Genomic DNA, 57,671 nt, shown 5'->3' with positions numbered 1-57,671 from the left:
TCTTTCACGCCTGACTCGGCTATTTCATTAGCAGAGCGCACCACGTTAGCGATGCTGTCGGAGCGGCTATTGCCACGCGCCAGGGGAATGGTACAGAAAGTACATGAGTAATCGCAGCCGTCCTGCACTTTCAGGAAGGTGCGGGTACGGTCGCCGAAGGAGTAGGAGTTATGAAAGGTGTTGGCCTCGCTGATAGCGCTGGCGTATACCTGCGGCTGTTCTTTCTTTTCGAAGATCTCCAGGATGTCTACCAATTGAAACTTCTCTGCGGCACCGAGCACGGCATCAACACCCGGAATCTCGCTGATCTCTTTCGGTTTGAGCTGGGCATAGCAGCCCACAATGGTTATGAATGCGTTTGGGGAGTACTTCTGTGCTTCCTTTACGATCTTGCGACATTTCTTATCTGCATTGTCGGTGACAGAGCAGGTATTAATCACGTAAATATCGGGCGTATCGGTAAACTCCACTTTTTCAAAACCACGCTCCTGGAATATTCTACCGATGGTGCTGGTTTCAGAGTAGTTGAGCTTACAACCCAGTGTATAAAATGCTACCTTTTTCATAATAAGGGTGCAAAGATAAGAATTAAAACTTTCAAAGCGTGAACGCGCCGCGATGTAATTAACCTATTGTCAGCCAATACTATACCTTATACCTGGCCGCACGCTTTTAACGCCCTATACCTGATATCGCTACCTGCCATCTACTTTCTTACAAAGTCCTCGAAGGAGTATTGCATATAGGCTTTTCCCAACTCAACCTGCTCGGGTGTTACCCCCTTGCCTTTGATGATTGGTTTTTCGGACACGTTGTCGAAGGAGAGCACCTTGCCCGGCGTGATGAACGTAAAGCCATCCCGGAAAACATAAAACGCAAAAGGATAGGTAGTTGGTGCCAACAGGTTGCGACTCCACTTGAAGTCCTGATAAGGCAAGCCCAACTGGTAGAGCAGGGTAGTGGCAACGTCAGTCTGACTGCCAATGGTAGAAATCGTTTGACCTTTTGTAGCCACTGCGCCACCGGTTAATATAAAAGGGATGCGGAATTTGGTGCTTCGGTAATTCGGATCGTCGTATGGCAACGGGTGGCCGTGGTCTGCGACAAGCACAATTAAAGTAGAGTCCCACCACGCTTGCTGGCGCGCCTGCTCGATGAACTGGCCCAGCGCCCAATCGGTGTAGTAGACCGAGTTCTTGAACTTGTCGCTTGTTTTATCGCCTTTGAATTTGGCTGGTATAGGAATCTCGAAAGGTTCGTGGCTGCTCAAGGTATAGACGGTGCTAAAGAAGGGTTCTTTTTCCTGGGCTAAGTCCTTCAGCACACGCTCAAACAGCACATGGTCATGAGCACCCCACTTAGAGTTGTAGCTGCTGGCCGGAAAATCATGCTTGTCGATCAGGCGGTCGTACTTACCGTTTTGCAGGTATGAGCGGATGTTGGCAAACTCCAGTTCACCTCCATAATAAAAGGACGTGCCATACCCGGCCTGCTTAAATACCTGGCTGAGGTATGGTAGTTTCTCCGTTTTCTTCGGGTTTTTGATGATGGAGGTTGTGGTCTGCACCGGATAGCCGCTCAAAAGCGCCACCATACCTTTTTCGCTGCGGTCGCCGCTCGAGTAGAGTTTGGTGAAGCTGATCCCTTCTTCGGCTAGCTTGTCCAGATTGGGCGTCACGCCCGGCAATCCGCCCAGATGCTCCACATACTTGGCCGTATAGCTTTCCAGAATGATAAAGAGCACATTCGGTCTTTCTACGCGAAGGATTTTCTCAGAAGAGTCCGCAGTGGTGGCATATAGTGCCGCCACTTTTGCAGCGGCGGCCTCATGGTCCATGTACTGATAGGGGTTGCGCGTCTCCTCGTTATACTTCAGCATGGTATCCATCAGGTTCCAGGGCATGTTGAGACCCGCATGGTTCGCATAGGGGTTGTCAGAGAAATACACCACACTCTGGTTGATCGGAATTTGTTGCCAGCCTCCCCGCATGGGCAGTATCAGCAAGGCAATGAATAACAGGGCTATACCTGCATACCGCAGCTTCGAAAACTTAAGGTGGTAATTCCTATAATCGAAGGTGAAACGAAAAAGTAGAGCAAACACCAGACTGGTGGCAAGCGCAATGATGCTCAGCAGCAGGATGGGGGCAGCCCCTGCTGATGCCGCCATTTCACCCGGCGTATTCAGGTATAGCATGGGAGTGGAGTCGAGCCGGAAACCCCAGTAAGTATAGAGCTCCAGGTCTACGGCCATCAACACCGACAGCAACACTAATATAGTATAGGTATAGTAGCGGATAAACTTACGCACCAGCAGTCCGGGGAACAGGGCAGCGGCCAGGATAGCCAGAAAAGGGATGGCACTCACATAAGAACTGAAGGAAAGATCGAGGCGCAATCCCTTTGCGAAAATGGTCCAAAGGTCAGATTGCGACAATTCCTGTGTGCGGTTATCATGGTAAAGCAGGAATATAGCCCTTGCTGCAACAAAGTAGAGCACCCAGAATAGAAAATAGAGCGGCTGATATAAAAGGCTTCGTTTCACGGCTGCAAATATACGATTTATGCGTCCTCTCTTAAACGCAGCTTGTTCAATTATAATTCAGGACGATAATATTGTAGCTGCCTATACCTCTATTTATGTTTTTAAGATGATGTTTTCAAAAACACCCCTGAATTAAATAGGGGGCCCTGGAAACATTCAGCTAAAAAACTTGGTTGACCCCCTAAAAAAACATACCCTCTCAGATACAACTTATTAATCTGGTTTTTACCTTTGTTCAGATTTTATACCCTAACCTCCTTCTCCCCATGGCAATTCTTCGATTCAAAGCGCTCGAACTGGTAAGTCAGCGCAAACCGGCAGAACTAGTGCTGCCTTCCAGTAAAATTTCAGAGTATTACGGAGAAAACGTGCTCGGCTATTCGGCTCTCCGTGCCACTATGTCTACTGAGAATTTCAAACGACTTTGCGCTGCCATTGATGCGGGTGAAAAAGTGGATCGTGTTTTGGCCGATGCTGTGGCTGCTGCCATGAAAACCTGGGCCATGAGCAAGGGTGCCACACACTATACGCACTGGTTCCAGCCACTGACAGGCTCTACAGCCGAAAAGCACGACTCTTTCTTCGACCTGACCAGTGAGGGCGATCCGATCGAGAGCTTCAAGGGCAGTGCCCTGGTGCAGCAGGAGCCAGACGCTTCCTCGTTCCCGAGTGGTGGTATACGCAATACCTTTGAGGCACGTGGTTACACTGCCTGGGACCCGTCCTCGCCAGCCTTCCTGATCGAGAACCATGGCACCCGCACACTGTGTATCCCTACAATTTTCGTTTCCTACACCGGTGAGGCGCTGGACTACAAAACCCCACTGCTAAAATCTTTGAACCTCCTAAACCAGGCTGCTGTGCCGGTTTGTCAGTATTTCGATAAGGAGGTAATGAAAGTGAACACCACACTGGGTATAGAGCAGGAATATTTCCTGGTGGACCGCGCCTTGTACGAAGCGCGCCCTGACCTGGCTATGACGGGCCGTACCTTGTTTGGTCATGCGCCGGCCAAAGGCCAGCAGCTCGAAGACCATTATTTTGGTTCTATACCTAGCCGCGTACACTCGTTCATGGTAGACTTCGAGAAGTCGGCCCTGAAGTTGGGTATACCATTGCGCACCCGCCACAATGAGGTGGCACCAAACCAGTTTGAGTGTGCCCCAACCTTTGAAGACGCCAACCTGGCCGTTGACCACAACCAGCTGTTGATGGACATTATGGATCGTGTAGCCGAGCGCCATGGGTTTAAAGTATTACTTCACGAAAAGCCTTATAAAGGCGTAAACGGCAGCGGAAAACACAATAACTGGGCGATGAGCACCGACACAGGTGTGAACCTGCTTTCGCCTGGCAAAAAGCCAAAAGAAAACCTGCAGTTCCTTACGTTCTTTGTGAATACGGTGATGGCCGTACACAAGCACGCCGACCTGCTGCGTGCCAGCATCGCCTCTGCCAGCAACGACCACCGTCTGGGTGCCAACGAAGCGCCCCCGGCTATCATGTCGGTATTTGTGGGCCAGCAATTGACAGCAGTGTTAGAGGAACTTGAGCGCACTGCTAAAGTTCCGATGGAGAAGGGCGATAATATGTACCTGAAACTAGGTATAGACAAGATACCGGAGATCCTCCGCGATAACACCGACCGTAACCGCACGTCGCCTTTTGCCTTCACAGGAAATAAGTTTGAGTTCCGTGCCGTAGGCTCTTCTGCCAACAGTTCTTCCTCTATTACTGTGCTGAACACCATCGTGGCCGATCAACTGATCGACTTCCGGGTAGCGGTGGACGATCTGATCGACAACAAGGGTATGAAGAAGGAGCTGGCCATCATTCAGGTGCTGCGCGAGTATGTGGCAGCTTCGAAAGCGATTCGTTTTGAGGGCAATGGTTACTCTAAAGAATGGGAGGACGAAGCTGCCAAACGTGGTTTGTCCAATATCAAATCAACCCCTCGTGCATTGGATGTTTACAGCAGTGAAGAAGTGCAGGACCTGTTTGCGCGCCACAATATCCTTTCCAGAATAGAGCTACACGCCCGCCACGAGATCCTGCTGGAAGATTATATCAAGAAAATCCAGATCGAGTCACGCGTTATGGGCGACCTTGCCTTCAACCACGTGATACCGACGGCTGTTGCCTATCAGAACAAGCTGATCCAGAACATTCGCGGCCTGAAGGACTTGGGGCTGGAAGATGAATTCACCGAATCCACCTTAGACTCGATCAAGCGTATATCCCGCCATATCAAAACGATCCAGACCAACGCCGTGGATATGATCCAGCATCGTAAGGTGGCTAATAAGATTGAAAATGTACGCGAGAAGGCGATTTTCTACAACGAGGAAGTAATGCCTTATTTTGAGGCCATCCGTACGAGTGTAGATAAATTAGAGCTGATGGTGGACGACGAGGATTGGCCACTGGTAAAATACCGCGAGCTGATGTTCAGACGCTAATCCGTATACCTTGTCAAGAGAAAGAGCACCTGTAATGGGTGCTCTTTTTATTTAGTTTCTGTTCCTGATCCAGCCGACGACTTCACCTGTTACTTTGGCCAGAATGATAGGCAAAAGTACGATTACAAGGGCAGTAGCAATGACCGGCCTGAGCCCCATCCGCATGATCAGTTTCCTGACGGCCTTGCTGCGTAGTTCGTCTAATACATACCTGCCCGCCCGGGTCATCGGCTTCCCTTTCAGTACTTCCAGGACACCGCGCCAATTGCCATGTTCTATTTGTCGTTTCAGAAAGCCCAGTACTGTATCTTTGGTGATCAGGAAGGCTTCACCTAGTTGTTCCTGCCGCAGTTTGCCCCAATGCAGGAGGGAACGGAACTTGACATCCGCGTTTTTAGGTATATAGGCACTCATATGTATCATTTTGTTTTACCTCTTAAGTTGATTCTCCTGTTCGGGTGCACTTTGTTATAAATAGCTTAAACGTTAGATTAGGCGTTTTATACAACAATATACTGATAATTTCTATACCCGGCTATACCTGAACAGAGGTTAGAGACTGACAGGTTATGCGAAACTGCCACAAAACTTGCGATGCTTACCTCTCTTTAAAATAATGATGCTAAATTTACGCTGCATGCCTGTTGAACAAAGCAGGTCTGAAATAAGTTAAGAGAACGAAGCTTTAGCGAAGGCCTGGAAGGCCTCATGTATATATGAACAAGATCTATTGTCCCAGCCTGACGGAGTATAAACGCAGAGAAACTATCGAAGTACAGATTGGCGAGGTGCCGATGGGCGCCCATCACCCAATCCGGGTGCAATCCATGACGACCGTGGACACCATGGACACACGGGGTTCCGTGGAGCAGTGTATCCGCATGATCGAGGCGGGCTGTGAATACATCCGCATTACTGCGCCAAGCATCAAGGAGGCCGAAAATCTGCGTCACATCAAAGCCGAGTTGCGCCGCCGTGGGTATAACACCCCCCTGGTAGCCGACATACACTTTACACCAAATGCCGCTGAGGTAGCTGCCCGTATCGTGGAGAAGGTGCGCATCAACCCGGGCAACTATGCCGATAAGAAGAAGTTTGAGGTAATTGAGTACAACGACCAAACCTATCAGGCTGAGTTGGACCGCATACGCGAGCGCTTTGTGCCGCTGGTGCGCATTTGCAAAGAACACGGCACGGCTATGCGCATCGGTACAAACCATGGCTCTCTTTCCGACCGCATCCTGAGTCGCTACGGCGACACCCCGCTGGGAATGGTGGAGAGCGCACTGGAGTTTTTGCGCATCTGCGAAGACGAGCAGTATTATAACATCGTCATCTCGATGAAAGCCTCTAACACGCAGGTGATGGTGCAGGCCTACCGTCTGCTGGTGCAGAAGCTGGAAGAGGAGGGACTGAAGCCTTACCCACTGCACCTGGGCGTAACAGAAGCTGGTGAGGCCGAAGATGGCCGCATTAAGTCGGCCGTAGGTATAGGCACCTTGCTGGAAGACGGCCTGGGCGATACCGTTCGTGTGTCCCTGACAGAAGCGCCGGAAGCGGAGGCACCGGTGGCCAAAGCACTCATCGACCGCTATACCTACCGGGCTAAAAAAGCTAACCCAATCAAGCCACTCTGCAACATTCCCATCGATCCGTTTCAATATCACCGTCGCGCTACTGGGGAGGTTGACAATGTAGGCGGACAAAACGTGCCGCGTGTACTGGCAGACCTGAGCCAGTTGCGCGATATACAATATGCCGACTTAAAAAGTGTCGGGCATTTGTATTCTATGCTGCTCGACAAATTCAACATGAACGATCTGGGAGCCGACTTCATCTATACCGGCGATCATCCGATCAACTTCATGCTGCCGAACGGTCTGAAAGAGATCATCAATTATGTACCTTGGCAATTGGTGGATGATCAGGAGCATCTGCATCCTTTGCTCACGGTGAAGCAATACCTGGAGGCTGCTCAACTTCATCCGAAGCTCAATTTCATAGAAACTGACGTCAATGGTATTTCTGATGATTTGATGGAGCGGTTGAAAACTGACCAAACGGCTGTGCTGGTACTTTATACCTCTAATGAGCACGCCATGCCGGAAATGCGCAAATGTTTCTTCCGCCTGATGAATAACGGTGTTAACACGCCAGCCATCATCAAGCGTTCCTACGGTGCCTTAACGACGGATGAAGTACAGCTCTACGCTTCCACAGATGTTGGTGGTTTGCTGATCGATGGACTCGGGGATGGCATCATGCTGGGCACAGAACTATTGCCAGCACAAGAGAAAGGCGCTTGGTTGAGCACAATTGAGAAACTTAATAACCTGAGCTTCGGCATCTTGCAGGCTGCGCGCACCCGAATGAGCAAAACCGAGTACATCAGTTGCCCAAGCTGCGGCCGTACCTTATTCGATTTGCAGGAAACCACTGCCATGATCCGCAAAAGAACCGATCACCTGAAAGGCGTGAAGATTGGCATTATGGGCTGCATTGTGAACGGTCCGGGTGAGATGGCCGACGCGGACTATGGCTACGTTGGTGTCGGGAAAGACAAGATTGCGCTGTATCGCGGACAAACTGTTGTCAAGAAATCTGTACCTGCCGACAGGGCGGTAGATGAATTGATCGAGTTGATCCGGGAGGATGAGAAGTGGATTGAACCTGTGCAGTTGGAAGCGTAGTGGTATAGCTAATGCTACCATACAGGTCAACAGATTGATTTAAAGTAATGTAAGTGGTTATAGGTATAGTAGCCCGCCATGTTTTTAAAATATTAATTACCGCACAATGAAAGGATTATTTGATTTTACAGAGGTGGCTACCTACTTCTTTCGCAAAAAAGACCCGAACCGGAAGACTAATTTCAACCTCCGGGCCATGCATACCATCAACAAGATCTCTATTCTGATGTTTTTGGCGGCCATGGTTTACTTCGTGATCAAGCACTGGTAATCAGCTTTCCGTCGTGAACATCGAAGACTTAAGGGATTACTGTCTGGCAAAACCGGGAACCACCGAAGAGATGCCTTTTGACCAGGACACGCTTGTATTTAAAGTAAGCGGTAAAATGTTTGCTCTTTGTAGCCTGTCTGAGTATGAGAAAGGTATAGCCTTGAAATGTGATCCGGAGCAGGCCGTTCTTTTGCGGGAGCAGTATAGCCAGATCCTGCCCGGCTACCATATGAATAAGAAACACTGGAACACGGTACTCCCTGAATCAGGCTTGGCGCTGGAGATTATCAAGTCCTTGATCGACCAGTCTTATACCTTGGTCGTGGCCAAATTACCTAGAGCGCAGAAGCCTGCCTAGATAATAAAGTCTGGAAATATCGTTACAACAATAATTTTTATTGCTCCAGTATCTGCCTCAAAAAATGTGAATCCCGCATAAACCGGCATTGGATTATAACATAAGATGCACTTTGCTGCCTGTTTTTGAGTGTTTTGTCTGAAAAAGTCTCTGAAAGAATTTAAATGAAGATTTTAGTGTAAAATAGTTGATGTGAAGATTGTAACATATACAAAAGTTTATATGTATATTAAGATCATTTTCGCAACTATTCACCCTAAATCTCACTATGCACTCTCAACAAGGAGTAGGCGTTTTTGCCTACAGAAACGAATGGCAACATGCCAGTCTACACATTATCCTAACAAACAGTTTGCTGCTTAACAGTTACGAAGAGTTTTTTAGAAAGCATGAAGTAACAGGCCAGCAATACAACATTCTTCGAATCTTACGCGAGCACTATCCTAAGCCAGTTTCCACTTCGGTATTGCGCAATAATATGCTCGACAAGATGTCAGACACTTCCAGACTGGTTGGCCGCCTCAAAACCAAAGGACTGGTGGAAGTAGAGCGTAACAGCACTGATAAGCGTCTGGTGAACATCGTAATCTCCGATAAAGGATTCAGGCTGTTGGATCATATCGGAAATAACCTGTATAAGCTAGACAACCTGCTGCAGGGACTAACCGAGGAAGAGGCAACCACACTGTCCAGCCTGCTGGCTAAAGCACGGGAGTCGATCTCTAGCGCAGAGGTACGTCTTTCCGCCGCTCTTCAGCTGAATGAAGTTGTGTGAAAGAACATCTCACCACATGACAAGGATAGCTCAACAGGCTATCCTTTTTTTTGCTACTAAAAACCAAAAGCCGCCAGATTTGGGGTCTTAGCGGCTTTTGGAAAAGTTAGTGGTAAGATGGAACTCCTTATACCACCACGTTGATGATTTTGTTAGGGACGATAATCACTTTCTTTGGTGTTTTTCCTTCCAAAAACTTTACAATCTGCTCATCCGCCAGCACCGCCTGCTCCATCTCTTCACGTGGTGCATCAATGGCAAAGGCCAACTTTCCGCGAGTCTTGCCGTTCACGGATACCGGGTACTCGAACGTATTCTCTACCAAATGCTTTTCATCCCAGGCCGGGAACGGAGCGAACGTGATACTTTCGCTATGACCCAACTTTTCCCAAAGCTCCTCCGCGATGTGCGGGGCGTAAGGGGCCAGGGCAATAGTCAATGGCTCCAGAATGGCCCGTTTATTTGTCTTGAGGGGCGTTAACTCATTTACGCAAATCATGAACGTGGCAACGGAGGTATTGAACGAGAAGCGCTCAATGTCTTCCTCTACCTTCTTCACGGTTTTGTGTAGCGATTTTAACTCTGCCGCGGTTGGTTCGTCGTCTGACACTGAAAAGTTGCCAGCATTGTCATGGAAAAGTTTCCAGAAGCGCTTCAGGAACTTGGTCACACCGTCCATGCCATGTGTATTCCAGGGCTTGAACTGCTCCAGCGGACCCAGGAACATCTCGTACATACGCAGGGTGTCAGCCCCGTTGCGCTCCACCAGTATATCCGGGTTCACCACGTTATACTTCGACTTCGACATCTTCTCGATCTCTACTCCACAGATGTATTTACCCTCTTCGAGCACAAACTCCGCATTGGCATTCTCCGGTCTCCAGGCTTTGAAGGCCTCCAGGTCCATCTCATCATTCTCCACGATGTTCACATCCACATGCAGTGGCGTTGTGTCGTATTGTTTGCGCAGGCCGTAGGATACGTACGTGTTGCTGTCCTTTACACGGTACACAAAATTTGACCGACCCTGTATCATACCCTGGTTGATCAGCTTTTTGAACGGCTCCTGTTCTACTACCAACCCCAGATCGAACATGAATTTGTTCCAGAAACGGGAGTAGAGGAGGTGACCAGTAGCATGCTCGGCACCACCCATGTAGAGGTCCACATTTCGCCAGTATTCGACTTTGGCCTTGTCGGCGAAGACCTGGTCGTTTTGCGGGTCCATGTAGCGGTACCAGTACCAGCTCGAGCCGGCCCAACCAGGCATAGTGCTCAGTTCATACTCATACTGGTCCTTATATTTCCAATCAACAGCGCGGCCAAGTGGTGGCTCGCCTGTCTCGGTTGGCAGGTAGGCGTCGATCTTTGGTAACTCCAGTGGCAGCTCGCTTTCGTCCAGCAAGTGCGGTATACCGTCCTTAAAGTAAACGGGCACCGGCTCACCCCAGTAGCGCTGTCTGCTGAACACCGCATCGCGCATGCGGTACTGTGTGCGGCCTTTGCCTACGCCCAGTTCTTCAGCTTTGGCTATACCTGCGGAAATGGCTTCTTTCACATCCAGCCCGTCCAGGAAACCGGAGTTGATGATCTTTCCTTCTTTAGCAGCATAGGCTTCTTCTTCCAGATTGCCACCGGCTACAACTTCCCTGATCGGCAATTTAAAATGTTTAGCGAAGGCATAGTCGCGCGAGTCGTGCCCTGGAACGGCCATTACGGCACCTGTTCCATAACCAGCCAGCACGTAGTCTGCGATCCAGATCGGCACACGCTCTTCAGAGATCGGGTTGATGGCATAGGCTCCGGTAAACACACCGCTAACGGTTTTCACGTCCGTCATACGCTCGCGCTCTGAACGGTTTTTGGCTACGTTAACGTAGGCCTCCACCTCAGCACGCTGTGCATCCGTGGTGATTTCGTTTACCAGTTCATGCTCCGGCGCCAGTACTACAAAGGTGGCACCGTAGATCGTATCGATACGGGTCGTGAATACCTTGATCTTCTCGGAAACACCTCCCTCTATGGCGAAGTCCAGCTCGGCACCTACGGACTTACCGATCCAGTTGCGTTGCATTTCTTTCACCGGTTCCGGCCAGTCTATACCTTCCAGCCCTTGCAACAGGCGCTCGGCGTAAGCGGTGATGCGCATCATCCACTGGCGCATCAGTTTGCGCTCTACCGGGTAACCTCCGCGCTCCGATACGCCGCCCACTACTTCGTCGTTGGCCAGCACCGTGCCCAGGGCAGGGCACCAGTTCACTACAGCATCGGCTACGTAGGTAAGTCTGTACTTCAGGAGTATGTGAGCTTTCTCCTGCCCGTGCATGGCGTTCCATTCTTCGGCTGTGAAGGCCGGGGTGTCTTCGTCGCAAGCGGCTTGTATACCTGCGTTTCCATTTGCTTCGAACGATGCGATCAGCTTATCGATGGACTCAGCTTTGTAAGCCGTATAGTTATAGTAGCTGTTGAAGAGCTGCATGAAGATCCACTGCGTCCATTTGTAATAGCTCGGATCAGAGGTGCGAACTTCGCGCTCCCACTCGTAAGAGAAGCCAATATTCTTCAGCTGTTCGATGTAACGGCCAATGTTCTCCTCAGTCGTAATGGCCGGGTGCTGACCGGTCTGGATGGCGTATTGCTCGGCTGGCAGACCAAAGGCGTCGAAGCCCATGGGGTGCAGCACGTTAAATCCTTTGGCGCGTTTGTAGCGGCTCACAATGTCAGAGGCGATGTAGCCGAGTGGGTGCCCTACGTGCAGACCCGCACCAGAAGGGTAGGGGAACATATCCAGCACATAGTACTTCGGTTTGTCGGTGTTTTCGGTGGCTTTAAACGTCTGATTCTCTTCCCAGTAGCGCTGCCACTTTTTCTCAATCTGATTGAAATTATACTCTGACATAGTTTCTCGTGTATTCGCTTGATCAAAACAAGCTGCTAAGATACGTTAATTGGCTAAATTGTTAAATGGTTGAATTGTTTATTGTTGAATTGCTGAATAGTTAGGGGTTGCTGGTTATGCGACAGGTATAGGCTTAGGGCAACTTCCTGGCTGTTTAAACAGGTAGTAAAGAGCTAACAGGTATACCTTGGATTGATGGTTCGAATTGTAATGGCGAAGATGTTATCAGTTTACAGAAATACGAATTATCAAAAATCAGAACGCTTGCACACTATCCAAACAATTAGCTATCTAACAATTCTACCATTTAACAATTTAGCCATTTAACAATCAAAAAAGTACCTTTGCAACCTGAAGACAATCTGAATGACATGGAAAAATACGATCTGCTGGATGTGCCGCACCTGATTTATGTAATGGACCCGATGTGTTCGTGGTGCTATGGATTTGCACCGGTGCTGCATCAGCTCAATAAAGAACAGGAAGGCAAGCTGAAATTCAAGCTGGTGCTCGGCGGTTTGCGTCCGGGCACGACGGAGCCAATGGGCGACGAGATGAAAGCGGCGTTGCAGCAACACTGGCAGGAAGTGGGGAAGGCCACCGGACAGCCTTTCGATTTTGATTTTTTTGAGCGCGACAGTTTTGTTTACGACACAGAACCCGCTTGCCGCGCCGTGGTAACCATGCGCTACCTGCAGCCGGAAAAAGAACTGGAGATGGCCGAGGAAGTGCAGCGCGCTTTTTATGCCCGCAACAACGATGTGACCAAAGCCGAGGTGCTGGCTGAGATCGCGCTGGGACTGGGTATAGCAGAAGATACTTTCCTGGAGAAGTTTCACTCCGATGAAATGAAAGAGAAGACCCAACAGGATTTCCTGATCGCGCGCCATCTGCAGGCCAATGCTTTCCCGAGCGTATACCTGCTAGTTGGCCACAACCTGAGTCTGTTGAGCCGTGGCTACCGCCTGTACGATGCCATGAAAGCCAAGCTGGAAGAAGCGCTCAAAGCAAGCAGGCCATGAAAACCGCCGTCTGTCACCTCACCAAAAGGCATCTGCCCTTAAATCAACTGGCACTAGGAGCCACCATCCGGCGGCCGATATTTCAGCTGATTCAGGCCGACTACCCGGACTTTACCGACGGGTCGTATGTGGCGATAGGCAATCTGAACTTGTACCGTAAAAAGTACATGGAGCAAATGCTGGAAAAAGAACTCGGTGAGATTTCAGATCTTGAAAAGGAGGTACTCGACAGCATTCAGGAAAACGAACTCTTATCAAACAACATTGAGGAGGAGCTACGGGAAAATCTATCGGTTGGAGACAGGATGGCCGATCGCATTGCGACGTTTGGTGGTAGCTGGACCTTCATTATGGCATTTTTCGGGTTCATTCTGGTCTGGATGCTGGTGAACGTATACCTGCTTGCCACACGCTCTTTTGACCCGTACCCCTTTATATTACTCAACCTGATCCTGTCTTGTCTGGCGGCCATTCAGGCGCCCATCATCATGATGAGTCAGAACCGCAAAGAGGCAAAAGACCGGCAGCGCTCTGAGTATGACTACAAAGTAAACCTGAAAGCGGAGTTGGAGATACGCCTGCTGCATGAGAAGATCGACCACCTGATTGTGCACCAAAACCAGCGATTGCTTGAAATTCAGGAAATTCAGATTGATCTGATGGAGGATATCCTGAACCGGTCCAGAAAATAGACTTAACTTAAGGTATTGCTGATTACTTTGGCTAGTGGGTCAGCCCCGTTCCACAAGCCTTGGGTTTCGACAGGTATAAAACGGGCAAAAAGCTCTTCGCTATACCACTTCTCAGCGCGTGTTCGTTTGATCACCTCTTTATGTAGTGCGCTTTGGTAGGCATAGGCTTTCATGGCTTCCATCGACTCCCACACACTGAACGTAGCCTGCCGGATAAGCGGAATCTCACCCAGCCCGATAGAACAAATAAGCCCTTTTGCTTCATCCAATGACTTGCTCACTTTAGGTGTAAAGCGCCAGAACTGTGGCAAGGCCCGCCAGTTAATAGAAGCCCGGGTGAGCACCGCAACCGGACCATCGTGCTGTTTTTCTGACAGTTGCGGAGTAAAGGGCTGTACCCCGTCCCAGAGTCCGTGCGCCTGTGTCGGTAGCAATTTCACGGTCCAGATCTCGGAGGCATGCAGGCGGTACTCCAGTATTAACTCGGAACGCTCCAGAAATTCGTCGGCTGCCTCTTCACTTTCCCAAGTGCACATCAGTCCATACCTTCTGAAGTTAGGCTTTATGCTGAAGCCTTTGCCTTGGCCGCTGCCAAGCAATTTGTGAAATAGTAAACCAGGAATTTGATTCAGTTCGGCTCCTTTAGTGCCCATTTGGGCCAAACCCCAACGGATATGGCCTTTCCGAAAACCGAAAAGCGTCAGGGTGGTAAGTCGATCAGACTGTGGTGTAACTCGTCGCAAGGGGTTCGGTATTAAATGGTAAGTACAAATGCAATCTACAAAAGGAATAAATCAAAAACACCTGCCTAACGGAAATGTTTGGCAGGTGTTTCCTTTATTTTAACTTGGCGCTATGCCTATAAGTTGATCTTCTTATTCTCGCCCGGATCGTAGCTTTCGCCAGACAAAGTTGCCTTCACGAAACCGATCAGGTGGGTGACAGCACTATTGGGGGAATCCCAGTATTCAGCTTTTTCGATGTCTACCCGGATAAGGCCTACATTCGGATCATCTTTTCCGCCCGGGAACCAGGCTTTCAGTTCCGGTGACCAGAGCTCCTCAATTTTGGCTCTGTCTTTTGAAAGAGTAGCTCTTCCGGATACTGATACAAATGAATTGTCGGATGGCTTGGAGTAACCCAGGTTTACATGCGAATCGTTTTTGATTTCATGCGATTTTCCTGATTCATAACCTGTAAAAAACCACATCACCCCGTCCTCGCTTATTTTTTGGGTGCTCATGGGGCGGCTTCTCAGACTTCCATCGTCATCAACGGTCGTCATCATAGTAAAATCAATGTCCTTGATCAGGTCTATCAGCTTATTCAGATTCTCTTTTCGTTCGTTATTCATAGTGATATGTTGTAAATTGGATTTGTACTTGAGTACGGGTGCTTTCGACAAAGAGTTTGTTAGCCTTTGCTCAACTTCCTTTACAACCATGCATCAAGCAAGATGTTTAAACAAATACGTAAGCAAGCTGAACTGATTTGAACTACCTGGCCCATATCTTTCTCTCCGGCGACGATGAAGCGCTGCTGATAGGCAATTTTATTGCGGATGCAGTGAAGGGAAAACAGCTGGAGCTATATCCGGAAGGTATAGCCCGTGGCATCCGGCTTCACCGTTTGATAGACACGTATACCGACACGCACCCGGTTGTCAGTGAGACCAAAGCACGCCTGCGCCCGCACTTCCGCAAATACGCTCCGGTTGTGGCCGACCTGTACTTTGACCATTTTCTGGCCAGGCGATTTGCTGAATTTTCTGCTGAACCTTTAGAAGCTTATACCTCGCGCGTCTATACCTTAATCAACCAGCAATTGCCAAATTTACCGGAGCGGGTACAGTACTTTTTCCCTTACATGATGCGACAGAACTGGCTTCTTTCGTATGCCGAGGTATCAGGTATAGCGCAGGCCCTCGGCGGACTGAGCCGTCGCACTTCCTTTGAGTCAGGTATGGAAAGGGCAGGAGAGGAGTTGCTGGAAAACTATACCTTATATGATGCAGATTTTTCGCTCTTTTTCCCAGAACTGATCGCCTATGTGAAAGAGGTGCTGCCTGAGTTAAGCTGATTTTTTTGACGAAGGATTTTGTGACAGAGGGCAAAGGACTTTCCGGAAGAGCTTGAATCTACTTAGGAAGGTATAAGACCAGAGTTCAGTTTATTTACTTCAAGGTTGTTCCTGCTATACCTATAAAACGATAAAGAGCCGCTATACCTGCGGCTCTTTTTTTGTGTTTAGCAATTAAGCTTTTGACAAAGTCCCATGTCCAATAGTCCTTTGTCAAAAAAACCTTTGTCAAATAGGATTAATGGTGGTGCACACCGCCTTCGCCGTGTACGTGTCCATGGTCCAACTCCTCAGTAGTTGCTTCGCGCACTTTTTCTACTCTGCCTTTGAAGTAAAGCTCTTTGCCGGCCAGCGGATGGTTAAAATCCATCAGAATGGCGTTTTCTTTTACTTCGGCTACACGGCCCTGCAGCTGGTTGCCCTCGCTGTCCGCCATCGGAATGAAGTTACCTACTTCCAGCATGTTCTCTGGAATGCCACCTTCTACTTCAAAAACGCTCATCGGCAACTCTACCACGGCGTTTTGGTCGAACTCACCGTAACCCGCTTCTGAGTCCAGCTTAAATTCGAAACTGTCACCAGCGCTCTTGTCAGCCAGGTTTTCTTCGAACTTGTCTGGCAGGCCGCTCAAGCCGTATATGAACACCATTGGATTTTCTGTATTAGCAGTTTCAACGAGGGTTTGCTGACCGCCTTCGCTCTGAATATGAAGCTCGTAAGTAAGCGTCACCACTCTGTTTTTTTCAATTTTCATTATGTTGTGTTTTGGTTTTGTATCAGAAAGGTAAAAAGATTTACCGGAGAAGCATAACCCCTGTGGCTTAACATGCTTTACCTTCTGACGATGAATAAATTAAAATATAAACTTATACCTACGCTAAGGAAGGCTCTCAGTTAACTCCCAGGCACTTTTATAGGCTCCGATGCTTTCGACATAAGCGATCAAGGCAGCGAAAAACGGGTTCGTTGAAAGCGTAGCGCTATCGCCTACAATGATCAGCTTGCGGCGGGCGCGGGTCATGCCCACGTTCATGCGTCTTTCGTCCGCCAGAAAGCCGATTTCGCCCCGCTCGTTGCTGCGCACCAGGCTCATGCAAATGATATCGCGCTCCTGCCCCTGAAAGCTGTCCACTGTGCCAATGCTCAACTGGCGTTTCTGGTGCAAGTCATGCAGACGGGGCGTATGCTCCACTTTGTCCTGTAGGTAATTGATCTGGGCGCGGTAAGGCGCAATTACCCCAATCTTCAGCGGAGCTACTTCAGCCTCCTCGTCGTAATCCTTCAACAGATTCGATAGGTGGTTGATCAAAAGGTCCCCCTCTTCTGGGTTGGCAGAACTCATGGTGTCGGGCATCTCCGCTTCGTTATACCCGCAACCTGCTGTGTCGATGAACTCCACGGCCATGTCAGGCGCGAAGATCGGGCTATACCCGTGCAGCTCGGCACTGTGCACGCTTTCGTGTGCCACAAGTTCACCTCCGTAAAACTGCTGGTTGGAAAACTGCATGATGTGGTGGTGCATGCGGTACTGCGTCTTCAGCATCACTGATACCTCTGGCTGTCGGTTGATGCACTTCTCAAAAAGGGTCACGCTCAGTCCACCTTTATCCGCATCCAGCGACTTGATAGTAGGAGGCAACTGGCAGTGGTCACCGGCCAGCACGACATGGTTGGTGCGGCTGATCGGAATCCAGCAGGCCGGCTCCAGAGCCTGTGCCGCCTCGTCAATGAATACAGTGTCGTAGGTGAGGTGACGGATGGCTTTGTTGGCCGCACCCACCAGGGTACAGGTGATGACCTGCACGTTGTCCAGCAAATCGTCGGTGATGTAGTGCTCCACATTGTCGGCTTCCTCGAGCAGGCGTTGGTTTTCGTTTTTGTAAAGCTGCCGCTGCGCGCGCTCCTGGTGTCCGAACTTGCGTTTGAACTGGTAGGCCATGCGCTTATACTCCTCGGCCGTCTTCCGCAGATTTTTGAGGTCCTTATAAGCCCGGTGCGCCATCACCTGCGCATCCAGGGTATGCTCCAGCAGCACATCCGACACACGAGACGGATTGCCAATGCGGATCACGTTTACACCTTCGTTAGCGAGCTTCTCGGTCAAAAGGTCAACGGCTGTATTGGAAGGAGCAGTCACCAGCAGGCGCTTCTGCGATTTCAGGGTATGGAGGATGGCCTGCACCAGCGTGGTAGTCTTGCCTGTACCCGGAGGTCCGTGAATGATAGCCACATCTTTGGCCTGCGCAATTTTCTGCACGGCTTCGTTTTGCGATTCGTTCAGCACCTGTATTTCTTCCAGCTTCTCATCTGAGAAAGTGGCGGGCTTTATACCTAACATGATGTCGCGGAGCTCTGCCAGTCGGGTGCCCTTGGCTTCCTGCACCTTCTTCATGGCAATCTCCATTTCACGATAGCTGATCTCATCAAAAGTCAGCTCGATGCCCAAACGACCGGCATCCACCCAATCAGGAAGGTCTTCTTTATTGGTAGCCAGGATAACCTTGTTGCGCTTGACGCCCAGCACCACGCCACTCAGGCTGGCTTTCTCGCCGCTGTTCGTAAAAAGGGAGGCTGTTTTACCGGGCTGGAAAAGGTGTAGCTGATCACGGTCGGAGGTTCGCTCCAGTTCAATCACCACCTTGTTGCCGAAACCGATCTCTTCTTTAGAGATAACGACCGGATACCAGCAAAGGCCCATTTGTTTGCGCTCCGTAATGGAGCTTTTCAGTGCCTTCAGTTTGTACTGCTGCCGGTCTTCTTCCTGTTCAATTTTCAGCAGGTCCTGTACCTGCCGCAGTTCTTCAAAAATATCGATCATGCTTATCTAAAAAAGAAAGGCTGGGTACGAAGCGCCAGCCTTTTCCGTAGCTTTTGTCTTGTTCTTCTATACCTGAAAAGGTATCGTTTTATAACAAAAAGCGTGAACCAAATAATTCCGCTGTAACAGGCTGTTTCTTATACCTGTGGCAGCTATACGACTTTAGGCCTTCTTACGTTTTTTAGGCGCCTTCTTAGTGCTCAACCTAACCTGCAGGAAGACTGCGTAGAGGAAAAAGAGGAGTGCAGCACCACCCAGAATAGCGATTACACGGTCTTTACCATAACGTACCTCGTCGGTTGCTTTCAATTGCTCTTTCAGGTCCAGAATAACACGCTCGCGTTTCTTGGCCTGACTCTCGAGCGTGCTGATCTGCCCTTTCAGGTCGGTGATCTGGTTGTTGATCAGGCGCTCATCCTGTTGGATCATTTTGCCTGCCCGCTGGCTCTCCACAGTGCTTTCGGCAATTCTACGCACACTGGCCTCTTTCACAGCCGAGATCAGCTCAGAATCTTTGCGGATGATCTCTTTGAGGGTATCGATGATGTTGAGAAGGTCTTTTTTGGATTGCTTGCCCCAGAAATTGCTGTTTTGCCCGCTGTAATACTGGTACTCCAGAATAAGCTGTTCACGCTCGCCCATCAGACGGCTGAGTTTGTCTTCCTGCGGTGTTGTTTGTTCCTGTGCCTGCGCGCCCACAAACCAAAAGCAGCAAATACAAATAGCCAGTAGTTTCTTCATCATCATAAATAAGGGAAATGCTTTAATCTATCACGCAAATATGGCCATCCTTATTGGATTAGGCACAAATTATTTTTTGTTTAACCTCTAGAAACAGAGAAGGAGTAAGGGCAAAAGCACAAGGTCACTCAACATAGTCAGTGTCAGGGAAAATTTCGCGCCAAACGGTAAATACAAGTAGGTAAATAGCTGGTTTTGTGGCGAAAGAGCTTAAAAAGTGATGGGAATCATTTTGTCAATTCGGTTGGAGGTGTATATTTACTGCACAGTTTAAGTTTAGTATGCTGTTAACCTTATTGATTGACTCACTGTTATGAAGAAACTCGTTTTAGCTCTAGCACTAGTAGGATTTGTTGGTGCCGGGATGGCTACACCAGCCCTCGCCTGCGAAGGCGGCAAATGCAAGATGGAACATGCCGGCAAAGATGGCAAAACCAAAAAATCCAAAAAAGGCGAGAAAGCCGGGTCCTGCCATATGATGGAAGCTTCCGCCACAACCAAAGCAGACGGCAAATCTACAGCGTCGTGCTGTGCCAAAAAGGATGCGCCCAAGGCTGAAGCTGCCAAAGAAACAAAGAACCAGCGCTAGGCAGGGTGGTAGAGATTTATAAGAGGACTTGCTGATATTTCAGTAAGTACTCTTTTCATTTCAGGTATACCGGTCATGATTCGGAAGGTTTATGACCTAATGCCATTAACTTTTAGAATAATGGACTCTTCTATCATCTCGAAAGAATTGAGCGAGCTGAATTATTTCGAGATTCCTGTTAGGCTTCAGATTTCTCCCAAAGATCGAAATGACAAAAACTCTTAATTTGACAGAATTGAGCTACGATATTTCCCGACAATCTTCCTTACTTCACCAATCCAACTCTAAACTTCCTGCCCTTGATCTTGCCAGTCGTTAGCGCCTCCACAATCTCCTGAGCCCTATCTGCAGGTATAGCCACATAGCTGGCTTTGTCCTGCACTTCAATGCGACCGATCTGGTCGGCTTTCAATCCAGCTGCTGCGATCAGGGCACCCACTATATCGCGGGGACTCAGTTTGTCTTTCCGGCCGGCACTAATGTGGAGTGTAGCAAAGGCTTCTGTAGATTCAGGTTCAGCTTTCTCAACACGTGCAGCCAGTTCAGCGGTATTCAGCCATTCATCCATTCGTACCAGTCCCCAATCACGTAATTTTTGCTCGTCGCGTGTTGTGGCGAAGGTATAAACCTCGCCGCCTCGTCCGGCACGACCGGTGCGTCCGCTTCGGTGCAGGTAGGCGGCTTCGTCGTCTGGCAATTCGTAATGGATGATGTTTTTGAGTGCAGCAATATCTAGTCCGCGGGCAGCCAGGTCGGTTGCGACCAGCACCTGCGTGGTGCCGTTGCGGAAGAGTGTCATGGCTTTGTCGCGGTCCTGCTGTTCCATACCGCCGTGCAGGGAGCGGGCCCCAAAGCCGTGCTTGGCCAGCATCGCCGCCACATCGTCGGAGGCGCCACGGGTATTGCAGAACACGACCGTTCCGGCAGGGTTGATGCTTTGCAAAAGATGGATCAAGGCTTGCTGCTTATCTGGTTGCGCCACTTTTATACCTGTCAGTCGCACCTGGTCAGGTATAGCGTTGGGGGATACCTGTACAAACTGCGGATTTTTAAGCGAATCAGAGATCAGCTGCTTCACTTCGTCGGGCATAGTGGCTGAGAAGAGCACAGCCTGCCGCTTTTTAGGTATAGCCTCCAGAATCTGGTCAATTTCATCGGCAAATCCCATTTCGAGTAGCTTGTCAGCTTCGTCTAACACAAGCATGCGCACCTGACCAAAGTCAACGGTCTGACGGTAAAGGTGATCGGTTAAACGTCCAGGTGTGCCTACGAGCACCTGCGGCGGAAAAGCCAGCGATGCCCGTTCCTGCGAAAAAGAGTGTCCGCCGTAAAAAGCGCTGATCTTGAGGTTGTCGATCTTCTGTGCGAGCTGCTTCAGTTCGTGACGTACCTGCACAGCGAGTTCGCGTGTAGGTACCAGCACCAGCGCCTGTATAACCTGTTTGTTTGTGTCAATCTGTTGTAGAAGCGGCAAACCAAAGGCAGCCGTTTTTCCGCTGCCCGTCTCCGCTTGTCCGGCTATATCCTGCCCTTTGAGAAGTGGAGGTATAGCGGCAAGCTGAATAGGAGTAGGGGTGTGAAAATCTAGCTCAGCGAGGCGCTCCAACAGCGCAGGGGAGAGTCCCAGTTGATCAAAAGAAGCCATAGGCATGGGTACGTGAAGCGCAAAGGTACGGATTCCCATATATCCACTCCGCTATTTTTTCAGCATGAGGGGTATGGCTAATGATTATAAGCGGGTAAAAAGTGACTAACTGGTAATTGTTTCTGTCAATTCCTTCCCTCTATACCTTGGTTGTGCAAGGAGATCCGCAGAAAGCGATTGCCGTGCTGTTGCTCTTTCTGCCGATGAAGTTAACTGTAAACAACATTCTCACACCCAACATCACGGGGAGCCTCATCAACATCAACCCGTTCTTTACTATTCTTGGCATCATAGTAGGGGGCATGCTGTGGGGCTTGCCGGGCATGTTTGTGGCGGTACCCATTCTGGGTATGTTCAAAATATACTTCGACCACTCGCCGACCTGCAGCCTTTTCTTATATGCTGGGCATGGTGGCACGGAAGAGCATCCGCTCACGTTAGACAAAATACTTCGTTTTCTGCGCATCAGGAAATAAAACACTCCCCAAGAGGGTGTTTTTGACTACCTTTAAATTAACTGAAACAATACGGATGCAGACAGGTTACTTTGGTGGATTCCCGGCATTAACCCAAGAGAAGCAGCCCGTCATTTTTTAAGCTGGAGTACATGCAACTCTTTTATGTTTTGAGGCGTCTTCTCTGTAGTCCTGTCACCCAACAAAATTTAATTTAGCCAACGGATTGTCTACCTCCATCATTACCGCATTTTTCAAACGCCGAATCGTACAGCCTGTGCTCAACTTGCTTCGGCAGGGCATGACACCGCATAAGCTGGCTGTAACGGTTGCGCTGGGCACGGTGGTGGGTATATTGCCTGCTCTGGGCGTCACGACGGTGATGGGAACCGCGCTGGCTGCCCGTTTCCGACTGAACATCGCAGCCACGGTGCTGGTCAGCTACCTGGTGCATCCGCTGCAACTACTGCTGATTATTCCTTTCATAAAGGCTGGTATCTTCATGTTTGGGCTCGATGAGCTCAAGCTGTCCCTGGACGAAATGATCGCTATGTTCAGACTGGACTGGCTGGCTGCGCTCAACAAGCTTTGGGTGGCCAACCTGGCTGCTGTTTCGGCCTGGGCCATATTGGCTATACCTGTTGGCGCGCTGCTATACGTTGCGCTACTTCCAATTTTAAAGCGGGTTTTGCCGAAACCATCATCAGTTACCGGTACTATACCTGCCAATTCTATACCTGAGCTAAATATACCTGTTATACCTATACCTGAAACCGAAGTGCAGCCTCAAGTCTGAGGAATTACATCTTATACCTTAGACCTGTAAAACAAGAAAGCCAGCTCCTTAACGAAGCTGGCTTTCTTGTTATGCTTAAAGTTGATCAGGCTGACTCCAGGATCTGGAACAGTTCGTCCAGTTTAGGCGTCAGGATGATCTCAGTACGGCGGTTTTTCTGACGGGCCTCTTTTGTTTTGGCATTGTCGAGTGGCACGTAGAGGCTGCGACCGGAAGGTGTCACGCGGTCAGGCTGCACGCCGGCTTGTGTTATGATGCGGGTAATTTCTGTAGCACGGAGTACGCTCAGGTCCCAGTTGTCCTGCATACCTACTGTACCGCGTGCGATCGGCACATCATCCGTATGGCCTTCCACTACCACGTTCACATCCTGCTGCTCTTTCAGTACGGCGGCCAGCTTTTTCAGGGCTTCAACACCTTTCGGATCCACTTTGGTAGAGCCGGAGTTGAACAGCAATTGCTCTGCCAGCGACACGTATACTTTGCCGTTGCGAATATTCACCGTCAGGTCTTTGTCGTTGAAGCCAAGCAGGGCGTTGCTCACTTTTGAGCGGAGGGCATTTACGGCTTTGTCTTTCTCGTCGAGGATGCGCTGCAGTTCGGCCAGACGCTGTTCGCGAGCTTTAAGGTCGGCGTTCAGCTTGTCGATCTGCGACTTGCTCATGTTGAGGTTATCTCCCAGTGCTTTACCTTCTTTCAGGGCTTGCTGCAGACTTTGCTGATACTCTGTTTTCTGGCGCTCCAGTTCGGCACGCTCTTGCTCCAACTGGGCTTTCTCTTTTTCCAGGGATGACTTTTGCTGCTCCAGGTCAGATTTATCCAGTTCCAGGGCGTTTTTGCGGGTCATCAGGTCATCGTATTTCTTTTTGGAAACAACGCAGGATGATAGCGAAAGACTCCCGATCAAAAGGAAGAGGGAAGCTCTGTAGAAATTCTTTTTCATATCAATCGTTAAGGTTGGATGGTACGTAAGTGTTGTCCTTTGATTAGTTGGCTGGTGAGGGCGCTTCAGTTTCGAGACGGAACATGCCTTTCGGGTCCGGCATGCGGGTCATGAGCTCTGTTAGGAAATTATAATCCAACGACATGATGTTGAGGTCACGACCGAGGTGGAGGTAATCCCAGGCTTCGGCGTATTTCTTGTTGTGAAAGTGCACCTGCGCTAAATTCGACATGGCAAAGGCATTGTTCGGATCCGCCTTTAAGGAGCGGTCGAGGAGGGCAGCGGCTTGTTTCAGGTTCTTCTTCTTTTTGTCTGCGATATATTGCTGCAAATAAGCAGAGCCCACATCAGAGAGCAGCAAAGAATTATTAGGCTGGTATTTCAAGGCGCGGTCAAACATCCCGATCGCATCGCTTACATTGCCTCTGTTGTACTCAGCCACCCCGAAAGCCCAGTAAGTGTTAAAATTGTCCGGATTAAGCAGCCAGGCCAGGTTAAAGCGGTACACAGCGGTGTCTACCTGCCCTTCGTTCATAAACTCCCAGCCGCGCTCCATGAAAAAGTTGCTGGCCTCCGTGCGGCTTTCAAAGCTCTTGTCGCAACTTGTCAGGAATTTTTCATCGGCTTTCTGTTCAGCGTCTGTTTTAGCTACCTGCCCAAACATCGGGCGTACTTTAGGGGACAATTCAGGCTGCTGCTCCTGCGCAAAGGACATGGAGGCACTCAGTATAATGGTGGCTGCAGCCAGGAAAATTCTTTTCATGTGATGGTATTAGCTAGGTATGGTAATCCTTCCTGGTTTAAATTTACACCACCTGTCTTGAAATTACAAATGCCGGCCTGTCATTTACTGGTATTTGCCGGCCGGATCCTGCTGCTTCTCTAACAGGGCGGCAATGAAAGCGGCATCTGCTACACCTTTGTCTTTGCTAATACTTTTGTGAAGGTAATTCCATGCCTTGCCATACTCCTGCAGGTAATAGTGGCTGATGGCTAATTTGTAATAGGCGTCTGCAGCGTCGAGGGAGTAGCGCACGGCGCTTTCAAGCAACTTACGGCTCTGCATCAGGTCTTCCGGGTTGCTTTCGGTGTAAAAGCGGCCGAGGTGGCTGGTGGCCAGGTCGGTGAGGAGTCGCGGATTATGCTGGTCTTTTTCCAGAGCATGGTAAAGCAAAAAGAGGGCTTTGTCGAATGCCTTCTGCTGCCCGTACACAAGTCCGTAGCCCCAGTATACCTCGTTGTTGGTGCTATCCATCAGCCAGGCGCGCCCGAAAAAGTAGTTCGCGGAGTCCAGCTTCTCTTCATTGAAAGTGCGCTTTGCCTGAAAGGCATAGTAGCCCGAGGCGGCTTTGCGGTTCTTGAAACGTTTGGCATCCTTGTCCAGCATTTTCTTTTGCTGCTGTTTTTCCTGCAGGGTCAGTGCTTGTTTGGCCGGAATGACATCGGCCATCGTGAGTTCTGGTCGGGGTGCCTCTCTGTTCTCGGTGATGGCGTTTTGGGAGGTGCAGGCGACCATCGTGCCTGCTATGATTAATCCAAAAGCGATGAGGTGGCTTCGCATGCGTAAAGCGGGTTGATTCTGGCTTCAAACGAGCCCGTTTCCGAAATATTGTCTCCTTTGTCATTATCCGATTGATAATGGTCTAATAGTCTATCTCCAAAAAGGTATAGCCCAATTATTTTCCCGGGCGCCACCTGTTAAGTTATGGATAGCGAAAGTATAGGTCAAAATTAAATTTAGCAACTTGTCGGATTAATTACGACAATGTTCGTATATTTGATAAAAGGAAATGATTATGGGAAAGGCACTAAAAGTGAATGCTGGAATTAACTTCAGTCTGCTGGACGACAGGGACGTGTTTATGCTGATCACTACTGTCCGGGAAGGTATAAAGTATGCCACTTTTCAGAACATCGCTAACAAGATTCCTTTTAGCCTGGGCGAGTGGTCTGAATTCCTGCATTTGTCAGAGCGCACGTTTCAGCGCTACAAAAAAGAGCAGCGCAAATTTGACCCGTTGCACTCAGAAAAGATACTTGAAATCACGCTTGTGTATAACAAAGGGGTAGAGGTGTTTGGCGAAAAAGAGGACTTTGATGCCTGGCTGGAGGCCAAAAACGTGGCCCTCGGAGGTATACGCCCCAAGGAACTGCTCGACAGCACGTTTGGCATTGGTCTGTTGCGCGACGAACTGACCCGCATCGAACATGGTGTTCTCGCATGATCGTATACCGCCTCAGCAGAAAACTGTATTGCAATGACCTGTCTGGTAAAGGTGCCGAACTGGCAGGAGGCCGATGGAACAGCAAAGGGACTGCTGTGCTCTATACCAGCGAATCCATCGCCCTGTGTACAGTAGAGATAGCCGTGCACATGCCGCTGGGTATCGTACCCAAAGATTACTACCTGGTTACAATAGAAATTCCGGATGACACTCCGATCGGGGAGATACATGAAAAGGACCTTGCAGCTTCCTGGAAATCATTTCCGCATAGCAGCGTCACCCAAAAGGTCGGGGACAGTTACGTCCGGGATGGGGTATACCTTATCTTAAAAGTACCATCAGCCACCGTGCAGGGCACGTTTAACTATCTTGTTAATCCACACCATCCTGAATTTCACAAGGTCCGCATACTCAAAACAGAGCCTTTTGTATTCGATAAGCGTCTGTTTATCAAATAAAGGCGCTAGTGTAGTTCGTATGTGGTACCCATTTCAGCAATAGTGCATCCCCAGCCGAGTGTGTCTGTTATCTTCAATCGCAGTGCTTCCAGTGCCTGTGCTTCACCGTGGTTCAGAAAAACCTGTAGCGGCGCCTTTTTAAAATGACTGAGCCACCAAAGCAGATCCGCCTGGTCGCCGTGCGCTGATAATGAGGAAATTTGCTGAATTTCAGCATTCACCGGGTAGTAATTGCCCTGCATCTTTATCTCGGTCGCACCGCTCAGGAGCAGACTGCCCCTGGTGCCAGGCGCCTGAAAACCAACCAAGAGTATGGTGTTATTTGCGTCATGGATCAGTCGTTGCAGGTAGTAAAGCACCCTTCCTCCGGTCACCATACCACTTCCTGCAATCACGATCTTTGGTCCTGGTTTATCAAGTACGCGCAAGGTCTGCTCAAATTCACGGATCACCTGCACGTTGTTCATCATAGTGCGGCATTCGGCATCGCTCAGACTGTGCCAATCACGGTGATGCAGGTATAGCTTCGTCACATCAATACCCATGGGTGTGTCGAGGTAGATCGGTATATTCGGTATGCTTCGCTCTTCACGCAGGGTGTTGAGTATAAGCAGCAGTTCCTGCGCCCGCTCCACGGCAAAACTCGGTATCACCAGCACCCCGCCTTTTTCTATGGTATGTTTCACATAGGCTTGTAGCTCGTCGTAAGCCGAGGCCTGTTCATGCAATCTGTCGCCGTAAGTAGACTCCAGCACCAGGTAGTCGGCCTCTCTTATAAAAGCAGGTGGTTCCATAAGCAGCGGTTTGCGCCTCCCGATATCCCCTGAAAACACGATGGTGCGGCCTTTGCATCTGAGTTCTACAAAAGCAGAACCTAAAATATGACCACTTTTCCGGAAGCAGAATTTCATATCCTCGTTGATGATCACCCACTCGTCGTCCAGGTGTGTATCAAAGAGCGGCATGGTCAGGTCTACATCTTCGGAGGTATAAAGCGGCTTGGCCGGGTGATGCTTGCTGTAGCCTCCATGGTTAGCTTTGGCGGCGTCCTCCTCCTGTATTTTGGCACTGTCGCGCAGAATGATTTCAGTTACATCGCGGGTTGGCGTAGTGGCATAGATGGGGCCGTTATACCCATTCTGGGTAAGCACGGGCAGGTAGCCGCAATGATCCAGGTGGCCGTGCGTCAGAATAACGGCATCCAGTTCTTCGACATTCAGCGGGAGCTTTTGCCAGTTGAGCAGGCGCAGTTGCTTTAATCCCTGGAACAAACCACAGTCGATCAGCACCTGGTGCTTATCTGTTTTGAGCAGTATTTTAGAACCGGTCACGGTGCCGGCACCGCCCAGAAAAGTCAGTGTGAAAGGAGGAGTATGGTCTAGCATCTGTTCTATGGATAGTGGGTATAGGCAAGATAAACAATCCTGGTATGTTGTATAATGATAAATGTTAATTTTTCATCTATCAGTTAATTCATTCGTCTCCTGCCCACGCTTAACAGTAATTTAAAACAAGCAGACTGGTAGCTACGCAGCTTTTGCCGTATCTTCGCTCCATGAAACAGATCTTCGTTTTGCTGGTTTGCCTGCTCTGGCAAGGACTGGCATTCGCACAAGTAGACACGGTGCAGCGCGTTATCCAGGATAGGTATAACAGCCCGGCGCAACAGCAAAAACCTTATGTGATCCTGATTTCGGCAGACGGTTTCCGTTATGATTATGCCGATAAGTATGACGCTACCTTTCTGAAGTCCATGCGGGCTCAGGGAGTACAGGCAGAGTCGATGCTGCCGGCTTTTCCGTCCAAGACATTCCCGAATCATTATTCTATCGTGACGGGGCTATACCCTGCCAGCCACGGCCTGATTAACAATTACTTTTACGACCCGCAACGCAAGGAACACTACAGCATGCGCGACCGCAGAAAAGTGGAAGATGGCACCTGGTATGGCGGCACACCACTTTGGGTGCTGGCCGAACAGCAGCAAATGGTAGCGGCCAGTTTTTTCTGGGTTGGTTCAGAAGCACCTGTGCAAGGTATACTACCTACTTATCATTATCAGTACAGTGAGGTATTGCCGATTGAGCGCCGCATCCAAACAGTCGTTGACTGGCTGAATCTGCCAGAAGAGAAGCGACCGCATCTTATCACTTTTTACCTGCCCGAGGTAGACCACGCCAGTCACCGCTATGGCCCGGATGCACCACAAACTAAGGAAGCTGTATTAGAACTAGACAAGCACTTACAAATGCTGACCGAAGCTGTTGCCAAAACAGGATTGCCAGTCAATTACGTGTTCGTGTCGGATCATGGTATGCTGGAGGTAGACACTAAGAACACACTTCCTATGCCTGCTGCCATCGATACAGCCAAGTTTATGGTATCCGGAGGAGGGATGGTTGTGGAACTGCATGCCAAAGACAAAAAAGCCATAAAGCCCACCTACCGCAAACTGAAGAAGGAAGCTAAGGATTATCAGGTATACAGGAAAAACAAAATGCCCAAACACCTGCATTACGGAGCCGAAGATGATAAGTACGGCCGCGTAGGTGACATCCTGCTGCTGTCGGATGCCCCGAAGGTATTCCATTTTTCATCACGTCCGCCATCTCCCGGTCAGCACGGCTACGACGCCACCAAAGTAAAGGAGATGCACGCTACCTTTTATGCTTGGGGACCCGCTTTTAAACAGAAGACAAAAGTCGAAACTTTCGAAAATGTGGATGTATACCCGCTGATCGCTGAGATTTTAGGCTTACCCTATACCTATAAAATTGATGGCAGCAGACATTTGATTGAGAAAGTACTGCAATAGGTAATGTATAAGACGAGACATAAAAAGCGCGCCTCTGCTGAAGAGACGGGCTTTTTATTTAGAGTGTAGCGTGTTCTACATATTACCGCGACCTGGCAGGTAGATCTGAAAACCAACACCAACCGAAAGACCGGAAGTGCTGGTATCGACTGAAACATCGGCACTGGTGCGGGTATAGTTTAGTGTGGCTTCAATAGCAACGTTGCGGGCAACAAAATGCGCATAGCCTGCCCGTAAGCCCAGCACGGAACTGAAAATGCGGTCGCCATCACTGTCTTTTAGCGAACTGCCGGCAAAACCAGCCAACGCTTCGCCAAACCAGCGGCTGTTAGGGGAGGCACCTTCCGGAAAATAATAGCGTGCAAAAGGAGTCAGTCCATAACTGAAGTTTTCACCGCCGTCATAAAGCATGAGGCCGATCTGGGCCTGCACACCAAGTACGGCATTGTCACTTATAAAATAGCCAGCTCTCGGCTCGAGTATTAGCTGGAATGTTTCGGATTTGAAATTGTAACCGATTGAGCCAATACTGGCGCCTACAAGCCAATTACCCTGCTGAATAGATTCGTTAGCCACCGCAGCCGATGTCTGGGGCTTTTCAATCTTTAAAGTGTCCTGCGCCAGAAGCGAGCCTGTTGTAAAAAAAGCGCATAATGTAAATAGGAGGTAAATTCTTTTCATAGGTATAGAATTAGGAGTTTACAATAATTTGTATTTGAATAATCATAGTCTAAACATTAACAATAACGCAGGCCATATCGTTTTGTTCTGAATAGCTCAGAATCAAGCAATTACATTTTAATGTCCTTTCCGATTGACTTTTAGTAAATAGGAATAGAATCCAAGAAATCTGAAAACTGCCCTTGAAGAAGAGATGCTTATAATGCCGGACTAATTAATGAGGTATTTCCCTGTGGAGGATGTTTATCTAAGAGCGTCCTCAAAAAAAAAGAGAAGATGAAGTGTATGAGCTAGTTTAGGTATAGGCAGTCTTACCTGCTTGGATAGTTAAGAAGAATTTTAAAGCAAAAGGCCGGACACTATTTGTAGTGCCCGGCCTGCGTTTTATTCAGATGTGTAATCGGAGAGTAGCCCTTCGTAAATCCAGTTGGCCAGTGCCTGCCGGTTATCAGCTATTACGAAGCGACGCTGATCCTTGACGTTGCGAATATTGCCAAGCTCGATAAATACGGTGGGGGGATGACTGTACTTAATGACGTAAAGGCTGCTGCGTTGCGTTACATTTCCTGAGTAGTCGCGGTTGGGTTGGTAGCGCCTGTACTTGTTCGTGAACTTCTGGTGAATATTTTTGGCCAGCTGCTCGCCGTCCTTGCTGTTTTCGTGGTGGTAGAAGAAGACATCGATGTTCTGGCTTTCGCTACGGCTATCGACGTGGATGGCCAGCATGCGCTGGTAGGCGCCTTTATGTTTCAGGTATAGACCATTTACGGCCTCTGTGCGCTGGCGCAGGCGGGCACTGTGGTTTAGCGGAATTTTCTTGTTGGGGTATACGATTTCATCACGGTCCATTTTCAGCACCCCCTCATCACGAATGCCATCGTCAGCGTCCTGCACAATCATATACACTGTGGCCCCTTGTTCCATCAGTACCCGTGCCAAACGGATAGTCACATCGTAAGCATACTCATCCTCGGCCAGGTCATTGCTGCCATACTTGCCCACAGCGCCCGGGTCGGGTCCGCCATGGCCGGAGCTGAGGTAATATACAGCACCCTGCAGCTTTGTGCTTTTCACCTCTACTTTGGAATACTTCTCCCCAAACAGTGGCATCTCAAGCACTCGGGTAGAAATTTTGGCAGGTTCAGCAGTCAGATCAGTTCGTGTTTTACTGTCCACGGCGGCTACCCGGGTATTGTCGCTAGCCACAGTGGTGTTATCGGTTGAAGTTGAGTTTTCAGGTAAGGTATAGGTTTTCCCGACAATCAGGCCATTGTCTTTGCCGAAACGGTCTTTGTTGATCTCCACGAACTTTTGAAGATGCTCCGAAGGATTGAGTCCGTGACGGCGCAACAAGGTATAAATACCGTCACCGGGCATCGCAACTGCCTCCAGGATAGTGCTCTGACCATAAACGGCAATTGATGATAGTGCAAGAAAAAGGGTGATAATAGTAGTACGCAATGCAATCAGGTTTATCAGAAAATATTAAGAATCCGATATTACAAAAAATGTATGAAGTATGAAAGACGATCTGTTCTATCAACGCAGAATACCGGAAGCTCTATATAAACGATACCTGCTTTTTTGAAGCTAACATCAAAAAAGCAGGTATAGCATTTCGGGAAACAGGTATAGCCATCCTGCCACTTACTGCACGCGGTAGCTTACCAATTCATAGCGCCGCATCAGTTTTTCCGAGTCAGCATAGTACCAATCTGTCCGGATCATACCAATTTCGGGCGTCACGTATTCGTTCACCCAGGTAGTGCTTAGGGAAGATGATGCTTTCTGTTCGGTTTGCCTTTCAAAACTGAACTCAAGTGCCTGACTCGCATGTGGAGAATCAGGCACAGCTACAAGGCCTGTCGTTCTTCTGTGATAAATCCACAAGGTATAGCTCGGGTATTGATACCCATATGCTATACCTGACATAACTGGACTAGGATAAGTGATATACTGCTCATTGGCATCTTTTCTATAGTGCACGTAGCCTTCTTTGTCATTCCGGACAATCATGCCATTATTTAGTATATACCAGGTAGTTTTGTTGATCAAGGTGTCTTTCACCACTTGCCGTCTGAACGAACTGGTTGACAGCACATCACCATCGGAATTATATTCGATCACGTCGTAAACCCATTCATTGCCGACCTGCAGGGGCATGATGGCTTCAATAGGCTCTGATATTTCCTCTTTCTCACACGACAAGAGGAACACTGATAAACAAAAGAGGATGATATGTCTGAATAGCAGCAGTCGTTTCATAGGCTTTCTTTTTAAGGTATGATACCCATAATTGCCAAAACGTTGCATGCTCAGCTAAAACAATATTGTAAAAATCCGATACTTTCTGATTATCGCGCGCAAATCCCCCGATAAGGGCAGTACTGACAGATTTCCAGCTCCTTCGTTTTCCGGATCACTTCATTCGGGTCGAGCAACTCCTGCACAAAGCGCGTGAGTAAAGCTTCGGATGCTGAAATAAAATCCTGACCTGTCGCCTGCTCAAAAGGAAAATCTGCTGTCAGGACGCCAGCGTCGAGGTTACGGAACGATAGTATACCTGACTTCGGAACAATTCGAGCCGGGTCCATGTGAGCTGCGTTTCGGAGGAGTAGTTCCGGCTTCTGCTGCAAGTTACGCTGCAGGATGTACTCATAGAGCCACAGCTGTCGCGCTTTATCATACTTAGGCGAGGTGATAAAATGCAGGTCCACATCATCCGGCTTCACACTTACCTGGTTGCGTTCTACTTTTCCGGTTTTGTAGTCGATCACGCGCAGCTCTGCACCTTTCAGGTCGATGCGGTCGGCTTTACCAGCTACTTTTACAGGTATAAGCTCGTCACCTACCTGTACCTGCAGGGTGGTTTCCAGTTGCTCTTCCAGGCGCAGGACGTAAAGCGGCAGTTCGTCATCCGATTTCAGCAGACTCTCCAGGTATTTCTCAAGCACCTGCACGGCTACTTTGAAAAGCAGGAAATTCATGCCGCGTTCAGGCGTAGCACCGCGTGTTACTTTCTTAAATTCAGCTTCTACCTTGGCTGGCAGCTCCTGTAGCATCTGCTCCACATGCGGCTTCTCGATGGGCTTGCCATTCTGCTCAAAAGGACGGAAAAAGTCCTCCAGCACCTGGTGCACGATGGTACCAAACTGGTCGGCTCCGAGCTGTTCTTCTACTTCGTCAATTTCCCTGATCTTGGCAATGCGACTGAAGTAATACTGTAGCGAACAGTTGATGTACATGTTCAGGTGCGAGGGGTAGAGACCACGCTTCAGTTCCTGCCGCAGTTGCTCCAGTGTCTGTGCATCTTTGTGAATAACAATATCCTCGTCGTATTTCTTCTGATCGCGCAGCTCTACCGTGGCCGTCAGGTCGCGGAATTTGATCTTCGGGTTGCGTAGTGCCAGGTCGTTTTGAAGCTGTAGAATAAAGCGGCTTTTTTCACCGGAACCGTAAGTGTCGGATGGCAGCACATAGAGCAGGTTCACAGTTTTGGCGCGCTGCAACAGGCGGTAAAAGTTATAGGCCATGGCACCTTCCGTTTCGGCGTAGGTGGGCAGACCAAACTGCTTGAGTACATCAAATGGCATCAGCGACTCATGCCGCTTCGGAGCAGGCAGTGTATTCTCATTGACTGAAAGAATGATCAGGTTCTCAAAATCGAGTGCACGGGTCTCAAGCATACCCATAATCTGCAGGTCCGAGATGGGCTCACCACTAAAAGGCAAACGTTGACGCCCAATCAGTTCGTTGAGGAACTTGCGGAAACTGCGCACTGAAATCTTTTGCTCACGACAGTCGAAAATCGTATCGAGTCGCTTGACAATGGTATAGAAAATATAGAGGTATTCGGTTTCAATCGTGCTGGGCTGGTGACTGTACATTTTATGCAGCAGATCGATCAGCTGGTAAAGCGAGGCAATGATGTCGTCGCAATCGCGCCAGGACTTGAACAGCACTTCAAAGAGCGGCTCGTGTTTGCCCATTTTCAGCAAGTCGTTGGCCGTTATGAGCACGCGGTTGTCCAGCACGATCTGGTCGAGCACATGCTGCACAAAACCGTGAAGCTCCTGTTTGTCGGGTTGCTCGTTCAGGTATAACTCATACCTGCGGATGAAAGGGTGGGAGAGCAGCTTGGTCACGGTCAGATGATGGTACTGGTATACCTTGTAACCGGATTCCTGCAGCTGCGTCACGCCCGTCAGGTGCACATCAAACAGCAGGTCGATCAGGTTGTAAAGCGGCGTACCTTTGAAGCTGAGACCCATCGTTACGTTATAATTCGGCACCTCCTCAGGTATAGAGTGCAGCACAGGAAGCAGCAGCGTTTCGTCAGGCATTACCACTGCTATCTGCGCGTGTTTGTCCCGCGTGCGTATTTCCTGAATCAGCTGCCCGGCCAGCTTGCCCTGCATGCTCGCATTGGCCACCCCGATTACATTAATTTCTTTCTCGTCGGTAAGTAGTAAATTCTGTTGCCAGCGCCATTCCGGTAGATTCCAGGTGCTCTTATACCTGCGCAGGAAACTGCCCGCCCGGTTTGGGGTACCATCTTCCATGTAAAAGTCATCGGAGTCAAACAGTACTTCAGCCTTGTTGTGCTTAAGCAGCGTGCGGATGATTTTCTCCTCTGAATTAGTGAGCGCATTTAGGCCTATGAATAAGTACTGGGAACATTCCGGTGACTTGGCCAGCTGCTCTATGTTATCGGAAACGATCTTGAAAGCCATACCTGTGTAGGCCTGCTTGCGCTCCTCCAGGTGGTTTTTCAGGTTGTGGTAGGTCTTCTCGATGTTGTCCCAGAGACTGAAGTGTTTTTTGACAGCAGGCGTCAGTTCTTTGCCTAGGTGCGCAGGGTCCCAACGCTCCAAAGCTTTGGCTTCACTTACATACTCAAATAGCTTCGTGGTGTCTACCAGGTTCTGGTCGATGCGGCTGAAGTCGTCGAGCAGGGTGCCGCCCCAAGTGATGAACTGATCGAAGTCGAGGTTTGGATCCTGCTCGCGCATCAGGTCATAGAGCTCGAGCTGCAGGTTGATCGGCTCCAGCACATCCACCTTGGCCAGCTTAGTAATAAAATCCTCCATACCCGACACCTCCGGCGACCAGATCGGTTCGGGAGCAGCCTGCGCCAGAGCGTTCTTGAAAAAGAAACTCGCACGCCGTGATGGCAGCACAATGCACAGCTCGCTGATGTTCTCTTTATACTTCTCGTATACGTATTTTGCCGCTAGCTCAAGGAAGGTCTGCACTATGTTATTGAGTGATTAAGTGAATGAGTGATGGAGTGAATTGTTAAATTTTGTTGAAGGTTAAATTGTTAGTGCACGATACGGCCAGACTGTGACCCAGCACCTTCATTGTAAGTATCTTTTGTCAATTCGACCTAGGGGGTAGGGGGCCTCGTTTTGGGAGAGATCTGAAGTATTGTAAGCCTAAAATAATCCAGATCTCTCAATCCTTTCGAGATGACAGTTATCGCTCCTTGTTCATAAAGTCGACATTGGGTTGAGACCTGTCCTTATAGGGGATCGAACTTTCTAACTTCCAACGTTTCCCTTTTCATCCATCGTCATGAAGGGGTTATAGGCTATTTCCCAGAGGTTATCATCCGGGTCGGCGATGTAGCTGCTGTAGCCTCCCCAGAATACTTTTTCCGGTTGCTTGAGCACCCGTACACCTTTGCCGGCCAGTTCTGCTACCAGGTCATCTACCTCTTTTTCGGAGTGCACATTATAGGCCAGCGAGAAACTTTTAAAACCCTTGCCGTCAGCTTCCAAGCCCGCATCATCTGCCAGCGACTCTTGCGGGAACAGTGCCAGTTGCAGGCCATTCAGCTGAAAGAAGATAATGCTTTCTGTGCTGCTTTCGAGCGGCTGCCAGCCAAAGATGTTCTGGTAAAACTCTCTTGCGCGCTGCAAATTTCTGACGCCTAATGTGATTAGTGTAATTCTCTGTTCCATTTTTTCCCTTTGATCTCTTACTTGATTAGTGTTAACCTAACTTCTATACCTATACCGTGCAGCTATACCTTACCTGGCTTCTTCATAGGCCGCTTTCAGCCAGCCAATCAGCTCGGCATCTACTTCATCTGCGTGTTGCAGCTTTACACGATGCGAACACATGGCATTAAAACTGCCTGACTTTTCCAGCCTGCCTTCCGGTTCCCGGCCTTTCAGGTTGATGCCAACGTCTATCCTGGTTTTCGTAGAAGGCTGGATCAGGGCAAACTGCTTTTTGCTGCGCACGCTCACATAGGCCGTTTTGGGAGCCAGTTCTATGTCAGCACCAAACTGTTTTAGCTGCGCAGTCAGTGCCTCATAAACAGGCAGGAGCTGCTCTTTTCCTTTGTATTGCTTTTCGACCAGATCCTCCGGGTTTTCTGCTGAGCCGGCATCCGTACCTTTAGCTTTAAGCGCGACCAAATTGGCAAAGCCATGTGTGAATCCGTGGTCCGATTTCAAATATTTTACAATCTCACTGTGTTTCTGAAGGCCTGTGCCCTGCACCACGCCAATCCATTCTCCAAGCGATTTCCCGGTGTTCTTTTCCAGGTTATCGATCATGGTTTGAGCTGCTTTGTCCATTTTATGATTGGTTGTTATTGTCGTATGTATGTTACAATGCCAGGCCAATTTGCTGGCTTTTGCCGCCATAAGACCATTCGTACAGCTCTTCGGTATCAAAGTAGTAGAGCAGGCATTTTACTTTTTCGTAGCCCAGTTGCTTGAAGCGCACGGCATAATGATCGAGTTTATTGCGGTGCTCTTCCAGCGGAGGCGGCAATTTGAATTCCAGCAACACCACCTGGTCACCGTCAAACACCACGCGGTCAGGCTTGTAGAGGTAGGCGCGGGCGTCGAGCAGCTCTTTTTCGTGCTCCACAATAACATCACCCGAAAAGTAATGACTGATTTGCTGATGATTGACCACCTGGAGCAAGCGTTCTTTCAATACAGGCTTTTCACGGTCGCTGATAATGCCCTGGTATACCATCTGGCGCAGCACATCGTCTAGCTGCGCTGCAGTCAGGATGCGGGAGAGGGCATAGTGCAGTTTCTTGTTCTGAATGCGCTGCTCGGTCTGTGTCTCGAAGTCGAAAACGTTGTTGGCGTGCTGCTTGAGCTGAAGTCGCTGTGCCCAGTCATTGGTTTGGAGGTAATCCAGAGTATAAACCGGGCCGATCGGACGGCTGCCACTATCATGTTTCGTTTGCTGACCCGCGTATAACTGGTAGCACAGTTTGCCGGCTTCCCAAAGCCCCTCTGCCACCAGGTAGCGGTAGAGCAGGTGACTCACATTTTTGGCCGTTCCTTCCAGTGCCTTCTGTGCCTTACGCTCCTCCAACAGGTCCTTTCCGTTGCCGATCAGGTATAGCCTGTCCTTCGGTCGGGTGAGGGCCACGTAGAGCATGTTCAGGTTTTCAATAAAAGTCTTCTCAATCTCGGTATTGTATTGATCGGCCAGTTCGGTATGCTCCAGTCTGGAACTGATGTTCACGGCCACACTGCGCAATTTGCCCATCACTTTGTTATCATCAGAAAGACGACTCCACATCAATGCCCTGGTCTGCGGCTCGGTGCTCCAGTCCGCAAACGGAATGATAACAATAGGATAAGCGAGCCCTTTGGCTTTGTGAATACTGGTGATCGTGATGGCGTTTCGGTCTTTTGGCGTGTTGATGCTGAGTTTTTCCTTCTGCACATCCCAATAAGCCAGAAAGTTATTCAGGTTATTGCTGTTCTTGAGACTATACTCCAGCACCAGATCTAGGAATCGGAACAGGTACTCGCATTCGTTGTTGTGCCCCAGCAAATTGAAAATGCGGATCAGCTGCTCCGTGAGCTCATAGAGCGACAAATTGCCCGTTTCCCGTTCCTTCACGTCAAAGCCAACCTCGCGCAGGTAGTTGAAGAACAGCTGCGGATCCGTCTGGTTGGAAATGCGGGCGATCGTTTGGGCTAGTTCCGTAGTAGGCACCTTCCCTTGGGTAACGGTATAGATCAGGTATAGTGCCTCTGATTTGGCCAATGTGTCGTTCGGGCGGTTGAATACCCGGAACATGGCGATGATCAGATTGATCACTTCAGCAAACTGCAGTGAAAGCGAATCCTGCGAGATGATATCATACTGCTTTTCCTTCAGAAAATTGGCAATCAGCTTACTCTTGGCGTTGGTACGACAGAGTATCGCCATGTCTTTTAAGGTATAGCCATCGTCCAGTCCCTGCCGCACCAGCTCGATCACCATATTCAGGGTGCTGGCATCGTAGCTGAGTTCCTGTTCGTGGGTGTATTCATCGTAGAGATCTTCGGTGCGCACGCAGCTGCTCAGGTCGTATTTGTAATTCAGATCATCTGGATAGGTGAACATGATCTGCACATGTCCGCCAGTCTTCCCTGTTGTGGGCGCTTCCTGCACAAACTTGTCATCGTAAATGGAGGTGAAGGTGCCGTATACCTTGTGTTGCTCACTAAAGAAAGTAAAGAGCTTGTTGTTAAACTCGATGATCTCGCGACGGCTCCGAAAATTCTGCTGCAGCACATCTGGCGCCAGGCTCTCACGCACCGACTCGTAGCGCTCCCGGATCATGTGGCCATGGCGGCGGTTTTCGTAGAGCAGGTGCGTGTTGTTTTTGTAAAGGTGCAGGATTTGTTCCATCTCCCCACCGCGCCAGCGGTAAATTGCCTGCTTAGCATCACCCACCACCATACTAAAGTGCCCGGAAGCCAGGGCGTTGTCGACAAGCGGCAGAAGGTTATTCCACTGCAGTACCGAGGTGTCCTGAAACTCATCGATCAGGATGTGGTTATACTTCTCACCGAGTCGCTCATATATAAAAGGCACCGGCTCCTTAAGCACAATATCGATAATGCGCTTGTTGAATTCAGAGATATGCACCGTGTTACGATCAAGCTTGATCTCCTGCAGGCATTTTTCCAGCTCGTTCAGCACCGACACCTTATATAGATGCGGCACGACCGCCGAGATCAGGGTAAAGGTACCCGCATACTGCTCTTTTATCGACTCAATATTATAATAGAGATCAGTGAGCAGCTGGCGTATACTGTCGATCTGGTTTTTGGTAGCCGTAGAGGCCTTGCCAGCGTACCATTTATCATCCTCCACTGTCTGGCGAGCGTAGTTGTTGGCATAAGTCAGGTCGGCTTCGCGGTTAAATTTGCTGAAGTAGCCGTAAAGTCCCCGGTTGCCTTGGAAAAAGTCAGCAGGGGAGAGGTCCGCCTGCTCAATGGCCTGCAGCGCCTTACCGGCATCCTCCTGCAGGGCGGCCAGTATCCCTTCCTGCAGGTTTTTGAGTTGCTTCCGGATCTCCCTGAAATCCTCCAGCGTGAGACCCTGCAGGTCTGTTACCGCTTCGTATACCTGTTCGTTCAGCAAATTTTTGGCAAAGTCAGCCAGGTCATCGGCTAGTGTATTCCAACTGCGTCCTTCGCGGGCTTTTTCCAACGCATAGTGTTCCAGCGTTTCCGAGAGCAGATCGTCTTTTCGGTTGCTCACCTTATCCAGCAGCAGTTGCACAGCTGAGCTCACCAGCGTTTGCGAGTCCAGATCTACTTCAAAATTATAAGGTATGTTCAGCTCCTTCGTGAAAGCCTGCACGATCTTATTTACAAAGCTGTCGATGGTGCTAACAGAAAAGTCGCTGTAATTGTACAGGATTTGCGTAAAAAGGCGACCGGCTCGCTGGCGGATTTGCTCTTTGTCAAAACTTTCTTCCGGGTAGCGAACCTGCAATTCAGCTGTGATCTTGTCCAATAAGTCTTCACTCTTCAGTAGTTCCCCTCCACTCAGGTTGGGGTCATTAAAATTGCGCAGTGCCCCCAGGATGCGCTCCTTCATTTCTGCGGCGGCATCGTTGGTAAAAGTGATCGCCAGGATGGAACGGTAATAATCCGGGTCAGTGCTATGGAGCGCGAGTTTCAGGTATTCTTTGGTCAGGGTATAGGTTTTACCGGAACCTGCTGAGGAGGAGAGTATCTTGAAGTTTGGCGACATAGCGGGCGGCTTTAAACTGGATTCTAAAGATACATTTCCTGTGGGGCTTATGCCAGCGCCAGGGTTTAAAATAATGAGCGCTCAAAGCAAGTATTTGTCCGTCAAGGTATAAAATACAAAAAGCTCCCCCGCTTGCGCGAAGGAGCCTGTTGCCTTTCTATTTAGAGTAAAGGGTTATGCGTATACGATCTGCCCTTTCTTTTCTTCTTTCTCCTTGGCAGGTGCATGGTCGTTTACGCAAACGTTTCGCACAATACGAGCCATCGAGATAGAGTAATCTGCAATGATGCAGTGCTGCTGCTCAGTGCTCATCAGCGCTTTACCACCACCCAGGGTCAGTTTGTTTAGTTCAATCACTTCATCAAAATTCTGACGCAGCATTTTTAGCGCCTTGAAAGAGGGCTCGTTGTAATACATCGGAATCACCTGGCATACGGCATAACTGCCTTTTGCGCGTTCCTTGGCAATCATGTTACACAAGCTGGAAGCATTCATTTTGTCCAGGTCAGAGATGATCACAAAGAACACTTTAGCCTCACTTTTATCGGTCTTGATAACTGCATTGTTTGGCAGCAGATTGCGTGAGACCTTGGCTCCCTTCATGAAGTCTTCGTCTTTCAGGATCTTGTTATGGATCTTAAAGGCCAGTGCGCCAGAGGCGATCAAATGAAAGTCCCTGCTTTTAGCTGTAATTTTGGAGAAGTGTAACATAATTAGAAAGGATTAAAGGGTTAAAGTTCTACGGTATTTTTAAATAGTGAAATTTCATTTCTATAGTTCAGGCTTCAAGTTTTGCTTTCAGGCAAAGGGAAGGGGGCGGAGACAACAACTGGATACCAAAACCGGATAAATCGCTTATCTAAATCACGCTAACTTGGCACAAATTAAAATTGAACTGATTTTGATCCTGTTATATACTAAACTACGAGCTTCATATTGGATATACCAATGAAAAACTTTAATAATAGTTAATGGCTTGATTTCTAGTGTGAATGTAGTCCATTTACGGGCAAATAAATTAGTAGTTTCTTATTTCAATATTTTTTTGGAGTATTTTGACGCAAAATAAAAAATAATTTGAAATAAATATAATCGTCCACCATTTAATCAGAACAATTTTTTAATCGAATAATACCTATCGTTTTGCACTGGTCTGTTAAAGAATAAATTAGGTCATATGACGACGGTTTCATTTATTCTGCGTATCTTTGCAGCCGATTTGGAATCAGTCTGATTTAAGTATAACTGGCTACACCGCTTTTTTTGAGCATAACCTGGTTGATTTTTTTTCTTGTCGGACTTCTTTTTCGTAAAGAAGGGTTTATGGACAGGCTGTCTCCAGATGAAGTGTAAAAAGTTATTATAACAGAATGAACAAAATCAGATTTGACGAGCTTCCGCTTTCGCCGGAAGTCCAGCGTGCTATCGCTGACATGGGCTTCGAAGAAGCATCTCCCATCCAAACAGAAGCAATCCCGGTAGTTTTAGCAGGACGCGACATTATTGGCCAGGCCCAGACGGGTACGGGCAAGACGGCCGCTTTCGGTATACCTACTATTGAGAGCATCGACGAGAACGACCGCAGTGTACAGGCCCTTATCCTGTGCCCAACGCGTGAACTGGCTATTCAGGTAGCCGGAGAAATCCAGAAACTTATTAAGTATAAGCCAGGCATCAGCATTGTGCCTATTTACGGTGGTCAGGCTTACGACCGTCAGTTGCGTGCCCTTAAGCAGGGTGTGCAGATCGTGATCGGTACGCCGGGCCGTGTGATGGACCACATCGAGCGCGGAACGCTTAAACTGGACAAGATCAAAAAGATTATCCTGGACGAGGCAGACGAAATGTTGGACATGGGCTTCCGTGACGACATCGAGTTTGTGCTGAGCAAAATGCCGGAAGAGCGCCAGACGATCTTCTTCTCGGCAACGATGTCTAAGCCAATCATGGACCTGACCAAGCGTTACCAGACCGACCCGGTGGTCGTGAAAGTGGTGCACAAGGAACTGACGGTAACCAACATTGACCAGGTATACTTCGAGGTGCGTAACTCTATGAAGCAGGAAGTACTTTCCCGCATCCTGGACATGCACAACATGAAGTCGGTGATCATCTTCTGCAATACCAAGCGTATGGTGGACGAACTGGTTACTAACCTGCAGGCCCGTGGCTATTTCGCCGATGCCCTGCACGGTGACCTGAACCAAAACCAGCGCTCTAACGTGATGGGCAAATTCCGTAACGCTACGCTGGAGATACTGGTAGCTACTGACGTGGCTGCCCGTGGTCTTGACGTGGATAACGTAGAGGCGGTATTCAACTACGACCTCCCGCAGGACGAAGAAGCTTACGTACACCGTATCGGTCGTACAGGTCGTGCCGGTAAGTCTGGCCGTGCCTTCTCTTTCGTGTCTGGTCGCTCTGACATGTACAAGCTGAAGGATATCATGCGCTATACTAAAGCCAATATCCAGCTACAGCAGGTACCTACTTACGATGACGTGAATGAGCTGCGTACCAGCGTATACCTTGAGAAGGTGCGTGAAGTCCTCGAGAAGGGCAACCTGACCAAGCACATTGCCAAAATCGAGAGCCTGGTAAACGAAGAGTATACCTCTCTTGAGATCGCTGCCGCTCTTTTGAAAATGTCTTTGAAAGAAGCCAAGACAAAAGAAGCTGGCAAAGAGGCTGAAAAAGGTATGGGTGGACCAAAAGCCGGTTTCGACCGTCTGTTCATCACCATCGGTAAAAAAGACCGTGTACATCCAAAAGATCTGATAGACCTGTTGAGCCAGAACGCTGATATACCTGCTTCCAAAGTAGGCGACATCGACCTGTACGATAAGTTTAGCTTTGTAGAGGTGCCTACCGAATATACTGCAGATATCCTGCAGAAAGTAGGCCGCATCGAAGTGGACGGACGCACGGTGATTGTAGAGAAATCGCAGAAGAAAGAAGGCGAAGCTGGTGGCGGCAGCAGAGAAGACTTCGGTTTCAGTGACCGGGGAGCCGATCGTGGTGGCAAACGCTTCGGCGGTGGCGACCGTGGTGGTTTTGGTGACCGTGACCGCGGAAGCTATGGTGGCGATCGTGATCGTGGACCACGCAGAGAAGGCGGCGGCAGCGGATACGGAGGCGGTGGAAGCCGTTTCGGTGGCCGTGGCGACCGTGACTCTTTCAGAGGCGGTGACCGTCGCAGCAGCGGTGGTGATCGTGGCGGATTCCGCAAAAAAAGATTCTAAATGTCCGAACCTGCCAAAAGGTAGAATCGTATAAATAGGTATACAACGCTTGAAGTGTAAAAGCTTCGCATTGTTAGAAAAGGCTGACTTGAAACGTCAGCCTTTTTGTTTTAAAATATTTATCCAGAAGCTCGTAACCTTGGCTATACCTTTCCGTTAAAGAAGGTATCATAAAAAGGTTGGAAGATTATTCTACTGTTTTACGCAGTTAGAACTGATAAGCCTGACATCAGACGGATGTCAGGCTTATTACTTTTATACCCGCCCATACCTTCCGCAAAAGCCGGAGGCACAAAAAAAGGAGCTGCAAAAGCTCCTTTTCTATTTTATCTACCTTTTATAAGAAATCAGGCACTGTCACGAAGTGAACGAATGTGGTCGTGTGCGTTTTTTACATCCTGGTACTGCTGCGCTATGATTGGCTTCAGTTCACCTGGCAGGTCTTTCTGCATCGCCTCTTCGTACGCTTTCACGGCGTAATCTTCGCCGCGCTCGCACTCTTCCAGTATACGCTTTCTGTCTTTAGAAGAAAGCGCAGCTTTGATGTCGATCCAGGCGCGGTGCAGAGTACCTTCGATGGAGCTGGTCTCATCATCCGTCTTTCCCATTTTGTGCAGCTGGTCCTGCAGCTCAGTGATCATGCTGTCGCGCTGCACAGCGTACTTACGGAACAGGTCTTTCAGGTCCTGGTCTTCAACGTCTTCGGCAGCAGTTTTATAGCCCTTTACACCGTCTTTGCATCTTTCAATAAGATGGTGAACGGTTGAGTGAACTTCTTTATTAATTTCCATAGTGATATTTTTTTTAGTTTTTGTATGCTGATGTACTGCATTCTATCAGTTTTTGTTACCAAAATGGATATATCGCTATGCTAGTATATGGAAGCGGCCATGGCCCGGCCCGCTAGGTATCCGGTCGTCCAGGCGGCCTGAAAGTTGAAACCACCCGTAATGCCATCCACATCCAGCACCTCGCCGGCAAAATACAGACCCGGGTGCAGACGGCTTTCCATCGTTTTCATGTTGATCTGGCTTAAATCAATGCCTCCGCAGGTCACGAACTCTTCTTTGAACGTGGTCTTACCGTCCACATCGACGGGCATTCGGAGAAGGGCCTCCACCAGTTTGTTGGTGTTTTTGGCAGGCAGTTCTGCCCATTTCACTTCGTCACCTATACCGGCTATACCTGTCAGCGCTTTCCACAGTCGTTGCGGCAAACCGAAAAGCGGGTTGGTGGTCACGATCTTCTTGGGGTGCGCCTTCCGGAAATTGTGCAGGTGCTCGCGCAGGCTTTCCTCTGTCTGGTCATGCACCCAACTGACCATGGCCGTAAAGCGGTAGTTCATGCCGTGAAACAGGCGGGCGCCCCAGGCGGAAAGTTTGAGAACTGCCGGACCGCTGTAGCCCCAGTGGGTGATCAGCAACGGCCCTTCGTACTCCAGTTTCTGACCGGCTATGCGTACCCTGGCCTGCGGCACTGAGACCCCCTGCAACTCTTTGAGCGGAGAGCCCGGCACGTTGAAGGTAAACAGGGAAGGAACCGGTTCCTGGATGGTATGCCCGAGCGCCCGCAGCCAATCATAACTCTGGCTTTTGGGGCTGCCTCCTGTGCTCACCAGCACCCTGTCGGCCTGCAGTTCACGGTTGTTGTTCAGGTATAAGGTATAGCCTCGCTTCTCAGCCCGTGGCTCGATGCGCTCCACGGCTATACCTGTTTTCACCTCCACACCAGCTTTAGCAGCTTCACGCTGCAGACAGTCGATAATGGTCTGGGAATTGTCTGTTACCGGAAACATGCGCCCGTCGGGCTCTGCCTTTAACCTGATGCCCCGTTGCTCAAACCATTCCACTGTTTCAGTTGCACCGAAAGTCTTGAAAGCTTCCTTCAACTGTTTGGCGCCTCGAGGGTAATGCTGCGAAAACACGGTTGGTATAAAACAGTGATGCGTCACGTTGCAGCGGCCGCCACCCGAAACCCTCACTTTCGATAACAGCTTGTTGCTCTTCTCGAGGATCGTCACCTGTGCCTTCGGGTTGGCCTGCGCACAAGCGATCGCACCAAAATAGCCCGCTGCCCCGCCACCTATCACTACTATTTTCATGTTAATGAATTGCTAAATTGTTAAATGGCTAAAAGAAGGCCATTGGATCGGGGTAGGAGAAGACGTAGACCAGGTCTTCTTTTAATTTCTGGCTACTGATCAGCTTAAAATGGGTTTCTTCCATGTCCTTAAAAGTCGGGGATTCCAGGTCAAGGGCTTTTGCGGCAGCTTCGTAGAAAGCTCTCCGGCTCGGATGCTCGTCTGCGCAGGCGTTGTATACCTGGCCCCATTTTTCCTGCGCGATAATGCGCTCCAGTATGTTCAGGCAGTCCTCGAGGTGGATCATGTTGACAGGAGCATCGCCGTTTGGCAGATCATGCTTGCCTGCCAGGAAGCGACCCGGCTGCCTGTTGGCTCCAACCAGTCCGCCAAAGCGTACCACCGTGCACACCCAGTTCTCACTGTCCTGGAACATCCGTTCAACCTTTAGGAGTGTATTATCCGGGTCAAGTTCATCGGTAAAGCTGGTGTCTTCCTCCGTCACAATCCGGTTGAGCTCTGGGTATACCGAGGTCGAGGATACGAACAGCACGCGGCTCACGAGCGAAGCTAGCAGTGCCTTACGCAATACTGTCATTTGTTGCAGGTAACTCTCGCCGCCATCAGCACGAAGCTTAGGAGGGATGTTGAGCACCAGCACCTCTGCCTCCAAAAAATCTTCGAGTACCTGTTGGTCAAGTTGTGGATCAGAAAGGTTAATCTGGAAGGGATTTATACCTGCCAGGCGGAGTGTCTCCAGTTTTGGCTCGGAAGTAGTGGATCCGTTTACCCGATGGCCGGAACGTACCAGGGCATCCGCCAGCGGAAGGCCGAGCCAGCCGCAACCCATGACACTGATGTCAGCTTTCTTTTGCATCGCTTTGGTGTTTTGTAGTTAACATTCCGTAAGCTCACTTGTTAACGTTTGCGACAAAGGTAAGCCTAAATTTATACATACATGCAGTACGATGTCATCCTGATCGGCTCTGGTTTTGGTTCGCTCACAGCCGCTGCCCTGCTTGCGAATAAAGGATTGAAAGTAGCTGTGCTGGAACAGGCCAAGTACCCTGGTGGCTGCGCCTCTTCTTACAAACGCAAAGGCTATTGGTTTGAGACAGGGGCCACTACCCTGGTCGGGCTGGACGAGCACATGCCCTTACGCTACCTGCTTGATCAGATAGGTATAGAACTCCCGTTGATCAAACTTCAAACTCCTATGCAAGTGCATCTGCCGGATGGGCAACTACTGACACGCTATGGCAATCTCGAAGCCTGGATTGAAGAAGCGGAGCGTGTGTTTGGACCGGAGGGTCAGCGGCCATTCTGGGAGCACTGCTACCGCGTTAGCCAGCAGGTATGGCGCACGTCCTTGGAGCAACAATCGTTTCCATTTTCGAATGTGCAGGACCTGTGGCACGCGTTGCGTCAGGTTCGATCTCATCAGCTTTCTCTGTTGCCGGGCGCTTTCAGAACCATGCACGAGCTGCTCAAACGGTATCGACTGCTGGACAATAAACTTTTCACCGACTTCGTGAACGAGCAGCTACTGATCACGGCACAAAACCAACTGGAGGAAGTGAATGAACTGTTCGGCGCAACTGCTCTGTGCTATACCTTGTTTGGCAACTACTATGTGGAAGGTGGCATGATCGGACTGGCCTGGGCACTTGAGCTATACCTGAACAAACAAGGCAGCACCATTTTGTACCGGCACCATGTGAACCAGATTGTGCCTCAGTCAGACGGTTACGAAGTCCGTTGTATGGCAGGCACTTACCGTTCCCGTTTTGTGATCAGTGGTATTCCTCTGAACGACACTTATCAGTTATTTCAGGACGAGAAGGTCAGGCAGAAATTAAGGCCTTACTTATTGCCTTCTGAGAAGCTGAATGGCGCCTTCACCATGGCCATCGCGCTCCGCCATGCACCTGCTATACCTGTGCTGCACCACCAGGTGCACGTGCCAGAGGGGTTGCCGCTGATCAAGAGCAAGAGTATCTTTGTCAGTTATAGTCACCCGGCAGACGAATTCAGAGCGAAGGCAGGGGAGCGGGTAGTAGCGATCAGCACGCACGTTCCCGATCCGGCTGCTCTTCGGATTTATGACAAAAGGCAATTGCAGGAAGCTATCATCACCAAAATGGAGGAATTAGGTATGCTGAACCGGGAAGACATTTTATACCTGGACTCAGCCACACCGGGCGCCTGGATCTTCTGGACACAAAGAGCTTACGGCATGGTGGGCGGCTACCCGCAGTACCGCGACATCAAGCCATGGCAAATGAAAGACGCCCGGCTCGATCACAAAGGCGCCTATGTCTGTGGGGATACCGTCTATCCGGGGCAGGGGATCGTAGGCGTTTGCCTGAGCGGCATTATCGCGGCCAATAAGCTGCTACAAGATCATTTTTAGGTATAACCGTTGCTAACTTATTGTACAGATCCTGCCCGCCTCATTTAGTATCAATCTGAACCAATTATTTATAGATACTAGCAATTACATAGGGTAAATCAAGTGCTGTTCTACGTTTTTATATAAACTTTCGTGAATATGAAGTTCAGATACTGCTTGCTTCGAGTCAGAATGGCAATTTTACTGCCTCAATGAAAGTTTACAAAATGCTAAAGAGCTTTAAATGCATATCCTATTTCGCCTTTGTCGGATGGATGTTGGTATCGTGTTCGCAAGGAGAGGAAGTGGTTCCCAAAGGTGACAACCTGGCTATGGGTAATCCGAGCGACGCAAACACTGGTTTTTCGAATTACTATATCCAAAAGGAACAGTACGCCATGTCTTTCAACTCTTACCGCGGCACGCCTAACTGGGTGAGCTGGCACCTGAGCAGCGCCTGGATGGGCAGTACACCGCGTCAGGATGACTTTCGGGGCGACAACACGCTGCCGGAAAGCTTTTACAGAGTGCTTCCATCAGACTATACAGGAAGCGGCTTTGACCGCGGACATAACACGCCGTCAGCGGATCGTACGCATACGGTCATAGATAACTCTGCGACCTTCCTCATGTCGAACATAATTCCGCAGGCGCCGACAAACAACCAGCAGACCTGGGCCAATCTGGAGAACTATTGCCGCAAACTGGTAAGCCAGGGCAATGAACTCTACATCATCATGGGGCAATATGGCAAAGGCGGGACAGGTAGCGCTGGCTACAAGGAGACACTGGCGGGCGGCAAGGTAACGGTGCCGAGCCGGATATGGAAAGTGATCGTGGTGCTGCCGGAGGGCACAAATGATGTGGGTCGCGTGACAAACAGCACCCGCGTAATCGCGATCGACACCCCGAACTCCAACAGCATCAGCACCAGTTGGGCAACCTACCGCACGACTGTAGATGCGATCGAGTCCAAGACGGGCTATGATGTGCTCTCCAATGTGTCTGCTGCGGTTCAGGAAGTGATAGAGGCCCGGGCGGACAACGGCCCGACATCTTAAGGTATAGGTGCTCTTTCAAGCTATAAAAAAATCCCCGGCTGTACTAGTCGGGGATTTTTTCGTTTGATCAGGTTTCGACTACCAAGGTTTTGAGGCCGGCAATCTCCCCATCGGATGTGCGGCCAAGTATCAGCACCATTTTCTGCGTTTCACCGACGCGGTATACCTTCACATCGTTTAAGAGCTCGTGCAGTTTCTTTTCCAGGTGCTGGAAGCGGTTTGCCTGCTGCATACCTTCTTCACCTGCCTCTGGTCTTGCTTGGGTCATGTTCCGGAAAAAATAACCTAACTCCAGTTCCTCGAAAGGATATTCGGCGGGCATGCCCGCCAGTCGTAGCACGGTGTCTTTGTCCAGTTTCTCGTGCCGGAAGTTTTCGGCGTGATAAAACTCAAAGGGGGCGTCGGTTTCGCTCATCATGAGCAGTCCGTCCGTTGCCGCCTTCAGTTCTGCTTCAATAGTTTTTAGATCCATAGTTTTAAATTGCTTCAGCAAAAGAATGCTTCTTTTACTCTTATTTTCGCCTTTGGTTCTTATCTTTAGCTAGTCAGCCCTGACAATTATACGTTAGCTTTTTAAAACAAACAAAATAAGACAATGAAGGCAGAACCTATGCTGAAAGAAGGCGCGCTGAAAGGCAAAACCATTGTGGTAACGGGTGGCGGCACCGGCCTTGGCCGCTCCATGACAAAATATTTTCTGGAGCTCGGTGCCAACGCCGTGATCTGCAGCCGCAAACAGGATGTGCTCGATAAAGCCGCCCAAGAGCTGATGCAAGAAACCGGCGGACAGGTGTTGCCGGTCGTGTGCGACGTGCGCAAGTACAACGAAATCGAAGCCATGCTGCAGGCCACGCTCGACAAATTCGGCAGAGTAGATGTGCTGGTGAACAATGCGGCCGGCAATTTCGTGAGCCCGACAGAGCGCCTCAGCCACAAAGCCTTCGACGTGATCACCGACATCGTCCTCAAGGGAAGCTACAACTGTACCCTGGCGCTAGGCAAACACTGGATTGAGCAGAAGCAGGAGGGAACCATCCTCAACATTGTGACCACTTACGCCTGGACCGGTTCCGGCTATGTAGTGCCTTCTGCCTGCGCCAAAGCCGGCGTGCTGGCCATGACGCGCTCCTTAGCTTCTGAGTGGGCCAAATACGGCATCCGCTCCAACGCCATCGCTCCCGGGCCTTTCCCGACCGAAGGCGCCTGGACCCGTCTTTTCCCAAAACAACTCGCCGACAAACTCGACCCGTTGAAGCGTATACCTGTCGGCCGCTTCGGCGAGCACCAGGAACTGGCTAACCTGGCCGCCTACTTAGTATCAGATTACGCTGCCTTTGTGAACGGTGAAGTAGTGACGATCGACGGTGGCGAGTGGCTGTACGGCGCCGGCGAATTCAACTCCTTTGACCAGATTCCGCAGGAAATGTGGGATGCGATGGAGAAGCAGATGAGAGGGAAACAGGGGTAATTAATTTAGTGAATGAGTGTTTTGGTAAGTTACTGATTGAGAGAATGAGTGCCCGCGTGAGTTAGGAGTCACGATGGTATATTGTAGGGACAGATCGCGACCCCATGCTGTCAACTTAAGCAATGATTAACTTAAGCTGTCATCTCGACGATAGGAGAGATCTGGGTTCTTTCATAATTTTCACACTAATTCAGATTTCTCTCAAGTGTCGAAATGACAAAAATCTTAATTTGACGGCATGGGGTCGCGACCTGTCAGAATCGTGAACCTGTAATCCTTCACGAAACGGCACGGGATACCTGATGCCGTCTTTCTTCGTAAACACAGGCTCTTTCGGATTTATCAATCCGAAAACAAACAGTAGAGGATGTCCTAATCCCCGTGTAGCTGTAAACCTACGCACGGGGATGTGGACATCCCCAACAGATTGCTTCGGGACATGGATATTTCGAAGAGCCTTATATTAAATTAAGAGCATTCTCTGGTGGGGAGCCTCGTCATAGAGAAAGTTCTGATCAATTACTACAAACAAAAATCCCTGGACAATGCATTTGAATGCAGTCCAGGGATTTTTTAATTGATGGCTATACCTCAAATCTTCTGCAGAAGGCCTTTTATGGCATTAACCGTTTCATCCGGTTCTACGCCGAGTCCTTCGGCCTGGTGGATGATCTCGCCGTTTTCATTGAGCACCGTGATGATGTTGGAGTGGGAGATCTCGCCGTCGAGTTCTACTTTGTACTTCATGTTCAACAGGGCTGCCAGTTCCCGGATATTATCCTGCTCGCTGGTTAGCAAAGTCCAGCGCTTCGGGTCCAGGTTGTTGGACTTAGCGAAGTCCAGCAGGCGCTCCGGTGTGTCGCGGGCAGGGTCCATGGTCACGAGCACGATCCCGATGTCTTCCCGCTTGTATTGGTCTAGTCCCATCTCGATGCGCTTCAGGTCGGCAATGATGCGGGGACAGGCATACCCGCAGTGGGTATAGACCATGGCTACCAGCTGCACTTTGCCCTGGAATTCCTGGAGCTTCAAGGCTTGAGCGTTCTGGTTCTGCCAGCCAGATTCCAGTTGGTAAAGCGACATATCGGTCAGCCCGGCAGTAGGTATAGCCAGGTTGCTGGTGCCGTCGGGCAGCTCTTCAGCGGCCAGTGGTTTGGTGCAGCAGCTGTCTTCTTCATGGGCCACTTCCTGCTGACAGGCTGTGAAACCAAGAGCAATCAACATGAACAGGTATAAGGTATAGCGTTTCATTACAATCAGATTATTTTTTGGCAGTGGTCTGTGCAGGTACATCCTGCGCGCATCTAAAGCCCAGGTTAGCCACCGTGTAGTTGGCTTTGAGGCTGGAGCGGAAGGCGTAGCGCATAAAGGCCACATAATTTTTCACATCACTGGCTCCGGTCGATCCGGCTCCGCAGAACAGTTGCCTGTCCATGCTGGCGTTTTGTCTGGACTCACCCACGATCAGAGCGGAGTTGAAATCAGAGGTCCATTCCCATACCAGTCCTATCATACCGTAAAGGCCGTAGTAGTTTTTAAAGGCGTCCTTCACGGGTGGCAGGTACTTCGGGTTTGGCTGGCTGTACCAATCAAGGCTGCGCTGGTAAAAGCTGGGCTCGCTGGAAGCATCCTTTTTCGATTCGCTGGCCAGTGCGGCAAACTCCCATTCGTTTACAGTAGGTAGTCGCTTGCCTTGGCACTCGCAGTAAGCCTTGGCTGCAAACCACGACACGTTGATCACGGGGCTGTCTTTGAGCTTGTCTGCAGCAGTACCCACACCCAGCGGGCTGGCCCAGTGCTTCAGGTAGCCGGCATCTGCAAAAAGCGCCTTTACTTCTGACTTCTGCCATTTCGGATATTTGCTTACAAAAGCCTCATACTGGGCATTGGTGACCGGGTACTTGTCCATCTGGAAGCCCTGCACCGTCACAGCCTGGTTGTTGCTGCCGTAAAGCGGCACAAAAGTGCCTCCCTTCACATGAACCATGTCGGCAGGAGAGCCCTTTTGTGCTTGTGCTATACTACAGGCTCCGAGCATCAGCAAGATTGTCAGAAGTCGTCGCATGATTGATACTTGTTAAGGATTAGTGCTTGTACTTGGCTTTGGCTTTTTTCACCTGCTCCGGTGTGATCTCACCACCTTTGTTACCCCAGCTGTTTACCACATAGGTCATCACGTTAGCGATCTCTTCGTCAGACAGTTTCAGCTTCGGCATGGTGCTGTTGTATACCTCGCCGTTCACTTTGATCTGGCCTTCCAGACCGTGGGCTACTACCCCAATAGAGCGATCTACGTCGGCATTCAGGTAGTCAGACTTGGCAAGCGGAGGGAAGGCGCCTTTAATACCTTGGCCTTCTGCCTGGTGACAGGCCTGGCAGTTCTGCGCGTAGAGGGTTTTGCCCAGTTCGAGGCGCATGTCCTTGTTAGAGGCAAAGGCAGCTTTCGGTGTGTTAGACTTCGGCATTTCTTGCACGGTAGAGCCTTCTGGCAGGTAAATCTTCTGCTCGGTCTGTCCGGAGAATACCGCCAGGTTGTCCGGTCCTTCTACTTTCAGCATACCCAGTGCGCCTTTGTTGAAGGTTCTGAAGATGGAGTGGTCTACCAGCACATAGTTGCCTGGCACATCTGCCTTAAATTCTGTTATAGCGGAGCCACCAGCAGGCACCAGCGTGGTCTGCACATTTTTGTTCACGGTTGAGCCACCTTCTACATATACATTGTCAAAGATCTCACCGATGACGTGGAAACTGGATACCAGGTTAGGACCGCCGTTGCCCACGAAGAGACGTACTTTGTCACCTACCTTGGCGGTGATGGCATTGTCGCCTGTCATAGAGCCCACAGAGCCGTTGAACACTACATAAGAGGGTCTTTCGTCCAGGGCTTTCTCCATGTCGAAAGGCTGCAGGCCAGGCGCACCGAAACCTCCCTTGGTGTAAAAATCACCCTGCATCACGTAGTACTCCTTGTCAACAGGCGCCATACCTTCTTCCGGCTCCACCATGATCAGGCCATACATACCGTTGGCGATGTGCATACCTACCGGCGCTGTGGCGCAATGGTACACGTACAGGCCAGGGTTGAGGGCTTTGAAGTTGAACACTGTTTCCTGGCCAGGCGCTGTGAAAGTGGCAGCAGCGCCGCCGCCCGGGCCGGTCACGGCATGCAGGTCAATATTGTGTGGGTTTTTGCTGTCGGGGTGGTTCATGAGGTGAAACTCCACCTCGTCGTTCTGGCGTACGCGGATGAACTTGCCCGGCACTGAGCCGCCGAAGGTCCAGAAGGTATAGTCTACGCCGTCAGCCAGTTTCTTCACTACTTCGGTCACCTCCAGGCGCACCACCACTTTGGCCGGGTGCCTGCGGGTGATAGGAGCCGGAACAAGTGGGGCATCCGTCAACTCCGCTTCGATCACGGGCATCTCAGTGGGAGCGGCCGATTCGTTGAGGGAGCTTAAGATTTCAGCATTTGTGGTCTTGGTGCCACAGGAAGAGGCGACGCCGAGGCAGAAAATGCCCATCATGGCCAGCCGTATTGCTTTTGGTAAATGTGACCGTTTCATAAGAATAGCTGTTAGAGTGTCTTTATGTTCACAAAAGAACACCAGTAACTCTTCTATTCTTATGACGGTAGTCAGCGGCAGAAGTGACTTATATCACTTGTGATGTAATTTTAAAAAGATGTTTAAACACTATATTTATCCAGTATTTATTCAATCTTTCCAGTTAGTATGAAAGTACTCTCCGGTTGGTTTGTCCTTGCGCTGGTAAGTGTGCGCTCCGAAGTAATCCCGCTGCGCCTGTATCAGGTTGGCCGCTGAGTCAGCGGTACTATACCCTAAGAAATAATTTAAGGCAGCAGAGAGCACCGGCAGCGGTATACCGTACTGTAGTCCCAGCGACACGACAGAAGCAAAACCCTGCCGCGCGTTTCGGATCCGATCAACGATAGGAGGGGCCATGAGCAGGCGCTGCTCCTGCTGGTAGATTTCTACCAGCTCTTCCATCAGCTCAGAGCGAATAATGCAGCCGTTGGTCCAAATGCGGGCAATTTCGCTTAAGTTCAGGTTCCAGTCCAGTTGCACAGACACTTCACGCATTAAGCTAAAGCCGATCTCGTGATTGATAATGCGGGTTACCTGGTAGGTTTGCTTCAGACTTTGAACAAAGCTGTTTTCATCGATCGTAACATTAGGGTTTTGTTTCTGGTAGAGGTCTGCCGCTTTTACCCGTTCGGTTTTTATGGCGGAAAGCGCCCGGGACATTACGGCGGCTGAAAGGGTGTCGTACGGTACGCCGTACTCCAAGGCTACAGCTGACGACCAGCCCCCGGTGCCTTTCTGCTCAGCCTGATCCAGTATTTTGTCGAGCAGTAGTTCGTCACCTTCCTTCTTCTGCAGAATGTCAATTGTGATCTCCAGCAGGTAACTTCCCAAACCATTTTTTTGCCAATCTGAAAAAATGGTAACAATATCTGCGGTCGCTTTACCTAGCATATAGCGTAAGAGCGAATAAACCTCCGTCAATGCCTGCATCTCGGCATACTCTATCCCGTTATGCACTATCTTCACGAAATGTCCGGCTCCGTCAGGTCCAATGTAGGTGGTACAAGGCTTGCCCTTGCTGTCCCGGGCCGCGATCAGCTCTAGGTATTTGGCTATCTGTTCATATCCTTCACGCGGACCGCCGGGCATAATGGACGGGCCTTTGCGGGCGCCTTCCTCACCACCGGATATGCCGGTACCCACGAAGTGCAGCCCTTTGCCGGAGAGCAGAGCAGTACGCCTTGTCGTATCTTTATAATAGGAGTTACCACCGTCAATCACCACATCGCCTGGCTCCAGCAGCGGGATGAGTGCTTCCAGCTGCGCGTCTATGGCGCCAGCAAAGATCATCAGAAGCACTTTGCGCGGCTTTTCCAGCGACTGCACAAACTCTTCAAGCTGGTCAAAGCCTTTTATATTAGTGAAGGAAGGGTTTTCGGAAATTAACTGTTCGGCTATACCTTCTTCTTTACCCGGCAGGTGTCGGTTATATACTGCAACACGCACACCATGACTGGCCAGGTTCAGGGCCAGGCTTTTGCCCATCACACCAAGGCCGATCACACCAAATTCTGATTGTGGGTTCATATGCTTTAGTTTAGTCATTACTTCCTGCACGATCTGCTCAGGACTTAAGGAAACATCGACGTGAATGCCGTAGGCTGGCTTCTCCAGCGCTTGCAACTGCGACTCCAACATGGCAGGCGGCATGAAGTGCGCATGCCGCGTCTGCAGTCGCTTCAGGATGGTGTCGCGGGAACCATCCAGGTAGATCCAGCTAATGCCCGGAACAGTTTGCAGCTTTTTGCGGTAATCCTCCTTCAGGGCAGAGCAGGCCAATACGGCACCTCCATTTGTTTCCCAAAAAGGAATCAAACCGGCCAACTGTGCCAGCCAGGGTGCCCGGTCCTGGTCGTTCAAAGGTATACCTTGGCGCATCTTGTCAATGCTCTGCCGGGGGTGGTAATCGTCTGCATCATAAAAAGGGAGCCGCAGCCTGCCGGCAAGTTTCTGGCCGACCGTGGTTTTGCCACTTCCTGTTACTCCCATCACGATGTAGATCATATTTGCTGAAATTAAGGTACTCACCCCGATTTTTCAGGAGCCACCATACACTGTTTGGTTTTGTACGGAATTGAGGAGAGTAGTTTGCAAATAACGAATTGCTTAGCACATGAAAGTACCTGCTCGTGGTTAAGTAAACCACGAGTGCGTATTTCAGAAATAAGAAAAGGTATATCAGGTATACCTAATTAGAGGGGTGTGTTTTACCAGCTTTCAGCAACTGCCGCATGTGCTGTATGCTGAGTTCGAGTATGTCTGTATCCGGGCTCACGTATACGTCAGGGGCCATACCGTAAGGGTCAATCGGATTTTCGGCCACATCACGGGCTCGAAGGGTGGAAGGGTAGCGCAGATCAAAGCAGTCGATGTTTTTGGTCAGCACCATAAAACCATCGACAATACCGGCCGTGTTCTGTCCATACAAGATCACTTTGTCGCTTTGGCGGGCCCTGTACACGAAGGTCTCGCCGGAACTGATCGTTTTCCCGTTTATCAGCACAGCCGCTTTTTGATGTGGTGCATAAAGGGTATCGGGCTTGTAGGTGCGGGCATATTTTTCCTGATTATACCAGAACATCGTGTTTTTTAATGACATCACGTAATCATACTCTGCCTTATCGGCCTTATCCATCTTCTCAGGATCTTTGCCAGCCAGCAGCGATTTTAAATTGCCCTCCGACAGCCAGGTGCCAATGTTGGGGATCTGTACAGGACCGGATAATACATAAGGCAGCACCGGCAGGTATACGGCGTCGTTTCCGCCATTATTATCCCGCACATCGATAATGATGAATTCTGCCTTGATCAGTTCCTGGTGATGGGCTTTGAGTAGACTGTCAACAAAGGCGGGTTGTTTCTCATAGAAAACCGGGAAGCGTATGTAGGGTACATCACCCTCTAACATCCTGAAGTGAAAGTCGCTGTAGCGCGCGATCTCTTCTGGTGATTTTGTTCCTTTGGCAGCGGGCCATACCTTGTGCCAGGTGTTATAAGACTCGAATTCCAGCTTTTCGGGGCTCTGCAGTTTTGTTTTAAACTGTCGGCTGCTGTTGTCATCCATGTAGTACACGGCCTCATAATCATTTCCGTATACCTGGTTCAGCTCAAAACGCACATCTCCTGTTTTCCAGATGGCATTATTGCTTTCGAGGACCACCCCAACAAAATCCCGCTTGCGGTCACTTGTCCTGGGGTTAGGCATGATGCCCACTTCATAAGCGCCATACTTCCAGATACCCAGCAGGTCATTAGCCTGGTATGCTTTCTTCTTCTGTATCTTCTTCAGGTCAGTGATAAAAGTGGCTCTGTCTACTTTTATGTGCTCGCGCAATTGCTGAATTCCATTGACTCCGGTGAATTTTATATTGTTGTGCCCATCCCTGAAAAACGCCAACCATTGCTTCAGTACAGGCAGGCAGTCCTCTATGGCTGTGACAGCCTTGGCCTTGTCGCGGTACACAGCTTTGTTTGCAAGGTATAGCTCCCTATTTTGGTCTGTTACTTTGATGTGAAATAGGGCATAGTCGTTTTCGTATACCTGCACCGCCTGCTCAAACGCATCAGCACACTTACAGTCCTGTGCCTGGACTGGTACTGCAAATGTGATGGCAATAAGCAGGCATAGTAGGGTAGAGGTTGTTTTCATAGAGGGAGGTGGGGTTTTTAGAGTATGTGGGGGAGGTGAATTAGTTCTCTAGTATAACGTACTGGGCTTTGCGGTGGCGTAGCTAAAGTTTAGGTGTGGTTGCACTAAACCTTCGGTAGCTGGTTTTAAAAAGCAGCGGATAAGGGCTATCTTTTGGATTCACATTTAACTTCTAATTAAGATGAAAAAAAAGAGCCT

Annotated in this window: 49 protein-coding genes (1 of these 49 running past the window's edge); 18 read left to right on the top strand and 31 right to left on the bottom strand. The window is 49.6% G+C overall.

From position 1 onward, the window contains the following. Together mtaB and AC4QZR_RS04565 are read right to left on the bottom strand one after the other, a co-directional pair. A protein-coding gene (gene mtaB / locus AC4QZR_RS04570; RefSeq protein ID WP_494479832.1) for a tRNA (N(6)-L-threonylcarbamoyladenosine(37)-C(2))-methylthiotransferase MtaB crosses the window boundary here: on the bottom strand, window positions 1-566 show its start. The gene continues 754 nt to the left of window position 1, outside the view; the window shows 566 of its 1,320 coding nt (coding positions 1-566); it begins with the start codon at window positions 564-566; the stop codon falls past the left edge of the window. Between the two features lie 140 nt (window positions 567-706). After that, entirely contained in the window at window positions 707-2,545 is a 1,839-nt protein-coding gene (locus AC4QZR_RS04565; RefSeq protein ID WP_494479831.1) for an LTA synthase family protein, read from the bottom strand. Window positions 2,546-2,811: 266 nt separating this feature from the next. On the opposite strand from AC4QZR_RS04565, the gene AC4QZR_RS04560 reads away from it, so the two are divergent. Next, entirely contained in the window at window positions 2,812-5,004 is a 2,193-nt protein-coding gene (locus AC4QZR_RS04560) for a glutamine synthetase III family protein (RefSeq protein ID WP_494479830.1), read from the top strand. 51 nt (window positions 5,005-5,055) lie between these two features. On the opposite strand, the gene AC4QZR_RS04555 is transcribed toward AC4QZR_RS04560, so the two are convergent. Continuing rightward, window positions 5,056-5,427, bottom strand: a complete 372-nt coding sequence (locus tag AC4QZR_RS04555; protein ID WP_494479829.1) for a hypothetical protein — start codon at window positions 5,425-5,427, stop codon at window positions 5,056-5,058. A gap of 293 nt (window positions 5,428-5,720) precedes the next feature. Here AC4QZR_RS04555 and ispG point away from each other — a divergent pair, with 293 nt between their 5' ends. The 4 genes from ispG (at window position 5,721) to AC4QZR_RS04535 (ending at window position 9,098) form a co-directional block, all read left to right on the top strand. Beyond that, complete coding sequence (gene ispG, locus AC4QZR_RS04550) at window positions 5,721-7,694, top strand: (E)-4-hydroxy-3-methylbut-2-enyl-diphosphate synthase (protein ID WP_494479828.1); 1,974 nt, start codon at window positions 5,721-5,723, stop codon at window positions 7,692-7,694. Between the two features lie 106 nt (window positions 7,695-7,800). Next, window positions 7,801-7,965, top strand: coding sequence for a DUF6728 family protein (locus AC4QZR_RS04545; RefSeq protein WP_018477848.1), 165 nt, complete (start codon window positions 7,801-7,803; stop codon window positions 7,963-7,965). Between the two features lie 13 nt (window positions 7,966-7,978). Next, complete coding sequence (locus AC4QZR_RS04540) at window positions 7,979-8,323, top strand: MmcQ/YjbR family DNA-binding protein (RefSeq protein WP_494479827.1); 345 nt, start codon at window positions 7,979-7,981, stop codon at window positions 8,321-8,323. A 268-nt stretch (window positions 8,324-8,591) separates the two neighbouring features. Continuing rightward, window positions 8,592-9,098, top strand: a complete 507-nt coding sequence (locus tag AC4QZR_RS04535; RefSeq protein WP_494479826.1) for a MarR family winged helix-turn-helix transcriptional regulator — start codon at window positions 8,592-8,594, stop codon at window positions 9,096-9,098. Window positions 9,099-9,225: 127 nt separating this feature from the next. Here the strand turns inward: AC4QZR_RS04535 and leuS are convergent, their stop codons facing one another. Then, window positions 9,226-11,997, bottom strand: a complete 2,772-nt coding sequence (gene leuS / locus AC4QZR_RS04530; protein ID WP_494479825.1) for a leucine--tRNA ligase — start codon at window positions 11,995-11,997, stop codon at window positions 9,226-9,228. A 371-nt stretch (window positions 11,998-12,368) separates the two neighbouring features. Here leuS and AC4QZR_RS04525 point away from each other — a divergent pair, with 371 nt between their 5' ends. Together AC4QZR_RS04525 and AC4QZR_RS04520 are read left to right on the top strand one after the other, a co-directional pair. Further along, entirely contained in the window at window positions 12,369-13,019 is a 651-nt protein-coding gene (locus AC4QZR_RS04525) for a DsbA family protein (RefSeq protein ID WP_494479824.1), read from the top strand. Then, complete coding sequence (locus AC4QZR_RS04520) at window positions 13,016-13,711, top strand: DUF1003 domain-containing protein (RefSeq protein WP_494479823.1); 696 nt, start codon at window positions 13,016-13,018, stop codon at window positions 13,709-13,711. Before AC4QZR_RS04525 ends, AC4QZR_RS04520 begins: the two co-directional genes overlap by 4 nt. Before the next feature lie 2 nt (window positions 13,712-13,713). Here the strand turns inward: AC4QZR_RS04520 and AC4QZR_RS04515 are convergent, their stop codons facing one another. Further along, window positions 13,714-14,454: a DUF3291 domain-containing protein gene (locus tag AC4QZR_RS04515; RefSeq protein WP_494479822.1), complete on the bottom strand. Its 741-nt coding sequence runs from the start codon at window positions 14,452-14,454 to the stop codon at window positions 13,714-13,716. A 116-nt stretch (window positions 14,455-14,570) separates the two neighbouring features. Next, window positions 14,571-15,065: a pyridoxamine 5'-phosphate oxidase family protein gene (locus AC4QZR_RS04510; protein WP_494479821.1), complete on the bottom strand. Its 495-nt coding sequence runs from the start codon at window positions 15,063-15,065 to the stop codon at window positions 14,571-14,573. A 137-nt stretch (window positions 15,066-15,202) separates the two neighbouring features. Between AC4QZR_RS04510 and AC4QZR_RS04505 the strand changes: the two genes are divergently transcribed. Beyond that, window positions 15,203-15,790: an acyl carrier protein phosphodiesterase gene (locus AC4QZR_RS04505; RefSeq protein ID WP_494479820.1), complete on the top strand. Its 588-nt coding sequence runs from the start codon at window positions 15,203-15,205 to the stop codon at window positions 15,788-15,790. A 238-nt stretch (window positions 15,791-16,028) separates the two neighbouring features. Here AC4QZR_RS04505 and AC4QZR_RS04500 read toward each other — a convergent pair whose 3' ends face one another. The 3 genes from AC4QZR_RS04500 to AC4QZR_RS04490 all read right to left on the bottom strand — a co-directional run bounded on the left by AC4QZR_RS04500 (window position 16,029) and on the right by AC4QZR_RS04490 (window position 19,355). Continuing rightward, entirely contained in the window at window positions 16,029-16,544 is a 516-nt protein-coding gene (locus tag AC4QZR_RS04500) for an FKBP-type peptidyl-prolyl cis-trans isomerase (RefSeq protein ID WP_494479819.1), read from the bottom strand. 123 nt (window positions 16,545-16,667) lie between these two features. Then, on the bottom strand, window positions 16,668-18,608 hold the full coding sequence (locus AC4QZR_RS04495) for an AAA domain-containing protein (RefSeq protein WP_494479818.1): 1,941 nt from the start codon (window positions 18,606-18,608) through the stop codon (window positions 16,668-16,670). 162 nt (window positions 18,609-18,770) lie between these two features. Next, window positions 18,771-19,355 carry a hypothetical protein gene (locus tag AC4QZR_RS04490; protein WP_494479817.1) on the bottom strand — a complete coding sequence of 195 codons (585 nt, stop codon included), beginning with the start codon at window positions 19,353-19,355 and terminating at the stop codon, window positions 18,771-18,773. A gap of 307 nt (window positions 19,356-19,662) precedes the next feature. On the opposite strand from AC4QZR_RS04490, the gene AC4QZR_RS04485 reads away from it, so the two are divergent. Then, window positions 19,663-19,938: a hypothetical protein gene (locus tag AC4QZR_RS04485; RefSeq protein WP_494479816.1), complete on the top strand. Its 276-nt coding sequence runs from the start codon at window positions 19,663-19,665 to the stop codon at window positions 19,936-19,938. A 265-nt stretch (window positions 19,939-20,203) separates the two neighbouring features. Here the strand turns inward: AC4QZR_RS04485 and AC4QZR_RS04480 are convergent, their stop codons facing one another. Continuing rightward, on the bottom strand, window positions 20,204-21,583 hold the full coding sequence (locus tag AC4QZR_RS04480) for a DEAD/DEAH box helicase (protein WP_494479815.1): 1,380 nt from the start codon (window positions 21,581-21,583) through the stop codon (window positions 20,204-20,206). 116 nt (window positions 21,584-21,699) lie between these two features. On the opposite strand from AC4QZR_RS04480, the gene AC4QZR_RS04475 reads away from it, so the two are divergent. Together AC4QZR_RS04475 and AC4QZR_RS04470 are read left to right on the top strand one after the other, a co-directional pair. Further along, the gene (locus tag AC4QZR_RS04475) at window positions 21,700-22,059 is read left to right on the top strand and encodes an AI-2E family transporter (RefSeq protein WP_494479814.1); all 360 of its coding nucleotides are present in this window, start codon (window positions 21,700-21,702) and stop codon (window positions 22,057-22,059) included. Window positions 22,060-22,264: 205 nt separating this feature from the next. Then, complete coding sequence (locus tag AC4QZR_RS04470; RefSeq protein WP_494479813.1) at window positions 22,265-22,834, top strand: DUF2062 domain-containing protein; 570 nt, start codon at window positions 22,265-22,267, stop codon at window positions 22,832-22,834. 85 nt (window positions 22,835-22,919) lie between these two features. Here AC4QZR_RS04470 and AC4QZR_RS04465 read toward each other — a convergent pair whose 3' ends face one another. The 3 genes from AC4QZR_RS04465 to AC4QZR_RS04455 all read right to left on the bottom strand — a co-directional run bounded on the left by AC4QZR_RS04465 (window position 22,920) and on the right by AC4QZR_RS04455 (window position 25,338). Continuing rightward, on the bottom strand, window positions 22,920-23,777 hold the full coding sequence (locus tag AC4QZR_RS04465; RefSeq protein ID WP_494479812.1) for an OmpA/MotB family protein: 858 nt from the start codon (window positions 23,775-23,777) through the stop codon (window positions 22,920-22,922). A gap of 43 nt (window positions 23,778-23,820) precedes the next feature. Further along, window positions 23,821-24,540, bottom strand: coding sequence for a tetratricopeptide repeat protein (locus AC4QZR_RS04460; protein WP_494479811.1), 720 nt, complete (start codon window positions 24,538-24,540; stop codon window positions 23,821-23,823). Between the two features lie 84 nt (window positions 24,541-24,624). Continuing rightward, window positions 24,625-25,338 (bottom strand): tetratricopeptide repeat protein, encoded by a 714-nt coding sequence (locus AC4QZR_RS04455; RefSeq protein ID WP_494479810.1) that lies wholly within the window; start codon window positions 25,336-25,338, stop codon window positions 24,625-24,627. Between the two features lie 235 nt (window positions 25,339-25,573). Here AC4QZR_RS04455 and AC4QZR_RS04450 point away from each other — a divergent pair, with 235 nt between their 5' ends. Together AC4QZR_RS04450 and AC4QZR_RS04445 are read left to right on the top strand one after the other, a co-directional pair. After that, window positions 25,574-26,002 (top strand): Xre family toxin-antitoxin system antitoxin, encoded by a 429-nt coding sequence (locus tag AC4QZR_RS04450; protein ID WP_220624565.1) that lies wholly within the window; start codon window positions 25,574-25,576, stop codon window positions 26,000-26,002. Continuing rightward, the gene (locus AC4QZR_RS04445; RefSeq protein ID WP_494479809.1) at window positions 25,999-26,460 is read left to right on the top strand and encodes an RES family NAD+ phosphorylase; all 462 of its coding nucleotides are present in this window, start codon (window positions 25,999-26,001) and stop codon (window positions 26,458-26,460) included. Before AC4QZR_RS04450 ends, AC4QZR_RS04445 begins: the two co-directional genes overlap by 4 nt. A 5-nt stretch (window positions 26,461-26,465) precedes the next feature. Here the strand turns inward: AC4QZR_RS04445 and AC4QZR_RS04440 are convergent, their stop codons facing one another. Next, a complete protein-coding gene (locus AC4QZR_RS04440; RefSeq protein WP_494479808.1) occupies window positions 26,466-27,845 on the bottom strand; it encodes an MBL fold metallo-hydrolase RNA specificity domain-containing protein in 1,380 nt (459 codons plus the stop codon). A gap of 170 nt (window positions 27,846-28,015) precedes the next feature. Between AC4QZR_RS04440 and AC4QZR_RS04435 the strand changes: the two genes are divergently transcribed. After that, the gene (locus tag AC4QZR_RS04435; RefSeq protein WP_494479807.1) at window positions 28,016-29,275 is read left to right on the top strand and encodes an alkaline phosphatase family protein; all 1,260 of its coding nucleotides are present in this window, start codon (window positions 28,016-28,018) and stop codon (window positions 29,273-29,275) included. 75 nt (window positions 29,276-29,350) lie between these two features. Here the strand turns inward: AC4QZR_RS04435 and AC4QZR_RS04430 are convergent, their stop codons facing one another. From AC4QZR_RS04430 to AC4QZR_RS04395, 8 genes are all read right to left on the bottom strand, one after another. Then, a complete protein-coding gene (locus AC4QZR_RS04430; RefSeq protein WP_494479806.1) occupies window positions 29,351-29,956 on the bottom strand; it encodes an outer membrane beta-barrel protein in 606 nt (201 codons plus the stop codon). A 384-nt stretch (window positions 29,957-30,340) separates the two neighbouring features. Beyond that, entirely contained in the window at window positions 30,341-31,426 is a 1,086-nt protein-coding gene (locus AC4QZR_RS04425; protein ID WP_494480380.1) for an N-acetylmuramoyl-L-alanine amidase family protein, read from the bottom strand. 177 nt (window positions 31,427-31,603) lie between these two features. After that, the gene (locus AC4QZR_RS04420; RefSeq protein ID WP_494479805.1) at window positions 31,604-32,221 is read right to left on the bottom strand and encodes a hypothetical protein; all 618 of its coding nucleotides are present in this window, start codon (window positions 32,219-32,221) and stop codon (window positions 31,604-31,606) included. Between the two features lie 89 nt (window positions 32,222-32,310). Further along, the gene (locus AC4QZR_RS04415; RefSeq protein ID WP_494479804.1) at window positions 32,311-35,211 is read right to left on the bottom strand and encodes a PD-(D/E)XK nuclease family protein; all 2,901 of its coding nucleotides are present in this window, start codon (window positions 35,209-35,211) and stop codon (window positions 32,311-32,313) included. 288 nt (window positions 35,212-35,499) lie between these two features. Continuing rightward, window positions 35,500-35,922, bottom strand: a complete 423-nt coding sequence (locus AC4QZR_RS04410; protein ID WP_494479803.1) for a VOC family protein — start codon at window positions 35,920-35,922, stop codon at window positions 35,500-35,502. A gap of 69 nt (window positions 35,923-35,991) precedes the next feature. Next, window positions 35,992-36,546, bottom strand: coding sequence for a DUF4287 domain-containing protein (locus AC4QZR_RS04405; RefSeq protein ID WP_494479802.1), 555 nt, complete (start codon window positions 36,544-36,546; stop codon window positions 35,992-35,994). A 31-nt stretch (window positions 36,547-36,577) separates the two neighbouring features. Then, window positions 36,578-39,976, bottom strand: coding sequence for a UvrD-helicase domain-containing protein (locus AC4QZR_RS04400; protein ID WP_494479801.1), 3,399 nt, complete (start codon window positions 39,974-39,976; stop codon window positions 36,578-36,580). 174 nt (window positions 39,977-40,150) lie between these two features. Continuing rightward, window positions 40,151-40,687 (bottom strand): hypothetical protein, encoded by a 537-nt coding sequence (locus tag AC4QZR_RS04395; RefSeq protein ID WP_253405018.1) that lies wholly within the window; start codon window positions 40,685-40,687, stop codon window positions 40,151-40,153. Between the two features lie 659 nt (window positions 40,688-41,346). On the opposite strand from AC4QZR_RS04395, the gene AC4QZR_RS04390 reads away from it, so the two are divergent. Next, the gene (locus tag AC4QZR_RS04390) at window positions 41,347-43,218 is read left to right on the top strand and encodes a DEAD/DEAH box helicase (protein WP_494479800.1); all 1,872 of its coding nucleotides are present in this window, start codon (window positions 41,347-41,349) and stop codon (window positions 43,216-43,218) included. A gap of 347 nt (window positions 43,219-43,565) precedes the next feature. On the opposite strand, the gene AC4QZR_RS04385 is transcribed toward AC4QZR_RS04390, so the two are convergent. The 3 genes from AC4QZR_RS04385 to AC4QZR_RS04375 form a co-directional block, all read right to left on the bottom strand. Continuing rightward, window positions 43,566-44,009, bottom strand: a complete 444-nt coding sequence (locus AC4QZR_RS04385; protein ID WP_253405021.1) for a ferritin-like domain-containing protein — start codon at window positions 44,007-44,009, stop codon at window positions 43,566-43,568. 80 nt (window positions 44,010-44,089) lie between these two features. After that, window positions 44,090-45,319: a BaiN/RdsA family NAD(P)/FAD-dependent oxidoreductase gene (locus AC4QZR_RS04380; protein WP_494479799.1), complete on the bottom strand. Its 1,230-nt coding sequence runs from the start codon at window positions 45,317-45,319 to the stop codon at window positions 44,090-44,092. A gap of 28 nt (window positions 45,320-45,347) precedes the next feature. Next, complete coding sequence (locus AC4QZR_RS04375; protein WP_494479798.1) at window positions 45,348-46,175, bottom strand: SDR family oxidoreductase; 828 nt, start codon at window positions 46,173-46,175, stop codon at window positions 45,348-45,350. Between the two features lie 81 nt (window positions 46,176-46,256). On the opposite strand from AC4QZR_RS04375, the gene AC4QZR_RS04370 reads away from it, so the two are divergent. Continuing rightward, a complete protein-coding gene (locus AC4QZR_RS04370) occupies window positions 46,257-47,711 on the top strand; it encodes a phytoene desaturase family protein (protein ID WP_494479797.1) in 1,455 nt (484 codons plus the stop codon). Window positions 47,712-47,917: 206 nt separating this feature from the next. Next, window positions 47,918-48,751 (top strand): DNA/RNA non-specific endonuclease, encoded by an 834-nt coding sequence (locus AC4QZR_RS04365; protein ID WP_494479796.1) that lies wholly within the window; start codon window positions 47,918-47,920, stop codon window positions 48,749-48,751. Between the two features lie 67 nt (window positions 48,752-48,818). On the opposite strand, the gene AC4QZR_RS04360 is transcribed toward AC4QZR_RS04365, so the two are convergent. Next, the gene (locus AC4QZR_RS04360; RefSeq protein ID WP_494479795.1) at window positions 48,819-49,223 is read right to left on the bottom strand and encodes a nuclease A inhibitor family protein; all 405 of its coding nucleotides are present in this window, start codon (window positions 49,221-49,223) and stop codon (window positions 48,819-48,821) included. Between the two features lie 123 nt (window positions 49,224-49,346). On the opposite strand from AC4QZR_RS04360, the gene AC4QZR_RS04355 reads away from it, so the two are divergent. Continuing rightward, window positions 49,347-50,219 (top strand): SDR family oxidoreductase, encoded by an 873-nt coding sequence (locus AC4QZR_RS04355; protein ID WP_494479794.1) that lies wholly within the window; start codon window positions 49,347-49,349, stop codon window positions 50,217-50,219. 591 nt (window positions 50,220-50,810) lie between these two features. Here the strand turns inward: AC4QZR_RS04355 and AC4QZR_RS04350 are convergent. The 5 genes from AC4QZR_RS04350 to AC4QZR_RS04330 all read right to left on the bottom strand — a co-directional run bounded on the left by AC4QZR_RS04350 (window position 50,811) and on the right by AC4QZR_RS04330 (window position 57,473). Beyond that, window positions 50,811-51,470: an SCO family protein gene (locus tag AC4QZR_RS04350; RefSeq protein ID WP_494479793.1), complete on the bottom strand. Its 660-nt coding sequence runs from the start codon at window positions 51,468-51,470 to the stop codon at window positions 50,811-50,813. Window positions 51,471-51,480: 10 nt separating this feature from the next. After that, on the bottom strand, window positions 51,481-52,284 hold the full coding sequence (locus AC4QZR_RS04345; RefSeq protein ID WP_494479792.1) for a formylglycine-generating enzyme family protein: 804 nt from the start codon (window positions 52,282-52,284) through the stop codon (window positions 51,481-51,483). A gap of 19 nt (window positions 52,285-52,303) precedes the next feature. Beyond that, on the bottom strand, window positions 52,304-53,782 hold the full coding sequence (gene nirK / locus AC4QZR_RS04340; protein ID WP_494479791.1) for a copper-containing nitrite reductase: 1,479 nt from the start codon (window positions 53,780-53,782) through the stop codon (window positions 52,304-52,306). A gap of 150 nt (window positions 53,783-53,932) precedes the next feature. Further along, window positions 53,933-55,828 carry an NADP-dependent phosphogluconate dehydrogenase gene (gene gnd, locus AC4QZR_RS04335; RefSeq protein ID WP_494479790.1) on the bottom strand — a complete coding sequence of 632 codons (1,896 nt, stop codon included), beginning with the start codon at window positions 55,826-55,828 and terminating at the stop codon, window positions 53,933-53,935. A 184-nt stretch (window positions 55,829-56,012) separates the two neighbouring features. Then, window positions 56,013-57,473, bottom strand: coding sequence for a S41 family peptidase (locus tag AC4QZR_RS04330; RefSeq protein ID WP_494479789.1), 1,461 nt, complete (start codon window positions 57,471-57,473; stop codon window positions 56,013-56,015). Window positions 57,474-57,671 lie beyond the last annotated feature (198 nt).

This window comes from Pontibacter sp. YIM B11418, from assembly GCF_059278805.1.
Note: the sequence above shows the minus strand (reverse complement) of the source record. Positions and strands in the feature narration are given on the sequence as shown.

Coding starts and splice junctions, on each gene's coding strand:
- AC4QZR_RS04560 (WP_494479830.1), top strand. CDS start 2,812: ATGGCAATTCTTCGATTCAAAGCGCTCGAACTGGTAAGTCAGCGCAAA.
- AC4QZR_RS04555 (WP_494479829.1), bottom strand. CDS start 5,427: ATGATACATATGAGTGCCTATATACCTAAAAACGCGGATGTCAAGTTC.
- ispG (WP_494479828.1), top strand. CDS start 5,721: ATGAACAAGATCTATTGTCCCAGCCTGACGGAGTATAAACGCAGAGAA.
- AC4QZR_RS04545 (WP_018477848.1), top strand. CDS start 7,801: ATGAAAGGATTATTTGATTTTACAGAGGTGGCTACCTACTTCTTTCGC.
- AC4QZR_RS04535 (WP_494479826.1), top strand. CDS start 8,592: ATGCACTCTCAACAAGGAGTAGGCGTTTTTGCCTACAGAAACGAATGG.
- leuS (WP_494479825.1), bottom strand. CDS start 11,997: ATGTCAGAGTATAATTTCAATCAGATTGAGAAAAAGTGGCAGCGCTAC.
- AC4QZR_RS04525 (WP_494479824.1), top strand. CDS start 12,369: ATGGAAAAATACGATCTGCTGGATGTGCCGCACCTGATTTATGTAATG.
- AC4QZR_RS04520 (WP_494479823.1), top strand. CDS start 13,016: ATGAAAACCGCCGTCTGTCACCTCACCAAAAGGCATCTGCCCTTAAAT.
- AC4QZR_RS04510 (WP_494479821.1), bottom strand. CDS start 15,065: ATGAATAACGAACGAAAAGAGAATCTGAATAAGCTGATAGACCTGATC.
- AC4QZR_RS04500 (WP_494479819.1), bottom strand. CDS start 16,544: ATGAAAATTGAAAAAAACAGAGTGGTGACGCTTACTTACGAGCTTCAT.
- AC4QZR_RS04495 (WP_494479818.1), bottom strand. CDS start 18,608: ATGATCGATATTTTTGAAGAACTGCGGCAGGTACAGGACCTGCTGAAA.
- AC4QZR_RS04490 (WP_494479817.1), bottom strand. CDS start 19,355: ATGATGATGAAGAAACTACTGGCTATTTGTATTTGCTGCTTTTGGTTT.
- AC4QZR_RS04485 (WP_494479816.1), top strand. CDS start 19,663: ATGAAGAAACTCGTTTTAGCTCTAGCACTAGTAGGATTTGTTGGTGCC.
- AC4QZR_RS04480 (WP_494479815.1), bottom strand. CDS start 21,583: ATGGCTTCTTTTGATCAACTGGGACTCTCCCCTGCGCTGTTGGAGCGC.
- AC4QZR_RS04465 (WP_494479812.1), bottom strand. CDS start 23,777: ATGAAAAAGAATTTCTACAGAGCTTCCCTCTTCCTTTTGATCGGGAGT.
- AC4QZR_RS04460 (WP_494479811.1), bottom strand. CDS start 24,540: ATGAAAAGAATTTTCCTGGCTGCAGCCACCATTATACTGAGTGCCTCC.
- AC4QZR_RS04455 (WP_494479810.1), bottom strand. CDS start 25,338: ATGCGAAGCCACCTCATCGCTTTTGGATTAATCATAGCAGGCACGATG.
- AC4QZR_RS04450 (WP_220624565.1), top strand. CDS start 25,574: ATGGGAAAGGCACTAAAAGTGAATGCTGGAATTAACTTCAGTCTGCTG.
- AC4QZR_RS04445 (WP_494479809.1), top strand. CDS start 25,999: ATGATCGTATACCGCCTCAGCAGAAAACTGTATTGCAATGACCTGTCT.
- AC4QZR_RS04440 (WP_494479808.1), bottom strand. CDS start 27,845: ATGCTAGACCATACTCCTCCTTTCACACTGACTTTTCTGGGCGGTGCC.
- AC4QZR_RS04435 (WP_494479807.1), top strand. CDS start 28,016: ATGAAACAGATCTTCGTTTTGCTGGTTTGCCTGCTCTGGCAAGGACTG.
- AC4QZR_RS04430 (WP_494479806.1), bottom strand. CDS start 29,956: ATGAAAAGAATTTACCTCCTATTTACATTATGCGCTTTTTTTACAACA.
- AC4QZR_RS04420 (WP_494479805.1), bottom strand. CDS start 32,221: ATGAAACGACTGCTGCTATTCAGACATATCATCCTCTTTTGTTTATCA.
- AC4QZR_RS04410 (WP_494479803.1), bottom strand. CDS start 35,922: ATGGAACAGAGAATTACACTAATCACATTAGGCGTCAGAAATTTGCAG.
- AC4QZR_RS04405 (WP_494479802.1), bottom strand. CDS start 36,546: ATGGACAAAGCAGCTCAAACCATGATCGATAACCTGGAAAAGAACACC.
- AC4QZR_RS04400 (WP_494479801.1), bottom strand. CDS start 39,976: ATGTCGCCAAACTTCAAGATACTCTCCTCCTCAGCAGGTTCCGGTAAA.
- AC4QZR_RS04395 (WP_253405018.1), bottom strand. CDS start 40,687: ATGTTACACTTCTCCAAAATTACAGCTAAAAGCAGGGACTTTCATTTG.
- AC4QZR_RS04390 (WP_494479800.1), top strand. CDS start 41,347: ATGAACAAAATCAGATTTGACGAGCTTCCGCTTTCGCCGGAAGTCCAG.
- AC4QZR_RS04385 (WP_253405021.1), bottom strand. CDS start 44,009: ATGGAAATTAATAAAGAAGTTCACTCAACCGTTCACCATCTTATTGAA.
- AC4QZR_RS04380 (WP_494479799.1), bottom strand. CDS start 45,319: ATGAAAATAGTAGTGATAGGTGGCGGGGCAGCGGGCTATTTTGGTGCG.
- AC4QZR_RS04375 (WP_494479798.1), bottom strand. CDS start 46,175: ATGCAAAAGAAAGCTGACATCAGTGTCATGGGTTGCGGCTGGCTCGGC.
- AC4QZR_RS04370 (WP_494479797.1), top strand. CDS start 46,257: ATGCAGTACGATGTCATCCTGATCGGCTCTGGTTTTGGTTCGCTCACA.
- AC4QZR_RS04365 (WP_494479796.1), top strand. CDS start 47,918: ATGCTAAAGAGCTTTAAATGCATATCCTATTTCGCCTTTGTCGGATGG.
- AC4QZR_RS04360 (WP_494479795.1), bottom strand. CDS start 49,223: ATGGATCTAAAAACTATTGAAGCAGAACTGAAGGCGGCAACGGACGGA.
- AC4QZR_RS04355 (WP_494479794.1), top strand. CDS start 49,347: ATGAAGGCAGAACCTATGCTGAAAGAAGGCGCGCTGAAAGGCAAAACC.
- AC4QZR_RS04350 (WP_494479793.1), bottom strand. CDS start 51,470: ATGAAACGCTATACCTTATACCTGTTCATGTTGATTGCTCTTGGTTTC.
- AC4QZR_RS04345 (WP_494479792.1), bottom strand. CDS start 52,284: ATGCGACGACTTCTGACAATCTTGCTGATGCTCGGAGCCTGTAGTATA.
- nirK (WP_494479791.1), bottom strand. CDS start 53,782: ATGAAACGGTCACATTTACCAAAAGCAATACGGCTGGCCATGATGGGC.
- gnd (WP_494479790.1), bottom strand. CDS start 55,828: ATGATCTACATCGTGATGGGAGTAACAGGAAGTGGCAAAACCACGGTC.
- AC4QZR_RS04330 (WP_494479789.1), bottom strand. CDS start 57,473: ATGAAAACAACCTCTACCCTACTATGCCTGCTTATTGCCATCACATTT.